Consider the following 48,622-nt stretch of genomic DNA (forward strand, 5'->3'; position numbering starts at 1 on the left):
GGAGTATAACTATAATCGATCACATCAAGGAATTGGCAATTTAAAACCAATTGATATGTACCGAATGCAGCATCCGTCTCACCTAGCAGCTCGTAGTATAAGTTGACTTGTCATTACACTTAAACGCTACATGCAAGATAATCCGGATACCCATAAAAAGGGCAGAAAGGTATTAGCCTTCGATACCAATGATGATGACTATCCGGAATTTCGTACCGTTAGTCCGGATCATTTGCAAGCCTTGACGAAAGCAACTGCTCGTAGGATTCGCCCCTTTAATAAAAATGGTAGCCCGATGGATGATGAGCAAAAACGGGAAGTGGTTGAAAAAATACTGCGGTACTACCGCAATGGTTTGCTTGTATTAGATGATATTGACCACTATATGACTGGGGCCAAAGGGCAATCTATGATTGGGGCACTATGCACCGTCCGGCATAAGGGCTTGGATATACTGCTTACCCATCAGTCCATTGCCAAGATTACCACTTCCGAATGGCAAAACTGCACTTGGCTTCGCCTCCATCATCAGGTCGACGATGTCACCCGCTATCGGGATAGAATACCTAAATATCATCTGGTGCGCATTGCCCAAATCATCATAGATCAGCAATATGAATTGGCCATGCAAGCTTTTGGCTCAGGTAAGATCAGTGAACCGGAATTTAAAAAGCGAAAGAGTTTTTTCTTGTATGTCAATATGCGCCAGCAGACCATCATGGGTTGTGGTAAAGCTGTTTTTATCAAAGCCTGCAAAAAGTACATTGACCAGGAAAAAGGTCGAAAGCTAAAAATGATGCTTTCTGAACGAGACTTCAACAATACTCCCATCTACAAAAATCGCAATGAGGCGATTATCAAACTCATTTCAGACTATATGCCTTTCTTGCGTTAAATGACAAAATCCCTCCTAGAAAAATACCGCCCCAAACTATACTCGGGTGATTGCAAAGAAGTTTTGAAAACTCTTCCCGATAACTCCATTGATCTCATCTTTACTTCTCCTCCTTATTGCGATCAGAGAAAGAAAACCTATGGCGGCATTGCTCCGGATAAATATGTAGACTGGTTTCTGCCGATTTCTCAACAATTGTTCAGAGTGCTAAAACCCACCGGCACCTTTATGCTCAACATCAAAGAAAAAGTGGTCAATGGAGAACGGCATCCGTATGTTCTTCAGCTCATTTTGGCTTTGAAAGAGCAAGGCTGGTTGTGGACCGAAGAATTTATTTGGCATAAAAAGAATAGCTATCCGGGTAAATGGCCCAATCGATTTAGAGATGGATGGGAACGACTATTGCAGTTTAATAAGCAGCGAAAATTCAATATGTACCAAGATGCCATGATGGTACCCGCCAGTCAAGCCACCAGGGATAGAGTGAAAAATCTTTCGGAACGGGATAAAAGCTTGCGGTTTTCAAAAACAGGCAGTGGATTTGGCATCAAAACGGCTAATTGGAAAAATCGTGCGTTGGTTTACCCTTCCAATGTGGTACATTTTGCTACTACCACCAAAAATAAAGGGCATAGTGCTACTTTCCCGGATGAATTACCTGCTTGGTTTATTAAGCTTTTTACTCGACCTGGGGATGTGGTTTTGGATCCTTTTATGGGGTCTGGAACTACAAATTTGGTGGCAATGAATTTGAGAAGATTATCTATCGGAATTGAAATTCATCCTCTTGCTGAAACTAAAAATAAACTCCAGTACTCCACCTGTCAAACAAGGTTCTAGATACTAATTATCTATTTCCGACATCGAAACATGAATGTCATTATTCGATGCTCCAGTTTTAGCCGTTGAAGACATAACGACTATAGAATACTTTTTCTCATTCAAATCAATCTCAACGGATAGAGGTTTTGAGAATTCTCTAGGCACATAGCCTAAGAAATTACTACCCTTGAATATCTTTATAGCAAAAGGATCCACTTCATTTTCTACATCTCTCAAATAGTTTAGATTATCACCTACATTAACATCTTTAGAATTTGTCTGGGCCTCTGCCGAAAAGTAAGTACCTCTTATTCTGAACTCGAAGCTTTTTGGAATCTCAACCTTAAACCGCTTTGTATTGAATTTTAAGATTACATCGAGTAAATTTTCTTTATCAAACGGATGAAGATCCCAAGTATTTAATTCGATAATTGTCAAATTTGTTAACCAGTTCATGAAATTTTGATAATTTCTAGAACCGTCATATTTCTCGACAATTTCTTTTGAAAGTTCTCTGCTTTTTATTCCAAGAGAAAGGGCAAAACATGCAAGTTTATCGTCAACTCCATATTTCACATAACTTGAAAGAGCCTGAATATTAGATGGTAAATCTTCTAAAGATATCTTAAGAGAATATTTCAAAACAATAATAAATGCCGTCACTCCCCAAGGAAGCCTGTAATTCAAACCCTGAGAAAGAAAAACGAATAACTTCTCCCGAGTCTGGAGTCCCGTTGGAACACTTTTTACCCAAACTTCATAAAGTGCATCAATACTCTCACCGGTTATCCAATTAATTATTAAATCGTTCAAAATAGATACTTGCCCATTTAAGCCTTCTAATTTTTCCCCGAAGTGCACTTCTTGTATTCCTCCCTGATCAAAGGACTTTAATATGAAACTTATCAACTCTATGTAATTATCTTCATTGATAATGGTTTGCAATTCTTCCAAGTCATCATTTATTGCTTTTTCTAAAGCTAAATTGCTATCAATATTGAACCCATTTGATGCAAAAGCTTTTAGCTTTTCAACCTCACTCACATCTGTCCTTATTCTCTGAACGACCGTTGAAAAACCAGTCCGCAATGGCGTGATGTCAATCTGCTGGGCGTTAAATAGACTGTTATCAATGATTTCTTCAACTATGGCTTGATCTTCTGTATCAATAACTTCTTCAACAAGCATGCTCATTATATAGGGTTCAGAAAACAATTTTAAATAGTTGTCAAAATCATCTTGACCAATAGACACCCGTAATTGAACAAGTATCTTAAAAATACTTTCGACCCTTTTAATGTTATCAATATTTGTATAGCTTTCGAATCTTTCCTCGTCTTTTTCATTCAACGCTAAAAAAATTATTTGGCCTTCAGTTTCCTTACCTGCTCTACCTGCTCGGCCGATAATATTCCAAAAATCTCTAATTTCCACTTTTAAGTCTTCCTTTGGGTTAATGTCCAAGGAGTGAATAATCAGGCTTTTTATAGGGAAATTTAACCCTTGCCCAATTGTATTTGTCGATATTAAAACTCTTAATTTCCCACTTCTATAATCTTTTTCAACCGATTTTCGCACAGGCTCAGGTAAGTCACCAAAATGCACTCCAACTCCTATCTTCAGACATTTTGTAATTGGGCTTTCACCTCCTAGCCATCTCTGAGCATTAAAAAAGGATTCAGAATTCAGATTTTCCTTGAAATAAGGAAGAATTTCTTCTTTTGCCCGACTGATAGATTCGTAGAGATAGAGAAATGCTCGGCAGACTGCTAAAGCCCAATCAGGTCTTGAACAAAAAACTAATACATTACCATTTTCACTTAATTTATATGCTAAAGCAACCGCAGTTTGCCCCCTATGACTTGTGCTGGGAAATTTCCTTCTTCCGATATTTTTCCTCTGAATTAGATTAACAACAAATGCAGGAATTTTTGAACTATTATTATCTTCCTGAAAATCCCTTTTGGGATATGTAATTCGACTTGAATCTTTGGAGATCCAGTTAAATTTTCCAATGATTTTTCGTGTAGGTTGCCATACTTCGTTATCGACAAATATTGGCGATTTGATCACGTTTGAATCTTTCTTACTAATCCATTTGGAAAACTCTACGCTATTTTCAGTGGGCATAACAGCCGAAATAAATAGTATTTTTAAATGGGGTAGTTTTCTTTTCAAACGAATTATTAAAAATTCTAACAAAGCAGCTCGTTCATTTAAATCCCCGATAATATGTCCTTCATCCACTACTAAGATTGAAACCTCGCTGAAATAATCATTTTGCAATCGATAAAGCAAATCAAGCTTTTCTGGCGTTGCAATTAAAACATCGGTTGTCTCCAAAATAAAATTCTGAAACTCATCTAGTTCATAATCACCAGATAAAGAGGACACCGAATAACCAATTTTGGATAAATTGTTGGAAAGCTCTATTTCTTTTTCATTAGTTAAGGCTCTAAAAGGAGCTACATATACACATTTCTTATCTGGATATTTAAGCAAGCAATCTAAAATTGCAATTTCAGCAATAAAGGTTTTTCCTGCGCTTGTAGGCATCTGAATTATAAAACTTTCTTGGTCTAATAAAATGCCTTGCTGAAAAGCATTCATTTGGGAAACCCAGAATTCAAAAGTTGATCTTCTGTCTTTCGGAGATTTTATCTTAAACCTTCTATAAAAATCATTTGATAAAAGCTTGATGTACTTCGACCATACATAGCTGTTGGAAGTACTGTGAGGTGATAAAGTTTTCCAAATTGATCTTTCATTGTATTTATCGAACCGACAAGAAAGCAATTGTAAAATTTGAGAAACAAAAACGTTTCCCTTATATAAGTAGTATCGATAAGCATCACGGATATGATCATTAAAAGAGGATTCTGCGCCTTTGAGTATATTTTCATACCAAGAATAGATTGCCTTATCGAACAAATAAATCCCAAGTAAATCTTCATTTTTAGTTACGTCATCATTCTCTAAGGAAGAGCTTCTTTTGTAAGTTAAAAAAGCAAACGGAATCTGCTTCAATAGGATTAGCTGGACATGAAATAAAATATAATTTTCATCATTGAGACTTGAATTTATGCTTTCTCCTCCAGGGTTTATAGAATAAAACTTATTCTGATTTCTTTCCAAAAAACTTCTCATCATGCATAGGGCATTCGCTTGATATCCTGCTATGTCATAACATAATGCTGAAAGGATGTAACAAAAATCTTTGTCAAACTTTTCAGAAATCGCGCTCAAATACTCATAAATTTCCGCACTAGTTTTTAGAGCTTTTAAGGCAATATCACTGGTAAGATCAACTTGAAAAAGTCTACAGGCATTGCTCGATAGATAGAGGGCTCTTTGCCAGATGAATTCTTCATCATAGGACCTATTGAATCTGGCCCCAATTCTCCAAGCAAACATTTGCTTTGTGTGGTTATCGAACTTAGTCCCATCTAAAGTTTGAATAAGAGAATTTTCTATACTTTCAAAATATTCACTTCTGGTCATACAGGAATATTTTTAGGAGAAGGCGAGGTAGTGAGAACTTGACTTTCGGCTACTTTTTCTGCTTTGGTAAATACCTCTGATACTAAATTGCTTAAATTATCAACAAGTACCACTGTAACTTCTAATGGTGAAAGTTGTAGTGACAATGAGTTAAGTTGAGTCAAAATATCCTCTTTGAATTTTGAGGTTTCCATGATGATGATAATTTCAAACCTCCTATTAAAATTAGTAGGATTTTTCACAAGGTCCCCGAATTGCTTTGCAATTGAATAATATTCATTCGCTTTAGTTACATCTCCCGCCGCTGAATAAATCTCAGCTTGATCAAAATAGTAACGGTCTAAAAAATCAGCTATGGATTCATTTGGTTTTTTCTCATCTTTTAATAGCCCCTCATAAGCTTTAACTCCAATGTCATCCGAATAGGTGATTCTGGTTTTTACTTCATAATAAGTTATATCTGTAATTGTATTACCTTGATTATGAGATATTAAATCTGTACAAAAAACAGATCTATCCTTATTGAATTTATATCTAAGCTTTGAAATAGGGACTTTCAAATTCTTAAACTCTTCAACAACTAAAGTTGTTAAAATCTCTCCGAAGTCGCCTTGTCTAACATTTTTTGTAATCTGATTAGTAGTTGAAGGAAAAACATTGTTTCTCAAATACTCGCATAATACTGTGGAGCTTTCATTCCCATATCTTTTTTTGAGCCATTCAAGGCTTCGATACTGAATTAGAGTCTGTTCTCCTAAATAAGATTTTATTGAATCATCTATTTGGATTTTTTCACTCATATCCACCACTGTAAAAGCATATACAGATGGATTTCTAGAAGCCCTATTTAACCAATTAGTAACCATAGCTTAGTTTATACGCAAAACCCCACCCTAAGTTTCTTTGATTCAAGTATTTACGATATAGTTTATGTATATTTTAAAATATAATATTCAAAACGCATTATTTAAAATCAATAGTATTTGTGGATGCTCAACATATTATTTTTCTAAAAAGAAAATATAATCTAATTCCCACCCCACACCAAAACTTCCCCAAGGAAATTCCCCTCCCATCCTCCAACTTAGCTACTCAAGAGTCACCAAACGCTCCTATTACATTCAGAAACCAAAAAATAACACATGGCAGAAGGAAAAGATATCGCATGGGAACCCATCCTATACTGTGCCGGTACTTTGGCATTGGGCATAGTCATCGGGACGCTTCTGGTTGCGCCTTCGGTAAAGAAGCTGCAAGAAAAAAAGGAAGCCACCGCAAAAATTAAAGAAGGTACCTCCAAGTAAGGAGGATTCTGTAATACCATAAATACAAAACAAATGAGACATGATGATGATGAACTAATGAGTTACCAAGAAGAAGCCGAAGGCCGCTTCGACAATTTCGCTACCGGATTTGAAGGTAATGAAGACGTGTACTACGATGAAGATTACGAGGAAGGCTACGACTATCTGCCCGGCTGGGGAGAATACGGAGCCAATCCATATGCTTTTAACAATTATCAATCTACCTCCATTGGCCGGATCGATCCCAATGATCGAACCCTAACGCTAATTATTAAGAACAGCTCCACGAACGATGCCGAAGCCATTTTGTTTGGAGCAAATGAAGAGGCTCCACAAGCTCAAGACGTAGAAGTGTCGGTAGCCGAAAGCTCCCACAAAGAGGTGCGGGAAGAAAGCAAAGCCCACCCTTTTAAGATTGCGGGTATGAAAATGTCCGTTTCCGATCCCTTGCAGTTTGACAATGTATTAAAGATTACCCGCAAAACGGCTACCGGTTCCATAACCGCTCGGGTGTATCAACCTCGGAACGCCAGTTCACCCCAAAATTTTGACAATAATTTGGTGGACGACAACAACTTCGAAATGGATGTCACTGGCCAGGATTCCTTGCGCTTTACCATTCGAGCCGGAGCCACAGTCGTTTTCACCTTTACCATTAAAGCCAGAGCCAATATGGGTAACCTGCTCAAAGGCAATAATGTGGCCGAACTTTCTACCGTACCGCGAACCACGGGTTTACCGCAACTGGATCTGCTTCGAAAAAGACCAACTTCGGCATTCGGCTTGCCCGCTCGACCGGCACCGGTACCCAGACAAACCATACCTTCCCGCAGGCCACCCAGCCGTATTGTGAGAAGGCCAAGAAGTTGAGCACCGTAATGCTCGGCATACGCTTCCTATTTCGCAGCCAGGGCTTTGAGAGCCTTGGCTGCTTTTTAACCGGCATTTCAAGCGCGTATTATGAAAAGACCACAAAACAGGATCGATTACATTGTCTATAACAATCCCCAAGCAGTAAGCCAATTGCTGCACGAGGCAGGATACGAACCTCCAAAAAAGCTAAGCGAACTCTGTCAGGCAACCAAACTACTTATCAAAAAGCAAGGCCGAGCATTTATTGAAAAATTGGTGCGACTGCATCCCGACCGCAAAGCTATCCTACAAGTGGAAGACCAGAAAAAAGATTGTGGATGTATGGCTTGCGGCCATCAATCCTTTGAGTTAACTGGGGATAAAGGCACTTTCCTGGATCATCTCATGAATATGGGGTCGATTGACCTGGAACGCTACTACAAGAATCTCAACGAAAAGGTAAAAGAACAACCGGGCGATAAGCAGTTGGAAGAAGAAGTGCAGATGGTATGGAATGAATTACGTCAACGCAAAAAACAAGGGGCTGCTCTTGCTGCTGAGGAGGCCGAGGAAAAGCCTGGCTTATTTCATTTTGCCAATGACATTTTAGTTGCCCTGGGACTTGCCATTTTGGCCGGGGTATTGATTGGCACTTCCCTGCAAACCAAAGCTCATGGCTAAAAAGAGCAGCATATTTCCCGCTGATGTGAATGGTATACTGGCGTTGGTAGGTATCCTAGTGGGTGAATTCCCCGAAGATGTAGCAGCTTTATTAGCAGCCCATGAGGTACCTGTACCGGGGCAATGGGATGAAAAAATGCTCATCCAACAACTTATTAACGCCATTGAATTAAATGACCAAGCATTTCAAAATGACCTGGCTCGGCTGATTCACCTGCGATTAAAAGCAGGGCGTTTTGATGGATTTAATGGCAGTATGCCGGTACCTACCGATCCCATTTCCGCTATTGCTGGAGCTATAGGCAATATCAGTAACATTTTCACCCAGGCGCAAAAAAACCGCTACTATAAGCAAGAAGCCCAATCCCAAGCCTTTTCCAATGTATTGGCCTACCAAAGCATGAAAAAGCAGATGGCCGCAGATCAATTGGCCAAGCAGCAATCCCATAAAAGCAAGGTAATGCTCCTACAGATTACCGGTGGTATCGCGGTCATTGGATTGGGACTACTGCTACTCTTAAAACGACGAACACCAGCTAGAATCGCTTAAATGAAGTAAACATGAATCTTACCTATAATAACTTTGGCTTATCCGGACAAGCTCCCCACGATTACGATCATTTTTTGTGTGGCCGCAGATGTAAGAAACGAAGGGCAGAAAAACGCAAATTACGCGATGAAAAAAAGCGGTTAAAAAATGATGAACGCAGAGCCGAAATTGAGCGTACTCGCACCGAGACCAATCTTATGCAACAAGGTTTTGAATCACCGCCACCTCCGCCTCCACCAGCACCGCCACAGCCCAAAGGTCCAATAAACACAAAACCTTTTGATCCATCTATCGCGGACCGGGGCGTAGCGGGGCCAATGATTCCTCGTTATGCCAATCCTCCTGTTCCAGCAGCGGCACCAGTAGTAGTTGCCCCTCCGCAGCAGGAAGCCGGAATAAAAACAATGCCCCTGCTTATTGTGGGTGGCGTAGTTGTGGTGGGTGGAATATTGCTTGTACTGCTGAGATCAAAAAAAGTATTCAACCAGCGATGATCGCAGCTAAATAACCAAAAGACATGGCACTCATATTTGTCGGCACACCAGATCTTGATCCGGATGCTTTTTTGGAAAAATATCAATCGGTTTCTGTCTTAGAAGAAGGAGAAGTAGCTGCCTACGATGGCTATGATCAATTCCTCTTTTTTAAGAAGAAAAAACCACTCTCTGCCGAAGAGAAAGCAGCCAAAAGGCAAAAGCGAAAAGATTTCTGGGCCAACCTAGGTAAAAACGTTAAGGAAGGTGGTGGAGCAGAAGGTTTAGGAAGAACCATTGATAATATTACCCGGCTATTTGGCAAAGGTGAAGAGGTTCCGGAAGACTATACTATCAGCCTAGCTAGTACTGAGGCTGAATACAGGCAGCAAGGCATTCCGACCAGTGTGTTCATCATTGGCGGAGCTTTGCTATTGGGCATGGCCGGATTGGGATATGTGATGTATGTGAACAAGCAAAAGGCGTAGGCTATGGTTATTCCGATTCCAGTGAAAGAAAAACGATTTTGCATTAAGCTCAGCATACGAGCGCATTATCCACTGTCATTGGGGTTGGCCGTTTTTGATCCCAACCGGCCCAACACTTTTTATTTTAAAAGAAAGGTGTCGTTTAAACCGGAAAGCTTTACCGATGGGGCAGCAATCAGGCATTTATCTATTCCGATGCCGATCAGCTCCAAGCATCTAAACCTGGCACTTTTTGAAAAAGGAAATGAAAAAGATATGGGCTTCGATCTTATTGATTTCCAATTGGAAAAACTGGAAAAAAAAGACGTTTGGGCCAGTTCGGAGCGGCACCGGTTTATGGACTTTGCCATACGTTTTGCCCAGAAAGCAGGATACCTACCGCCCAACTATTATCCCAGCCCCAAGCAGGAATTTTTAATCCACTATCAACCCAGCATCCGCGATGTTTTTGGGAAGCAATTGGTTACTCCGGCCCGCATTCACCGGCAGATGCCTTACATACAGGTATCCAGATCCCAGTTTCAACAATTTAGTATACCGGTTCGAATAGCCATCTTGGCGCACGAGGGATGCCATTATTTCAACAATACCCGCAGCGAAAAGGAAGCTGATCTCTGCGGATTGCGCTATTACCTGGATGTCGGATTCCCTTCCATTGAAGCGGTGTATGCCATTACTAAGGTGTTCCGCTTTTTTGATGTTCCGCTAGAGCAACAGCACTTGCAGAGAGCCAAAGACATCATCGACTTTATCAGTCATTACCAGCAACAACCCTCATTAATCACCAGCATGCAAACAAAATAATAAAGATGAAAACCGTCATTGTATTAGCCATCGGATTTTGGATCGGTCGCCAGATCTACGTCAATTTTGATAAGGAAGAGACCAAACGCAAGGAGGCCAAGGTGCGCCAACGCCTGGCCCAGTTTTTCCAGCAGCAGGGATTTTCCAAAAGTGAATCTCTGCTGAAAGCCCAACAGTTGCTCAAAACCTAATGCGATATGGCCGCCATTGAAATCGATAAGAAAAGCTTTTTCATTCCCGAAAAGAGTAGCCCTTGCGAGCTTTGGAAAACCTACTTTCAGCAGCTGCGTAAAGAAGTCGGCAGGGAAAATGCCCGGCTCATTTGGCTCATCACTTGGGAGGCTAACGGTTCGGCCAGTTGTACGGCTAATCCGGAATTCTATCGCTGGCTGAAGCAAAATGATATTGATGTCTCCAATACCGCCACCAGAGCCGTGGCCGATATGTCACAAATTGGGCATAATGTATTGGGCTTAGGTAAGCGACTGACTGGTATTCTTTCGGTTGGTATTCCCCTGGCTTTGGCTGGAGTGCTGATCCTTGTGATTGTCATTTTAGTCAACTCTGCTAAAAATGCGGACCTAACTGATGTTGCCGGTTTAGCTCTGCCACAAACCAGATTAGCGACCCTGGCTGGCGGCATTAAAAACTAATTATGAATACCAAGCAGATAAAAATTATAGGCTCCATTACTGGTATCGGTTTATTGATTTCGGTGTATGGCAATATCGTTCGTAGACGCAAGGATAAACTCGCTTCCAAATTGCTGCAAGCCATCAATCAACGATTAAACCCAACCACTGCCGGACTGCTGGCGGAAAAAGCTTTCGACATCCATTATGTAGAAGACCTGAAAGATAAAGTTCGCAATAAGCTTCTATTGCTAAAGCCTGATGCCGCAGCACGATATGCCGCAGATATTCATAGTTCCTGGTCCTGGTTGGGGGATGATGAAAACAAGGTGTATGCTGTATTTAGAAACCTAAAAGATAAAGCGCAAGTCTCCCAGGTATCGGGAGCTTATCAGACCAATTACAAAGCCAACTTAATTGATGAGCTGAACGACCGGCTAAGTACAACTGAGGTCAAAACCGTATTGCAAATTGTAAGTACCCTACCAGATTATCGCACCTTATGAAAAACACAAATGGACAAGTTTGGATTTTTGCCGGTAGTGCAGCCCTTGTGCTGGCATCCGGTGCCTATCTGCTTTGGTGGCATCCGAAAAGAAAAACACAAAGGAATTTACAGGATGTAAAGGGAAATCCTGCGCCTGATATGACTACCAAGCCTACCTCCACCGCAGTCGTTACCGAACCCAACTGGCAAGATCCTTTTGATATGCAATACGCTAAAGATGTACTGGAGTGGGTAGCTCCCCGAAAAATACTAGCGTTAAACACCGAAAAAGCCAAGTTGCTGGCAAAGCAAATTAAAGCAGCTAAGGGAGCCTGGTATAGCAATGATAATGAACAGGCCGTAGCCAGTGTTTTTGCCAAACAGTTAAAAGACAAGGTGCAAGTAGCCAACCTATCCCAAGCCTTTTGGCAATTGTACAAAACCGATATGTGGGAGTATTTGAATGGCTTTCTTTCTTCCAAAGAAATGGAAAAATACGTGCATGAGCCGGTGCGAAAATTAGCGGACTATAGAATTGCCTGAAATGAAAAAAGCATTGCCCAAAGCGAATAAAAATATACAGCAGACCAGCTTAGTGATAGGTGTATTATTGATGCTTTCCGGAGGGATTTACCTACTTATCAATAGAGCTAAAAAATCACCCCTTCAACGAAAAGCTCCAAATTCCACTAATGATAATCCCACCGGCTATTTCCGCTGTACCAGCAATAGTTATCCGCTCACCTTTGGCACTTGCCACCCGGATGTCAAAATCATACAAAGGCATTTAAAATCTTTAGGAGCAGTTTTGGGAAGTTTCGGCTCGGCCATTGACGGTATCGATGGCCGCTTTGGAGTCCTTACGCTGAAAGCAGCTCAGGCCAAATTGGGAAAAGCTTCTTTCGATAGAACTGATGTAGAGGCACTAAAACAAAAGGTATGAATAGAAAAACACAAATCGTAATGCTTAGTATTTTGGGAGGCACCCTCGGAGCAAGTCTTTTAGCTCGCTTTTGGCTGAATCAAAACGTTCAAACGGATCCAGTAGCCGAACTCGAATCTTTACTGGCAACTAGGAAAAAATCAACCGCTGCTTTTATTGTCTCTCCAAAAGAAGTACCTACCACCGATAACTACTATACTGATGAGCCGGAAGAGGATACAGAAACAGATGGGATTCCCAATGACGATTTCCCTTTACGCCTAGGCAGTCAAGGTCCAAGAGTGGCCAAGCTACAAGTATGGCTGCTCAGAAATTACGGTTGGACCGGTAAAGTCACCGATTTATTGGATGAAAAAACCGAAAAACAGATGAAACGATTCCTGAAAACCGATGCTTTGGATCAGGCCACCTACGAAAGGCTAAAACTAGATGCTCCGCTTCACCAACAAAAAATCATTCGATAATATGGCACAGCAAAAAACCGGATTAGCAGTGAAAGATTACTTAGATGCCCTGGTAGATGAGGATGGTCTTAGAACTGAGGTCACCGTCACCCTTACCGATCAGACCTTGCTAAAGGCATCGGCCTATCTTATTGCTACGGCTTTTGTCAGCACCATTGTTATCCACTTTGTAAAAAATGCGCTAACCAAAACTTAAATCCCTATGGAAACACCCTCCTTAATCGAAATTGGAAAATTGATTTTAGACTATGCCCTACATCTGGACTGGACCTTTATCATTTCCTTTATCCTATTGGCTTATGGAGCCATTCAACTCAAAGAAAAAGAAGGACTCAAAATGCAAACCCGCTATTTAGTGGCATTGACCGGCTTAATCTATGGAACTGTCCTTGCTTTTCTTCGCGATTACAGCCTACAGCAAATCGATGTATTGTTCCAATCCTTTGTCTTTGCCCTGGTCTTCCACAAGTTGTTTATTGACAAGGTGTTGAAATACATTCAGGAAAAAATATCAACCAAAGCCGGGATCTAACCGTGAGGTTTAGAGATGTCACCGGCCTTTTAACGCTAGGAATTAGCATTGTTATTTGGCTTACGATTTCCCATAAACCCAAGCTCACGGACCATCCATTTAAGGCTATACAACAGCAAAACGATTCACTGCTACACTACAATGCATCTTTGGAAAAACAAATGCAACACCTCCGGCAAGAAGCAGATCGTTTTCACCAAAAAGCCCGGCAGCAACAGCAATTAATGTACCACCTCAAAACCCAACAACATGAAAAAATGCAAGCTATTCACCATTTTACTGATCTTGAACTGTACCAGTTTTTCGCAAGGTTTAAAACCACTCCTTCAGAAAACAAGTGAGGATACCTTCTTTTGTTTTGATATGCAGCAAGCAAAAATATTGGCTCAAGAATTGGAATCGGTTTGGTTTAAAGATTCCATCAACAAGCTTTTGGCCCAGGAGAATGCCAATCTGAATTTCACCATCGATAAACAAAGAGCAATGGTTTCTTCGCTGGGTTACCAGGTAGCGAATTTGCGGCAGATCAATCATAACCATGTGGGACATATTGTGCAATTGCAACAGGATAAATCCCGCATCATTAAAAAAAGTAGACTACACAAATTCCTGCTGGGTACGGGCCTTGGAATCATGAGTGTTTTAGCAGCCATTCACTAAATGAGTAAAGAAGAATTCATAGAAAATAACTACCCACATGCCAAACAAGCCGAGGCTAAATTGGGCGTTCCGGCACTATTTGCCTTAGCCCAAAGTGCACTGGAATCAGGTTGGGGCAAACATGCTCCTAACAATATGCTGTTTGGCATTAAAGTGGGTTCCGCTAAAGATTTTGGCGGGTGGAAGGGAGATAAACAACTTATTACCACAACCGAGTACGGATCAACAGCCAACTTACAATTTCCCTACATCTATCCGGATTTCCCTATTCAAACGCCTTCCGGCAAATGGGAATACCGGATCAAAGACTATTTCCGGGCTTATCCTACGCCTTTGCATGCCTTTTTGGATTGGGGTGGGTTATTGTCCAAAGCTTCCCGTTATACCATAGCTATGAAAAATACGGCTGATCCTTATCGCTTTGCCGATGAAGTGGCCAAAGCAGGCTATGCTACTGATCCCAGATATGCGAGCAAGGTGAAGTCCATTATGCGGGATATTGAAGCAAAGTTGCCGGAAAAAATTAGATCCAAAGGTGTTTCTTCAGCTAATGCCATGATCCAAAAAGCCAAAAAGAATCTGTTGCCCATTCTATTAGTTGTGGCTGGGGCTGGCATCGTACTATTCACCCTTATCAAAACGAGTAAAGGATAGATGATCATTGGAAACGCTCAAACTCATAACGATTATCCTTACCTCCAGCGGAATCTGGAAGGCTCTGGAAGTACTCATTAATCTGCGCCTAGAAAAACGCTATCGGAAAGCCACCATTAAGCAATTGGATATCCAAGGCAATGCTGCCATTATCAAAAATTGGCAGGAATGGTCGGAAAAGATGGAAGGACGCATTCGGGAACTGGAAAGTAAGAATGCGGAATTACTACAAGTCATTTCGGGTCAGAAATCCCGGATCATGCATTTGGAAAAGATCGTTTGCAAGCTCGAAAAACGCAACCACATTTTATCAGCCGAAATAAAAAAATGGAATCATGGATTTACAACCTAAACAACCCGTCCTGAACGTACTCTATACTATGCTGCTCGTGGTAACCATCAGCTATACCAGCTACAAGTTTTATCGGCAAGTGCAAGAAGACCGCGCCAAAAAGAAACCCCGTACATGACCCTTTCTTCCCCCCAATCACAAGTAGCCAAGGACTTTTTGGCCAACTTTATCAAGCCCTTTAAAACCATCTTAGCCGATCCACCCTGGCGATTCAAAGCCCGGAATGGAAGGATTTCTCCCGAATACGATAAGTGTTTTCGGTATCCCACGCTCCCACTGGAAGACATTAAATCTATTCCGGTACCCTTGGTGGCCGATAAAGACAGCCACCTCTACCTCTGGATTCCCAACTCCATGATGCAGGATGGGCTGGATGTGATGTCGGCCTGGGGGTTTACCTATAAGACTAGCATTACCTGGGAAAAGATCCGTAAGGATGGGCTTCCGGATGGTAGTGGGTATGGGCATTATTTTCGCAGTGCTACCGAAACGATTCTGTTTGGGGTTCGGGGTAGTTTGAATACCACTAAGCTTTCGCATTCTTTTCCCAATGTAATCCGTTCTCGGAAACGGGAGCATTCTCGGAAACCGGATGAGCAGTATGCGCTGATCGAGAGTTGTAGTCCTGGGCCATTTTTGGAGTTGTTTGCTCGGACTGCTCGTAAGGGATGGGAGGTTTTTGGGAATGAAACAGAAAAGTTTTAGTTGATAAAAACGCCAAGTATTACAGATCAACTTCTTTCCATTTTTTCACATGCAATACGGCTATTCCTCCAGCTTTGATACCCTAATGGGATATCCATTAAGACAGTCCTCTATGAATGCTTTCTTGGATAGCGGACCAACAGCCCCCGTTTTCTTTTGCGAATTATACAAAACTAATCTCCAAAGTATTTCGTCACCAAAATCGAGGTAGACCATTACTTTTGATTCTGCCCAATTTTGCAATAACCGGCTACGTCCGTACCAGCTAATTTGGTACGCCAGAGGATCTTTTTGAATAGGTCCAGAAAGTCCCAAATTAAAATGGCCTTTATCAAGTTCGCTACGATTACCATCCACAATCCATATCAAGTTACCATAAAATTGCTCACGAGATTCGACCTCTGCTGGACTAATTAACGAATGTTGAAACTCCAGCACCAGTCCATGAGAAGTTTTAACATCGGCAATATGTCTTTCATTGGATGCTTTGTCTTTATGGCTGATTTCCTGCCACTCTACAGGAAAGTTGTTCTTCCAATTTCGATGCCACTCTGTTTCTGATTCCCACCATGGATCACAGTGCAGACGGCTTTTATGTGCCCAGTGCCAAATCTTTACTCGACCGCACTTGGCTACCATTTCCTGGGAGCAATTTGTGCATATTCCACGGAGTTTTGGTTTAGCTTCAACTTTTTTTCCATTTACTTTAGCATACTTCATTTATAAGGGCTTTTACTTTTCAAAGCGGAAACCATCTGAAAGCTCTTATCTTTTACTGGAAGCTTGAGAAGGAACTTGGTCCTCTTTTTTCCTAACAATATTTAAACGATCAATTCGTAACCTTAATTGATCTTGTATTGAATTTTGTTGTTCCTTGGTAGAAAGGAGAGGTATTTATACTAAATTTACGCTGAAAATCGGGAATTTAGGACTAAAGCAACAATCAAAAAAGCACAAGTAATGATGAAATTGGCTGATCCAAGACTTTTGACATGTTGATCAAACTGAAAATCTTCTTACTTTGGTCCATCATCGAGATTAATGAATTGCAACTGATGAAAAGAATTGTTTGGTATAGAATGCCTTATGTCTTAATTTTAAAGAGACTATAAGTGTTAACACAATGAAAAAGATAAAGATAAAAGGCTATAAGTCAATTAAGAATCTGGATTTAGCACTACGATCTATCAACATCATAATAGGTGCCAATGGCAGCGGGAAGAGTAATTTTCTATCATTCTTTGATTTCTTAAAGCAAATTTACAATAGAAATCTACAAGAGTATGTCGCTCTCAAAGGCATAGATACTTTTCTACATAAGGGAGATAAGGTCACCAATGAGATTGATGCTTTCTTGGGTTTTAATAACACAAATGCCTATTCCTTTACCCTAAAGAAAGGCGATACTGGATTGATATTCACGGAGGAAGGTATGTGGTACGATAAGAATCCGTATTATGAAAACAAAGTGGACATTGCTTCTTACGGACATGAGTCAAAGCTTCGATTTCAAACAATGCCAAGGGCTAATTACATAAGAAATTACCTTGATCAATTAGCCAAATACCATTTTCACGATACAGGAGAGAATTCTCCATTTAGTAAGGAATCAAACATTGAGAACGACAAATTCTACCTATACGAAAAAGGTAGTAACCTGGCAGCATTCTTGTATCATATCCAACAAGAACACAGAATTGTTTATAACCTAATTGTTAAAAATATCCAGTCTATTGCTCCTTATTTTTCGGATTTCTTTTTCAGACCGGAAAGCAACGGAAATCTAAAACTTAGGTGGAGAGACAAGTACAGCTCAGTGGTTTATGGTGTTAATGACCTATCGGATGGTACCATTCGATTTATCGCCCTGACGGTACTTTTCATGCAACCTGACTTGCCTGAAACCATTGTTATAGATGAACCAGAGTTAGGGCTACATCCTACCGCAATTGCTAAACTGGCAGGATTGGTTAAATCAGTTGCGTCTAAAGGATGCCAGGTAATTCTTGCGACCCAATCTACGGATCTCATTAGTCACTTCGATCCTGAAGATATTGTTACGGTTGACCTTATTGATGGAGAAAGCGTTTTTAACCGACTAAATTCTGAAACGCTGGAGCAATGGTTAGAAGACTATACCATTGACGATTTATGGAAACGAAATATTATCACCACCGGCCAGCCGAATTTTAGTTAAGCATGAAGCGGGTAATCATCATTTGTGAAGGGCCAACCGAGCAAGAGTTTTGTAAGACTGTGTTACAACTTCCTCTGCAAGCAAAGGGTATTCAGATCCAAACACCTTTGATCAAACACACCAGAGGAGGTATTGTGAAATGGCCTGTTCTGAAAAAACAGATTGAAACCCACCTGAAGGTCGATAAGTCTGCCTATGTTACTACCTTCATCGATTATTACGGTTTGTATTCCAAGCACAGTTTTCCCAATTGGGAAGTAGCCGAAAGAATTCCAGATAAAAATGATAGAATGAAGGCCCTAGAAACAGCTATGCTTGAAGATATTGATGACTCCCTCCGGTACCGATTTATTCCTTATTTACAACTGCATGAATTTGAAGGCTTACTTTTTAACGATATCGATGTCATCTATCAGCAGATCCCCCCAGGTGATATCGTGGGGCAAGCGGAATTGGAAAAAACCTTTGCCGATTTTGATAACCCCGAAATGATCAATAACAATAGAGACACCTCCCCTTCTCACCGTTTACAAAGAATTATCAATGGTTACAATAAGGTGATTTACGGAGCTTTGCTGGCTGAGGCGATTGGCTTGGAGCGAATTCGGAATAGATCTCCGAGGTTTCACGAGTGGATTGGCCGAATAGAATCCCTTGTGGATACCGACTGAATAAACACAATCCGATGGACTAAAAATTCATAAATTATTCTTTAGGCCAAATTTGCACGATCTTGCCATAATCAGTACTTGCCTTCTCATCATCCAATATTTTAAAGAAGTACTTTATTTGTGATTCCGCAACGGTTATTTCGCGTTCTGGCAAGAATGGCATAACGCAATAATTTAATTCAGGGAATTCAGTTTCTACGCAAGAAAGATGTATATGGTGAGCATCCGTAAAACCCAAACCAAATAGTTGAGTTACGCGCTTTTCTGCGGAGATTACATCTTCGAATACGGCATCAATAATGATGAACGTTTCCGAAAACAGGTTAACATCATCACATCTTATATTCAATTTGCCAAAATTTTCTACGTCCACATCCGACCTTAAGGTATTCTGGTAAAAGCGACCATTGGAATCAGGTCTAAAAAGATAGGATGCCAACAAAAAAATTATCAAAAAGGAAAAGCCATTCCCATACATTCTATAGGTCTGGCTAATTTGGGCCGGAGTTGCTTTAAAAGAGCTGATAGTACCGATCTCTTGTCTAATTGAACTTTCTTCTAAATAATTGTTCAGGTAATCCTTACTTCCTTCCGGCCTTGGATGAAAAATTCGCCTTACTGTACCATTAGGAAAGACTTCCAATAATCCAATGCCTGCCTTTTTACATTGTCTTTTTAGATCTTGTTTTACTTTTCTTTTTACAATCGAATCACTCCCAATAGCTAACCATGATTCGTTTGCTGGGTATTGTCGTAATTGCTGTAATGCTGGTACGCTTTTTAGAATAGAAAGACTTAATCTTTTAAAGAATCGAAAAAATAAAACAATACCGAAAATAGCTAAAGCAACAAGTGAGGATATCCATAGCGGTTCAAGGTTTTGGCGAACGCCCTCTCTATATGCAAAAATTCCAATTATGAGTAATATTAAGCCAACGGTCCAGCGGCTAATTTCAAGTATTTTGTCGTGATCATCGTGCAATACCAGGTTATTGATCGTATTTCGTGATTTTGCTTCTAGTGAAACTAGATAAGCTTTTCCTCTCTTTTGTGGAAAAGCCAGAAATCCGTCTGCGCGTTTATTGTCTCTGGTATATTCTTCGAAGTTATAGTACCCCGAACGCCTGTAGTGCCTATTCCACAGATAAGCCAGGGCTTTTTCACAAATAAAATCTTCTCGTAAGGTTTCCATCAGATAAGGATCTAGTATTGATCAAAAAATATGCATCATGCAAACAATGCATTTGTTTTATCGCGACCATGAGGCGTTGTCCATTTAAAAGAATAGCCGTACAAGGATATGGCCAGTACGTGGTTATTTGAATGGATTACTTTTTCCTGGATGTATAAACATTATCTAATCTACTGCTGAGTATTCTGTCCTATAAATTTCGATGCACGGATTGTAAAGGCGAGCTTCTATGTTTGACATAATGTACTCACAATATAATAATTCTTTAATCTACCGGCAAACCAATGTATTGCCCGTATGTTTGGCAACCTTATAAAGCCTGCCAATTTTCTTTTCTGCTAATAAAGTGACCTCAAGCTATTTGCCTCCTTACCATCTTAAAATCCCCCATTGCATCAAGGACAAAAACCACACCATAAAACACATCTAAATAACCACCATATTAGTTGGATTACCACGGAAGGGTCCGTAGCTTAGATCTGCTACTGATCTCACAATCAAAAAATTACAACTGCTATGCGTTTCAAAACCAAGGACGTCTATAAGGGAATTTACAGCTCGCATCAACGACTGAAAGATGCGGCTACAAGGATGGGTTTAACCCTGATTAACGATGAAGCATTGAGCCTAGAAACCTATGTTAAACTCCTACAAGGCAGAATGAGAACGGCTCAGCCGGATGTTAAACAGGAAGTAGAAAAACGATTGGCAGCGTTAAACGCAAGCCATTTTAAAGTAAAGCCCCATTCAACCTTAAACGGGCATGTTAAACTACATGATCGCCAACCGGAAATTCATCTCATTTGGTACAAGCGCATTACTATAAGGGCTGCCGATTTTTTGGAAACAGTGGCTGACTTTGCCACTTCCAAGGCCATTGTCTTTTTAACCCTGGTGGCAGCCTTGTCCATTCAGGTGCATCATTTGGCACACTTGGTTAACAAAGTAGGTTTAACAGATAATCTGTTTTTAGGCTACATTTTTGGCAGCGTTTCGGAATTAACGGCATTGATGTTAACCGTGCACAAAGCTCGTAAATACATGCTCATCGCATTTGCGCTGGTGCAAGCCTGGATTAACATCCTGTATTACTGCGAGCTTCCCTTGCTCATTACCAAACTGACTCTATCTCTGCTAATAGCCTTTGTGATCTTTTCCTATTCGGAGATCTACACCGATTCGCATAAGGTTTAGCAAGCCTAAAAGCATTTCTAACATCCTAAAACCGTAACGATGGACACTACAAAATCCAATCGATTTCCCCTGGGCCTTATTTTAGTAGGCCTGCTGATCACCGGAATTTTCATCTACATGTCTATTCCCAAGAAATGGGAAGATGCTACTAAAGTCGGAGATGATGGTGCTGTCACCCTTTCCGATGATTGGGCAGGTACCGTTGAGCGAAAACAAGACCAATACGCCAATCAGGAACTTTACGCGCTAACAGCCGTCATTGATAGCTATTTCCTCTGTCAGCATTGCCCTACCGGGAAGTTTTTCTTGAAAACCGGAGAAATTTACCGCTACGGTACCACCGGCATTACTCAAAACAAGCGTGGTTTTAATGAAAAATGGCTGAACCGGCACAAACTCAATTACGTGTATTTGCAAATGGGAGACCTTGCAACTATAAAAACCAGAGAGGCAGCTCTTATAGGAGCGTATGCCGTCTTGCCGGAAAATTTGGCGCGGCCAATTTCTTCTTCACCGGAGGCTAGAGCCTACTGGTACCGGCTGGTGCTACCTCCCGGAAATAACAGCCTTGAATAACATTTATTTTCTAACTATTTTACAAAAAATCCATTCCTATGGTACACACCAATGCCAACCTCGATCTTAAGACTAATGAAGTCATTAGAACTGATCGCCTCTATGAAGCTTTATATGATCTCTGTGAAGAAGAAACGGTGCGCATTACCTTTGTGGCGCGTGATACGGAATTCCTTAACGAAGCCTGGCGGGAAGATGGTGAGTCGTTTTTGCGGGTAGTGCTGCCCTATAAGGAGGTGCTTTCTACTGATAATGTTGATTTACTGATTGCGGAACGACTCTATGAGGAGTTGGATAAACTGGAGTGGTTGGAAGTGGCAATGATGAGGCAGCGGTTGAAATCTAAAATGAAGAAAATGATGCGTTGAAGTGTCTGCACAAGTACTCAGATCTTAGCTTTACTTCACTTTCTTTTCTTTTTTCCCTTTTTCAAACTTTCTAATTTCCTAACACGTCTTTCGGCAGCCTCCAGATCTTGCTTATAATCATCAACAAGTTTTTGAAACGATTTCATCTGATTATTTGCCTCGGTCGCAATTTCGCTAATAGTCTGTCGATAAAAAAATGTTGTTTTTATAGACCAGTATATGATAGAATCAACAAAATCTGCATTCAATTCCTTCAACTGTTGGCTTATTCTCACTAGGCTTCTATCATAATTTCCGTTAACTACCACTGGAAGTTCAAACATTCTTTGGAGGCCTTCACGATTACTACTTATTTTTTCGATTTTTTCTAAGTTTTTACTCACCATTCCAATAGCGAAGTCGATTCTAGTCTTATTAACTGGTACCCAATAAAAAATATTTTTTTTAGCATTAAGTAATGTCTTGAGAGATAATTCCATATCTTTTTTGTAGGATGATCTCAATGCACCTACATAACTATCAATTTGTGCAGGATCCTCAATTGGAATACTCCCTATTTCGTCATAGAACATCTTTTTCTTAAGCTGGGCCATTCCTCTAATGGAAAAAATAGTATTGTTTACTGCTATTTTACAATTGCTTTCTATCTCATTAAACAATTCTTTATAGTCCTTTTTAGCTTTTCTAATATGCCTATTTTCAAAACGTTTAAAGGCAAATTTCCCTAATGCCGAAAAAGCTGCTGACAGTACTGCCCCTCCAATTGGGCCTGCCAATGCGGTCCCTATAACCGCGCCTGTTGTTGCCGCAACCACCTTTATTCCTGTCTTTGCCGCAATCCGCTGAGCTGACTTTGCAATACTCGAATTTCCATCCATTAATAATTCAGCTTCCTGGATCGTAGCCACTATTATGGTAAATACAGGAATGTAAGGAAGTGAATCAACATCAAAAACATCCGAAACCAATTCTTTGATTTCCTCTTTCGCAGACTCCATATGTTCTTTAAAGACAATAGCTACTTTCTCACGCAGTTCTTCTGAATCAACGATCCCATTTAGTGTGTTTAATATTATATCGGATTGGCTTAGATCTTCTAAAAATGTATCAAGAGGTTCAATTTTAAGTGCAAAAATGAAGACTTTAAGTTTTTCCTCCGGAATCTTGGAATAATAATCAAGAACTTCTCTTAAAAACAATTCTGCTGTTTCATTTAGACCTTCCTCTGTAAGTTCATCCAACTTATCAATAAATTCATTCGTAATAGCTTCGTAAGATTGATCTAAGGCTTCTGACCCTTCCTTTTTAATAATTAGGCTACACCCTCGAATTAGTTTGAAAAGTTTTGGAGGGGGAATTACCTGAAACAATCCATTATTTGAAATGCTTGAGATAAAAGATTTATCGTTGAATGTGTCTGTTAGAATCCTGTAATTTTCAAGCCATTCTGTGGCAGTTTCATCTGGTACAGGTGGTTCCGGGAAACTTAAATCGTTAGCGTTTTTTTCAATTTCTTGAGCTAACTCCACATTCTCGTCATAGGCTTCAATTTGTGAAATTATTTCTTTAATGGCAGGATGCTCTATATCGTAAAACTCGGGAGTTAAATATTGGATTCGATCTTGGTATTTTTTGAATAACGACCAAGTTTTCCAACTCCCCCAAAGGGCTGCTATGACAACTATCGATAACGTAACATAAAGGAACATAAAATCAGGAATTACTGAATAGGTTCGCTTATTTTTTTAGGATGAGTTTCATTAAATATTTGATCAATTTGTACCTAGTAGTTTCATCCGAAGATTTTTCAATCAATGAAGACATTTTTTGAATTTTAGTATCAAGCCTCCTCTGAGCTGGGGTCGGATTCTTTAAATTAAAAGATACCCTGGAAGATTCAAAAATGTTCTGAATACTTTGGTAAGTAACATTTTCCAGTATTCTCTCAAGTTGCTCATTATCAGCAAGTGGATTTTGGGTTTTAATTTCCTTTTTCAAAACTTCAAACTTTTGAAGCTCCTTCATTGCCAAGTCCTTAGTTTTTGTTATTTCATCTTCTATGTTTCCTTTCATTTTTTTGCGCAAACCGAGCAGTTGCTTAATCTTTGTTTCATCAATTGTTTTATCTACTAAGAGATCGTATTCTCCCTCATCGGACATCAATTTTACTAATATCGGAGCTGTTTCAATAACAATGAAGATCAGGGATATCAAAATTCCAGTCCACCAGAGGGTGTTGCTAGGTCTTTCAATTTCCCCTTCATCATTTTCGATAGGTTTTTTCCACTGTGTAAGTGAGCTCAATGCATCAATTTGTGTTAGAAGTGTTGGCTTATAAGAGTCACCAATAATAGCAGTATCTCTAAGAAATTCTTGTTCCAAGTCCTGCTTTCCTTTAGCAATCACCTTAATTAGTGAATCTTTCTGGTTTTTTGCTGTTTCTAACCTTTGCCGGATATCAATGTAATACGGCTCCTCTTTTGCTGATATTTTTTCTCTGATATCACTACATTCTTCCTCCTGAGTTTCAATCTCACCTAACAATCTTTCTATTACCCCATTATTAATTCTTCTTCTTGAATATAGTTCATTGCGAGTATTTATTAGCCTTTTGCTCTGGGTCGAAGCATTTCGTATGCTTTCTGCTGATGCAAGAGTATCACTTACAATCAGTTCCAAATTTTGGATCGTGGAATTTATTTGTGAAATTTCTCTGGTGATTTTCACATTATTCTGTTCAAGCTCTGATATTTTTCCACCATTTGTATTTTTTATTCCTTGAAGTTTAACCTGGCATAAAGAATCTTCAGGAATCAGAGCTTTTAATTGAAATACTGCTGGAGGACTTTTATATAGTGAATCAAGTACTTCAATGGTTGTGTCCAATTCTAAAAGGTCATTTTCTAATTGAGGGATTCCGAAACGTTCCTTCAATTTAGCTTGCCTTTCCTCATACTCAGCGCCCTTCATCAATAAAATTTCAGAAATGATCCTATCTTCAAACAGCCTTACCTCTATTGGTTTTGCAATCACAAATGAAATGAGTATTGCTAGCAAAAGTCGAGGCAAGGCCATAGCGATTTGTCCCCAAAGGCCTTGGGTCTTTTGCATACTCATTACTAAAAAACGATCAATATTGAATATCAGAAGTCCCCAAACCAATCCAAGAGCGATGCCAACAAAAATTGATTCCGAGCTTCCTGCTTGCTCAAAGAAAACTCGATGAAATGCATATCCTCCAGATATCCATGCGACCAGACCAGTCATAAATACGGTAGCCCCGATTCCAGCGTGTTTATTTTGCTCTTTTTTTGAACACTTGCTTAAAACATCTACATCTGAACCCGCACAAAGGGAAAAGAAATGAGTAAGAAATGGTAACGATGATTTTCCTGAACTTGGGGTTGTCATAGTAATCCTAAATTAAAATGCAGGTAATCCCGATCAACAATCAGTTGATTGATATTTTAATACCAATAATAGCTAAAAATAGGCTGATCAAAATTTAGAAAGGGCAGCAATAGAATTCCACCTAAATCTAATGAGCTTTCAACATTTTTCCTAATATCTAAAAAAAAAGTCGCTAATTTTTTTATCCGTTTTTCTCCTGCACTCCATACCCCAACAGTATATAATGCTGTGTACCATTCTCTAGATCCAATTTGCCGGTTAATAAAGATTTTTCAAATTTCATTTCCGCACTACCGCCATTATTGAAACTAGCATAATTAAAAGTTACCGGATCTGGATATTTATTTGAGGAAAGTTCACCGGTTTCATCAATGCTAATGAGCCTTATAGTGACCGTATTATTTTCTTCATTCTGAAACGTAAACTGGCTTCCTTGCACTAGGTAAGGAAAATGTTCTTTCCTAATAGTCAGTTTAAGATCTTCCGTTGGGTCGGCATTGACAAACCGATGCCATTCATTAGGGAAATCATGTTTTAAGTTAAAGAGCCGAACCAAACCATCTTCTTCGATTTGTTCAAATTTATACTCAATTGCATCAATGGCCCCTGTCTTGAGCCCTCCAGCCTGGCGAGCTGTATACTTCATGTGCAAAATCACATCGTTGATGGTGTTATAATCGAATTGGCGGAGGGTACTGGGTAATTCCAAACGCCAAGTACTTATAGTCCCACTACCTTCAAATGGAAGAAAACGTTCATCTCTAAAGTTCAACTCGAACAATCCGCTATCGTTTTGAGCAGTACTGGTTACTATGGATTGGATGGCACCATAATAATCTCTAAAGCGGATATCCTCTTCGGTTTCGTTTCGAGCGTAATTTCCGTTCTCCAAAAGCGAAGAGGTTCGAATAGAGCTCTTTTGTAGAGATAAAGTACAATTTACACTTGTATATGGACCCACAATGCAAGGTATGGAAAGACTTACCGACTTTATCCTTCGCATGTAGTGACCCGGGCAATCAAGATCGAATAACCATTCTGGAATATTGATAGTGCAGGTTCCGGTAGCTTTTAGGGTTAAGAGGGCTAATGGATCTAACCGTTGGAGGGAAATATGCTTGGTGATTTCAAATTCTCGTTTATTGTGTTCCAGATAGGCCAACTCCATCCGCTTAATATCCATAAAAAGAGCTTCTCCAGAGAGTAAGCCTTTGCGACCAGCATCCCAATAATTGAATTTAATGAAATCTTGTTCGTTCAGCTCTTTGCGCATCAATTCGTGCTTCATCGTTATTTCCGCTTTCTTAGCAGTATCGAACGCAAGCTTATAGCAATCAAAGTAGGTTTTAGAAATTTCCCCTTGCATCCAAAGGTAAAGTTCTTCATTACTATATTTCTGTTCTTTCAAAAACTCATCTATCCTTTGAGACTGCTCAATCTGTACTTTGTGGTTTTCGTAGTCTTTCTTTAAAGATTGCTCCCGGATTAATGCAGTGATAACCTGTTTGCCTATTTGACGTAATTCTCTGTTAGCCTGATTAGATAGAAAAACCCTTTCATCGTCTCTATTCTTGTGAGCTCCTAGTTTTGCGGCCCTAGTCCCTTGATAACTTATAATCTCAGAACCTAACCTTATAAGTTGACTCGCAAAAGAAGCAGACGCAGACAGCTGTCTTCCACCAAAGCCAAAGCCTGCACCAACACCTAATGGTTCTACATCTGCCTTAAATTGAGGAATTAGGCTCAACATTGTAGCAATTGCTCCGACACCTCCAGAATACAAGCTCAGAGAATGTGCTAATGGCATAAAGACATTAAGTTCAAGGTCTTCTGCCTTATTCAATTGCAAATGATCACTACTACCTATTCCCATAACCTTACCAGTAAAGCCAGTCAAATTGGAAACAGCATTTGTAGCCTCTCCAGTTAAACCAATCTTTTCTTCTTTGTAATTTTCTAAATCGATTTCTTGATCATAGGACTCAACTATACTCGCATAGACTTCTTCAAAATTTTCTTCTGTTAATTCTTTTCGTTCTAGAGTCAACTCCTCTAAATCGGAAAAATCTGTTTCTTTCTTCCCCAATAAAAGCTGATAATGGCGGTAGCTTTGATAAGCGGCCTCTCGTGAATTAACTAGTGCTGCGGTAGCGGCCTCGGCTTCCTTCCACTGTAGGTATTTTATGTCTTGTGATAATCCCAGCATTTTTATTTCATGTTCTTGCCGGATAAGTGCCAATTTCTCATTATCGCCTTTTTCAATAGCGGACAGCAACGCATTTCCCATAGATTTAAGCTCTGCGGTTAATTCCAAAGCCTTTTGTACAATAACTTGAAATCGAACGTTTGAAACGGGTTGATTAAGCCCTGCCGCTATAGAGCCAATATCAATTCCTCCCGCAGCAGCTTTTACCAACATGCCCGGATCAATGGGAGGTTGAAAGAGGGGTAACTGTCGGACATTGCCTTCAATATCCATGCAGTTCCTTATCTTAAAAAGTCTATCTTCTACGGTATCCCAATAGGATAGCAGTTGTTTATTTTCTGGAATACAGAAGTATAATTGCCTTCCAATTCCCAATAAAGAGGTTAGAGAGGAATCTTGTTTTCCGTCATTTGCATTTAAGTGATTGCTATTGAGTGGAAATTCATTTTCCATTTCAATCATAGCGTTTCCAAATGCATCCAGTTGTTGCTTTAATTGATTGTAATTTCGGATAGGACGCTTGTTGAGGCTGGGTACTTTTTGTGGACGAGGACCAAGAACGTTTTTGGCTATTACGTATTGTTGGGTAGCTTGGTTAATGGTTTCAATTGTGAATTGACGAAATAAGCTGTCTCCCCAGCCAATTAGCATATCCAGGTATTTCATCACCACATTATACTGATACGCTAGAGGTCGAAACTTTGCAACTTCATGGGGGCTGAAAGGCTTTTTGCGCCAAGCAGCAATACTGTTTTTAAGATCTATTTTGGAGGAATCACTAAGGTTAGAATCACTCAAGTCCTCTAATAAACTGGTAATACTGCTGGCACTAGTACCCTCACGAAAAGGCAAATATTTCCAATAACGATGCGTTGGATGATCCTTATGCTCTTTTTCATTAGTTAATGGATTAAAGATAAAATGAAACCAGCGTTGTGCATCCTGGAAGCGTTGATTTTTAGTTAATTGTACAGCTATGGCCAGAGGAATGTGATAAAACAACTCCGTATTATATATGGAATAAGGGCCTTGTACATCAAAATCTATTTTTTTATCAAAGTACTTTACAGTAATTGCTTCATCATTATATGGATTAACTTCATAGTACTCCTCAAAAAAAATTTCGTGCTTTTTTTGGGTTTCAATGTCCAGTAAATCTTCTAATTCGCCTTTATTCAGTTTTTGTATCAAATATCCAACATAAGGGTGAAAATGGTTTTGAAACTCATAAGTAAAAAAACTTTCGTAAGAAACTGGGCTGTCTGATTTATTAATTGGCGGAACGGGCATCGTAAATGATTTTGTTGAATACAGTTGAAGCAAAAAATCAAGGAATCTTTAATGAATCCTTGCGGCTAATCTTGCAAAGACGAATTATTAAAAGGGAATTGTCCAGTCGAAAATTCTCCGTTAATTTGAGATGAGACTTCAATCCCAAAATAATTTTTATTACGTATCCATCTTTGCTCCATTTTAGTTTTGACAAAAAAAACATGCTGATGATCAATGATAAAAAACGGGGAATTGTATATGTCCAGTGCAGACCGAAAATCAACAACCTTTTTAGAATAGAAATGATCAATTGGCCTTTTAGTTATTTCCGTAGCAATTGAACTCAATCCATTATCGTCATTGATTAAAATTTTATCATCCTTATAAATACGATAAGTTACATTAATTGGATCATCATTATAATATTCATGACGCTTAACACTTCGACTTCTAAAATCATTAGATTTTAATTCGGCATATAGATTGTGGCTTTTCTTTTCCGGAAAACTATACTTATTATAAAAATGATACGAGATTGAATTTAAAAATCGTGAAGTAAAGAAAATTGTCCACTCTGCTTTGAATTGGATAATAAGCTCATCTTGTTCATTAATAAAAAATGAATGAGAAATCATTTCGTAGGAAAACTCGCCAATAATCTCAAAACGCCAAGGGTCGTTAAAATCTGAAGTGCGCTTCACCTGCCACTTATCATTATAATATTCACTCCAGTTTAAATTAACCTCCATTATTCTCTTTCCAGGTCCATTAAGTGTTGACAAGTTATCAGCGTTAATTGTCTCGGGTATTTGCTCATTATCACTACCCTTCTGAATAATTGTAATCCAAAAAAGGAATAATCGCTCTTTCCAGTATACCTGAAACACAATACCATCTTCAATATCTATTCCAATTTTTTTCCAGGCTGACGAACTACCATCATTAACTTGGTGATAAAACACCGGATTCATACCTGGCGATTTACCAATAATATGTATGCGTTGTTCATCTTCTCTACACATACCACATATCTCTAACCAAGCAACCTTGTCTAGCTTTTCAAGGTAATTGAGTAAAGCTTTGGTAGCAGAGTCATCATTAATATCCGATTGTAATAACTCTCCCTCAAACTCTTTGAAAAAAGGTGACTTGGTGCTTCGCAAGGCTGGGTCTAGCCAATTTTCGGGATAGAGAAATATTTTTCTTGCAGCTTCCCACACCCGATAGTGCTTCATCCAGTCCCACTGTTTAGCATTTAGTATTTCGGGAGGTATTAATGTTTCTAAATTCATTAAACAACGGCTAATAAATAGCTGTACCGATGAAATGGCTTGCTTAAGGCGTGATGTTTTCATGCAAGGTTCCATCTGCACGTCTATAAGGAAGTATTCAAAAAGCTTGTCGGGCGTGTCTATATGATTAGTTGATACATTTTTGCCTAGTTCCTTAAGGACATAACTAACCAAAGCATCTCTTTGCCTACCGCTCATTTTGTCGTTAATGGGTTGTATTACGTCTAACCATGAATCTGCATCGTATTTCGATCTTACAAACTGTTGCAAGGCTGTTGCAATTTCATTGTCTGGCTGGACGGTTGCCCAACTCAATAATTCTTTTACGGATGCTCCCAGACCTTGTATGATGGATAAAGCCTCGGCTACACGATTGATCCCCGGCAAATTATTGGTTAGATTACTAACATTATTGATTTCCGTAAAGTGAGTAAGCAGATCATTAAATAACTCACTATCCCATTGCAAAAGCTGAAACAAACGAGCTTCGCCCTCTTCATTTAAAGCGGAAGCATTTTTAAGGATAGCTGTTAAATCATAGTCTTTGACTTGTAGCCTTTCTCTTGCAGTTGTATGAGTCAATAGCTCTATGAACCGATCATATAATGGTCGATCTTGGTTATTTGATGCTACTTGGCTAGTGGGTATTCTATTTAAAAAAGGAATGACATTTTTTGCATCCTCCAATCCACTATAGTAAGCTATTGTTTCTGGTGATAATGCAAAACCTTCAATGAGCCGAACGGCCTTTAGCAGCCTCAAATAACTGTGGTAAAAGTAATTGACTAGGGCAAAAGGGTAAAGCAATTTTTCCGGTATGCTTTCTACCAGGGTACCTGGCCCTTGCCATTTAAGAATGGCATTTTCTTTAATGTTTATAATTTCTAACTCCATCAGGTAAAGATGCCCTGCTTGTAGCTGAATGGAGTCTTTTTTATTTGTCCAAGTATAGTTGTTTTGATCGCTATCATTTGCTATTTCTGTACCATCAATAAAAAACCTCACTGCTATTCCTGTTACTTGTTCGGTTTCAACATAAAAATGGTATTTGCCATCTGCGGGAGCTTCCAAATAGAATTTCCAAATAGCTTTTTCAGGCACAAGGCCATTGGCATTTAGTGGTAGTGAACTTTTGTTTAATTGAATGTTGGGGATAACATCCATAGTTACCTCTGGATCATCTACATCCTTGTAGAAATAGTGAGCCGATGCGCCAGACTTGACCAGATTTAAATAATCCGTAAGACTTGGTGAAGCCGATTTGCCTTCGGCATGTAAAATGAAGTGTTTATTCGTTGGGAGGGTTTTATTTAGCAACTGGGCTGTTTGTTCAGTAGTAAGATCCAATTGGCTACTTATAAATTGCTCGGTAGTAACCGTTTTTAGCTTAACAAGCAGTGGATTTAAGTGCTCTTTAATCAATGCTAAAAGGGTACTGTTAATTTTTTCTGGCTCCGGGGTGCTGGCATGAAAAGCATCGTATATGTTTTTAAGCTCCGGATAAAAAGTGAAGATTTCATTGAGCTTATTTTGTTCTAATTGTCCGGCAAAAGCTTCATAAATAGCGTTTGTAAGCTCGGGTCCGTAGATTGATGTTAGAAAGGCTTCTGCCTCTTCTTCTAGCAATTCGCCTCCATGATTATATTTTTGATCGATGGCTTTTAGTTGATCCCCTAAAAGTTTGGCAATTGATAGAACCTCTGGAAGTAAGGGGCTACTGGTTCCACTGATATCCTTATGCAGGATTATATATTGTATATCTTGTAACTCAAATTCTGATTTTTGTATTTGCTTACATAATTCTATAAACTTAAGCAGATCGGGCTCTACATACTTGCCCCCCTTTTGATAAATACCGCTGAAAGGATTTAAGCCAGAAAGTGCTATAAGATCTAACAGGTCTGCCACCCTTATCTTTAAAGCATCTGCTAAAATAGTATGCCGATATAAAATACTTAGGTTTTCTACAGTTAAAGGAATATCATCGTAGTTTAAAATGGTGGGAGTCGCTTGACTTGTAGGATAAAATTCAACTTTTTTGGCTAAAAGCTGAAGAGTTTTGGCCGTCTGCTTCATTCCGCCTTGTAGGATTTCCTCATGGTTCTTTATCTTTTCTGTAGGATTTGATAATAGATTTCCCTGGCTATTCGGTCCGAAAGTAGATGCGCCTTGTGAAGTAGCAATTTGTAAAAATGTCTGTTGGTAGAGATCAGGATTTTGACTAGTTGGTGGGACAACAGGGCCATGTAAATTAATATCTCCAAAAAAAATAAGTGTCTTTTGAAAGCTTCTCCTTCTATTTAGACTAAGCTTTTCTTCTACGCGCTCGAATAAGGCAAGCTTTACTATTAAGTCTTTAAATCCTTCATCTAACAAGCCAATGTCGCCTGATTTATGATCGTATTGTTTATGATTGTATAAGGCAGCGATTGCTCTATCAGTTTCTTCGAAGGTCCATCCTAATTTATTTTTTAGTCGGATAAAGCGGATCAGTTTCCAAAACGCATAATCGGTAAGATCGGGACTTTGCGAGTCTGCATATTTGAGGTCGAAGTCTTCATAGCGGCAATAATCAAAATTATCCGGATCTCTTGGGGCGAGGAAAATGGTTGACTTTATATCACTGTAGGTATCATTTTCCTGTAACCATTTCCAAAGACCTTCTTCATGAAAATGTGATGGATTATAATAGGCTGGTGGAAAAAGAGATTGTGTTACATCTGCATTAAGGGTGCCAGTGTATATTTTATGTAGCACTTCTAATAAAGTATGGTTTCTATAAATTTGCCGAAGGGCAAAATTCTCTTCCATAACCTTATTAAATACGGCTTGCAGTACTTCTAATTTGGGTATGAGACGGCTGCCTGGATTAACAAATTCAGTTCTTAAAACGGCAACTAAATCCTCATAGGAAATATCCACTGCTCTACTAAAAGTCTTTGCATTGGCAAGGGTATCAATCAATACACTGTTGGCTGGTAAGCCATACAAATACCGCAAAGAATCATCTCCTTCAAATTTATGGTTAGTGAAAATGTGGTACTCTTTTGGAGAAATATTTAGTTGCTCTGAAAAAATATGTCGCCAACCATAGCCCGAGGAAGGTTCCATTTGTTCATCCTTTCGCAACGCTTCCATTACTTTATATAAGGGCGCATTTAACTGCATAAAATATGCTCGTAGTAAATCTAAATGGCCATGAAAGGGAGAGGTAAGGGGATATACCTGATTTTTTAGAATGTCATAAGCGGTTTCCTTAACATATTGCGGGTTGGCTAAAAGCTCATCAGGACTAATTCCTGGCTGAAAGTAATTCCCCGTAAACCCGGCAATAGAATTGTAAACTACGTAATGCTCCAATATTTCGTTAACCAAATCAATGTAGGGTAATACTGTGTTGGTATTTTCGCAACTCAGTTCTACAAATTCTAAATCTGGGCGTCTGCGCAATAGTAAGGTTTGGGCGTTAACTTTTTCGGTTCCAGTTTCTTCTCCCTGTTCGTTGTATGTTGGAATATTAAACTTGTCTCCACCAAGAAATTCTAACAACTCTACAAAATAGGCCGCTGGACTTAAAACTGATTCACAATGACCACAGCCACAATAGTCGAAAGATCCAAAGAGGTTTTCAATGGTAGGATATTTTTTTACGCTGGCTGCCGGACTATTAAACACCATAGGTGCTACCGCAGCCGGTAGGGGATTGTTTTTTTGTGTGAGGTAGGAAAGGGTGACATTTGTAATTAGACTAGCATCTGCAACTGCCTTGTCATAAACTCGCTGAGCGACTTTTTCATCATCACCAAAATCGGATTTATATCGCTCTATAAATTGCTTCTGGTCATATTTAACAATCTTAAAGGCGGAGTCTAGATTTTTTTCTAACAACACGTTAATATCTTCGTCTCTTGGGGAGAGTTGATAAACCCGATGCATCCGTTTTAAGCTGGTCTTTGCTTCAGCGCTCAAAGGCATTCCTCTATCTTCCAACTCCTGAATATGCTTATTGATGGAATACTCACCTAATTCAAAACCCAATTCATCACGGTTTAAGGCATCATAAACTTCGGCTCGGATGTTCTCATTATTGGTTAAAGTTACCTCTTGGGCTTTTACCTGTTCGGCCACCACTTTGGTAGGGTAAGCCCTACGCAATTCTCCGGTAAGCCAGGCCAAATATTGTTCTTTGCGGATTTCAATATTTTCACCAGTGATGGCATCGGGTATATCTTTTTCCGTAATAATGGCCTCCCACTGCTCCTTTCGGTAGTAACCGTTTTTAACCAACTCTACAGGATCTTCACTTATAGCTCTTTCGTTTTTAAGCCGTTGAATAAGTGGCGCATTATTAAACGTGAGGAAGCCTAACTGTCCATCAAGTCGAAGTTTTTTTGTTTTCACTGTTCCCAACTGTTCTTCTACTTGTTGCCATATTGCTTTTTTGTCTTTGTCTCCGTGGTAGTAAATAGCTATAAAATCTTCCTTTTCTCGTTCATCAGTTATGGTCATGGATAGCATGGCATCCATTGTAGACATACCCCGTGGAGGTTTGGAGTTAAGAATATGCCGGATGCTTTCTGCCTGAAAAGCTTCTTTAAGCTCTGCTATAGTTTTGCCGTTTTGGGGAATAATATTTTCCTTCACTGCTTTTTCATATAAATCCGTAGCAGCGTTGGCGTTCATCCGGTACAAGGCATCTTTATTGGAATTCGCTCCTGCCCGAAATAAAGCATAATAAAACTCTTTTGGGATATTTTGCCTGGCTTCTTCCGTGTATTGATGAGCCAAAACACTCATGCTTACCAAACGGGCATTGTACTTAGTCTTTTCTGCCAGAAAGCTAATTGCCTTAACCTCTTCATTTTCTTGCACTGCCTTAATATCCATACCATCCAGGTTTTCTTGGATGAGTGCATTGAGTTTTACAAATTCCGGTATTCCTCCATATACAGTTTTGGGAATACTTATTTGTATTTCTTGTTCAGCTTCTATGGCATACTGGGTACTGATAAATAGTTCTTTTCCAGCAGCATTGGATACTTTAATGGTAATATCCGGACGATCTTTTTTGCATTTGTCTTTTACTTCTTGGTAGGGTATTTGTATTTCATAGCTCCCATCTGGACAAGTAACTATTGGATTGCCAATGGCTAAAGCAGCCTTTGGCTTGCCTGGAATACTTTGGTTAAATAATTCTACAATTAAACCCGATATGGCCTCGCCTTTTTCGGTTTGCACTTGCCCTTTGATAGTATACTTTGTTATGACAGGCTCTACTTTGGGTGGATAATCTATGTCGTTGATATTGATGGTTTGTTTCCTGGAAGCATTGTTTTTTCGTTTAGTTTCTTTTAGCAGCTTCCCGTCTGGAGAAAAAACTTTGATGATAATATCGGCTCCTCCCGACTCTTTGGGAGTGCGGAATTGCGCATCGGTATAGGTGATAGTATATTTCCCGTTTTCATCGGAGATGGTGGTGCCCAATAGGTCCGGAGGAGAGCTGGGATCTTGGTCGTAGGCTTGGAGGAGGATGCCTGGTATAGGAGATCCTTTTTCATCAGCAATCGATCCTGTGATAGCATAGTTAGGTTTCAAAACTTCAATAGTTTAACATTAAAAAATCATAATTTGATCAATATCAACGTCACCAAAGTAATTGGACAGTACTAAAATCAAATTGTAAATCCCTTTCAATAATTTTAATTTTCGATGCTAAAAAAACATCTCTAGCCCGATCCCATCGAGCAAACAATGTTCTATTCTCTTTTTTAATTTCATTATCGAAATCTCTATCCATAAGTATTTGTAAATGATGCTTGTTAAATATTCTTCGATCTTCTTTATCCAATGACTCAAAAAAATTATTATAGAAAAAAATCCTATCCTCTAGACTCAATTTAGGCACCTCAATTAATTCACTTCTTGAATGCTTAAGCCTATCTATCTGCAACCCAAAAGCTATATCATCATCTTTTATCGATATATATTTATGCCTTAAGAGTGGCTTAAGCGTATTTCCTTCAACATAAACTCCAAAAAGTATTTTTTTTTGACAGTCATAGTAATAATGCTTTTTAGTATCTTCTAAAGGAGAAGACACCGCGTGCATAAGCCACAAATGATATTCATCCAGTTTATTCATTAGTAAATTTATGAGGTTTAATTATAGAATTTTTTTCAATTTCAACGCTAAATATTTGTCGAGCCCCAGGTCCTGCCTGCTCAACTGTTGATTCTAACACCTTGACTTCTTTGGTTAGAGTGAACTTTTCTATTTGAAATAGTGAAGGATAGGAATTTATTATGTTTTTTCCAAGTTCACCCGGAAGTATACCTTCCTCTAGAAAGAAGTAATGCTTAGGTTCTGTAGTACTTATTAAGGAGTACCTAAAAACAACATCACCTTCGTTTAAATTCTTGATGAGTACGGGGTCATCAAGGTAGATAGCTTTTAGGTGACGATCAATATCCGGCACTCCTGATTTCTCTAAAAAGTCTTTTGCAAGATTTAACCTTTCTTCTACAACTGATAATCCAGTGGCAGGTACTTTTACATTTGTTATCTTCCGAGATATTTTTTTTGAAACATTGGAGATAGTATTTTTCACAATGCTTGAGGATGTGCTTACACCTTTGCTACCTAGAATACCTTCAGTGATACCCCACGTAATCTGACCTATTGCTTCTCCAAATTCAAAAGGATTGCTACTTTTTATATTATCAAAAAACTTACTCACACCCTTATTAAAATTCAACCTAGCTTCTACAGTCTGAGTCCCCAGATTGTTATCCATCCAAAGAAGCTCTGACCAATCATTTCCTGCCATCAAAGCAAAGGATAGATTGCCCATGTTTTGCCAAGTCTCTTTCCTCCACATATCTTTAGTGTAGAACTGCCAAGTCCTTTCAACACTGTCATTAAAACCCTTACTTACCCCCATTTGAAAAGCAAAATGATAAAAACTAACTTTTTGCCACAACTCACTCCAACCATCACTTTGCTGTCCATTTAAATCGATTCGATTCACTGGATTATCTAAGACATATTCATAAATATTTACGCCATCAACTAATCCTAGAGGATCAGGTTTTAGCCATCTACCAAGAAATGATAGGTAATACCTAGAGTTATTGTAAATTAGTCCACTTTCATCATCTCGCTCCATCCTAGAATAGAGATATCTTTTAGCTACTATTTTAACTTCTACATTCGTAGCCTGATAAGCAATTGTTCCATAAGGATGATATTCCTCATAGCTAATTATATTGGCATTTTGGTCCAGCTCCAATGTTACGGAGCCTAAATGATTACCAAATTGGTATCGGGTAGTTCTTGAATCGGTATCATCATTTACATTATTACGAGTATCGACCATAGCAAGCCTTCGAGTATCATCCATCACATGCAACGTAGTTCGTTCCAAACCACTATGATTACCCGAGTGTCTCTTATAAATTTCAATACCCCCCAAATAAAGTCGCTCTTCTTTTTTGCTTGGCAATGCATTTCCCAAGGCTTGGTTTTCTGTTATCTTACGAATTCTTTGCCCACTACCATCGTAGACATAGTAGGTGGTTTCCGGAGTGCCATAATTTATTTTTTGTTTAGCTACAGTCTTTAGCTCATCTCTAAAATTCCAGGTCATTACCTCCAGGTGAGGCATTTTGGAAATAAAACCGTGGCTGCTATGATGCGGGTAGGTATAGGTCTGTGTGCCTACGGTAGTGCTTTCTAGGCGATTATTTTGGGTTTGGTATTGGTAATGCCTTGTCCAGTTTCCTCCTGAAGCTAAGTGTTGCATTTGGAGTATGTTGCCAACCGCATCATACCTGTAATTTTGGGTATAATTACGCCAAGCCATATCATCACCAGGGCTATACTTTTTAAGGAAAGGGATGTCGTTCCAATTATCCGTTTTTCCAAAACTTACTTGGCCCGTATGCTCACGCCCATTGGCTTGGGTTAGCCGATATAAGGGGTCATAAGTATATTGGTTTCGCCCCGTTGTTTTTTCTCCATTAAAGAAATGGGTAGGAATGCATTTGTCTTCAATTTCAGAAATATTGCCCACCGGATCGTAGGTATAATGTAAATTTTGTAGCTCCCTGCTACCATCAGGAGCAGTGGTAATCAGTTGTATTAACCGAAACGTGTTGGGGTCATACGAATAGGTGGTCTTTGCATTATTACCATAAGTAATGCTTAAACGCTGGCCCTTTTCATCGTAGTCAATATTTTTTACAAAGAGTTGGGCAGACCCTTCTTGGGTAACTTTTATCGTTTCCAGTAAACTGGCCTCATTATAGCCTGGCTCGGTTACGCTACCATCCGGAGTTTGCGACCAAATTACTCGGCCCAAGGCATCGTAGCGTATTTCGGTGGTGTATATTGCCGGTTCCAATAGAGTAGCCAAATCTCCACTCCAGTGCACGGTTTCTTTATAATCAATGGCAAATTGCCTGCTATTGCTGAGCGGTGCGCCCTTTATATCGTAAGCACCGATAGCTACTTTACCGGCAGTATCATACTGAGCAAAAACCTGGCCTCGTAAATTCAGTTGCTTATCATTGCTTTGGTTTTCGCCATAAATGATCTTTTCATAAATATTGTCCAGCTTAGTGCCTTGGCCTCCTATTACCTTACTTTCAAGTGGGCGTTGCAAAACATCATAAGTAAATTCAAAAATATGCTTGCGGCCATCCCATTTCTTTACCGGATTTCCCATTGCATTATTGAGCATCCAGCGTTCTCCGGCATCCATACTATTCTGGTAGACCCGGTGGCCAAGCATATCGTACCTATAAGTCATTACAGGATTGCTCCTGGCATCAACGACTTCAATGGCATTGCCCTCTATATCTAGCTTGATGCTGGTATAGTAATACTCATCTGTTACATCAATGATCTTACCAAAGCTGTCCTTTATTGGTATTCGGTTGTGAGCAATACTTAATACGGGGCGGCCTAAAGTATCCAGTGTCACCACCGTGGGCGTGTTGTAATGTTGAACGGCTTTCCAGGCCGCCAATTCATCTTTGTCACTTGGAGGGGTATTTGGATCTGGATCTGGGCTTTTGCGATCCATATACCATCGACTTTCTTTTACAGTATCATTTTGGTCGTAGCTACGCTGTAGCCAGGCATCAAATTCTACTTTGGTGAAAGTACCATCGGGAAAGTCCGTTTTAATACTCCTTCCTAAAGCATCATAATAAAGAATGGGTGTTACTCCTTTTTTAACTAGTTCCGGGGCATCTTCAAAATGAGGAGTATACGAGAAGTAAGGCTCATATTGCTTGACCGGATTACCCTTATTGTTTAAGATGGTACGCCCATTGCCTACCCAGCGCAATTTTGTGGTAGAAATTTTGGTGTTGGATTCTAATGCTTCAGTAGTCTCTTTTTCATTGCCTTGCTTTGCTACAGTTTCGGTTATTTCGGGCTCTGCTTGAGCTTTAAGCATTGCTACATTGCCTAAGCCATCGGAATATTCAAAAGCAATTTGAATTTTGCTATCTTCTGCAATATGGTGGTGGGTTTCTCTACTTATGGAAGCAACTACGGCCGGTTTACCTGTATTTCTATACACTTCGAAGTCATATAAAAAGCGCGTAGTGGCATGCTTTAATAGAAAACGGCCATAGCCATCTAATTTATTTAAGCTATCCGGTTGAAAAAAAGATTTGATAGCCTTAGCTTCCTCTTCTCCGGCAACCTCATTTAAACCATCCAAATCATCAGTTGGATCGAACTCTGCGATGCCATCTTTATTCAAATCCTTTCCTAAAATAGCTGTGGCCTTAACCAAACCTAATTCATCAGTTAGTACTACTGAAAGGTTGTCGTTTACATCTCTCATTACTTGCGGAGCAAGGGTACGAAAGTTGAATTGCTCAATCTTTACCGTGTTTTCCAGTACGTCATCGGTTTCATTTACCGGCTCGTAGTTTACCAACGAATTTTCCGTTTCCTGAATAAAGAGGAAGTAATCCTTATAGTAGCGGACCTTGGTGATCGTTCCAAAAGGATCGATAAAGGCGGTCGGAGAATAGAATTGTTTCTTTGCAGTTGATACATCTTGGTCTAAAGCATCATCAAAATACTGGGCTACTCCTGAACGAATCCACCAGTTATTATCCCCTTCGCAATGAACAAAACGAACCTCTTTCATTAAGCTATCTGAAAAGATTACTTTGTCTCCGTAGATGTGGTTAAACAGACCTTCGGTATAAGCCAATTGATAACTTTCAAAAGAAATGCCTTTACTTTCTAATACATGAAGGATCAATGGTCCGGTAAGGTCATCTTTTTGATAAACTGTTCGGACATGCTCAATTTTTCTGCGTTGTATTTTTGATGGGTCGGAAACTTCATGGTATTCGATTAATTGGCTCCCCGATTCCAGTATATTTTTATCCTCATGGTGGAAATCCTGACTTGTATATAAATTGCCGGATTGGTTTAGTCCAGTTATCTCATAAATCTCCGTTTCAGAAGCTTGCCGTAAACGGTAAGCATGGTTTTGAATAACATCGTTGGTAAATGAGTTACGGGTGTAGGTTATCAGTGTTTTTGCTTGTACTGCCTGAGTTTCCAGAGGGAGTGCAGAATCTATTAGCTGTCTGTGATAAACTACAGAAGCTGCTTCCAGAGTATTACCTAAATCATCAACTTTTACATTTAAGGTATGCGCAATGCGAGGGTCCGTTTCGTTTCGTTCGTATTGTATGCTAAGCGCTTCCCCTTCGGTAACCATAAACACACCAAACTGATTTTTTTGTCGGGCTTGTACACGTTGAATGTGGCAGTTATGCGTAGCTACGGTGTAAGGTTTAAATTGTTTTCTATACTTTTCGGTTTCCTCCAAATTTCCTTCATCCGGCTCCACTTTAGGGCCATCAAGAGCAAATACTTCTTGGCGTAAAACCATACCTTTACAAGATCGGAGGGCTTCTCTCCATTCCGCTAATGATAGCTCATGGGCAATACTTTTCTTTAAGACATCAGTGGCTGCACTGACAGTAGCCGGAGGCAATTGCAATTCGGAAACGGATAAGGTTGCTTCAGAGAATCTTCGATTGTATTCCTTATACCAATATTCCTCTCTAAATTGGTCTAATATTCTTTCTCTATCTAAAAATGCACCGGTATGAAACCATGTTTTGGTTAAAACGGGTGCTTGGTATAAGGCTTCGTTTTTGTCTTGCTCAGTCGCTGAGCTATTGAACATCCACTGCTCGTAAAACTCTGTGTCTATTTGATCCACCCGTCCAAAACCACGAAACTCTCGCTCGGAATGATCATAATACCCATGATGATATTGGTATTCGGTAGCAAAGCGAACATTCGTTATTTTTTCTTCTACTATAAGTTTGCTAACGACTTGTACCGGAAACGGTAATTTTGTTACCCAGGGTTTTCCGGCTAACTTATCTTGTAGGTAGTAGTAAGTGGAACTCTTATAGATAAGTGTTGTCTCCTTCCCCAGGTTATTGACATATTTCATTAATACATGCGGTTTCTTACTGCTCATAAGATCAATATACCGCATGGAAGATCCTGCATTTGCGGGAAGGTCAGAAGACCAAACAATGCAAGACGTTCCTGTCCCTAAAAGATCAATGACCGACAGCTTAGCATTTTGATCCATTGGAAAAAATGGATCAATTACATGGGCTTCGCTATAAGCATTGCCACTTAGGTTGATATAGGCCTTAAATTGGCCTTGCCGTAAATAAAGAATGTCGGTTGCCCCGGTCCCGCTTACATCTGCCAGATGTAAATATTGCGGATTAAATAGATCATCGTAATCAAAAAGCGGAGCATTCCCCATTGTTACTTTTGCACTAAACTGGCCATACCCCATATTGGCCCAATAACAAATTTCTCCATTTCTTATGCGTACGATATCTGTAAGGCCGTCACCAGACATGTCTGCCAGGAAAATACTTTGCTCCTGATCGGCAAACACAATGGATGGCCCTTGTTCTTCATCTATAGCCTTAATGGATTTTTGGGCTGCTTTGTGTCCAGCTTTTCCATCGGCTTCGTACCACAACCAAGCATTTTCTTCGGAAACTACAATATCAGGTTGGCCATCGCCATTGATGTCAATTAGGCGGGAATTGGAATCTTGTAGATTAATATTTGCGACCTTTTCGAAGGCTTGAAAAGGCTCCCAATTCTCATCCTGGCCTAACTCAAAATACCCTTTCATTGTTGGGCTACTGACTACGATTTGCTTTTCGCCATTTGCAGCCAAATCTTGTAAGCTCAACACACCTGAACTAAGGCCGGAAAATGAAGGTTTAGGAGCTACCTTTTTTGCGGCTGCAAAGCTCACCTGGCCATCTTCGCCTATATCGCCAAAATTACTTTTATAAAACCAGCCTCCACTTTGTTCGGTTAGTATTCCTGATATACCTTCTCCATACAGATCTACCCATTGGTAGTTGTTTGTGAGTCCAACGGGCAAATTTGCAATACTTTCTTTATCAACCGTTCTTACTTGAGTGTTCCAATGCAAGTTTTGGTATTGGAACTCCATTGGAGGCAATGACTTTTTGGAATAGGTGTCATCAGTTTTTCGAATATAGCCCGCTTGGGTAATGGATTGCAGATAGGTAACTTCTGTTTGCCCAGCGTTGTTGATGGATGAGGGCTGGTAATGAAGATCAAGAGAACGAACTAGATAGTCCTTTCCAAATGGTGTACCATCAAACTGTTTTTCATCTTCAAAATGATGGAACATTAATATTCGCTTGCATAACCTATTGGTTCGAATTTCAAATCCGGACCGGTAGGAAGAAAAAGGATCAAGTCGATAATCCCATTTAGAATCAGCATTTATCTGGGGTACAGGTATAGCTATATCATGTTCTCCATAATCAAATACTACTTCAAAAAGATGGGTATTATCACTAGGTAACTGCGGATCGTGCCATTCGGTTGGATTAGCATAATAGGGTCGATAATTCCCATACCGAATATACTTTACATACTTATTGGTAAAGGGAGATAGGCCATTAATACGGTTCTTTTCGTAAACAGTATTCTCTACTTTTTCCAGGTTTTCTGCCTTGTATTCGTATTGTATCCAATTGCCTTTATCATCATATGAGAAATCAGGTAGCCATTGAAAAATTCGGCTAGGGTCGGTAGGGTCTGCAATTCGGGAATTGGTGGTTCGGCCAAAGATAGTGGCTACATTTTCTCTGGTAGTTACTTTCCAATACGTTCCATTTCCTTTTTTGGTAATTCTCTCAATTTTTGAAAAACTACCTTCTATCCGAGGCCGGTATCGCTTTATAAAGTATTCCTCATTTGCAAAATAGCCTTCCACCGACTCCCAGTTTTCGGAGTCATTTTGTGTAAGGTAAGGTACCAGATCTTCCACTCCGGAAAACATGAAAATATCTTCTTCGCCTTTGCTGTCATCTTTGTATTGGGGTAAACGCTTATCTGTCTTTCGTTGAATAGAAGGCAAACCCATGGACCACCCTAAACCAAATGGGCCATTGCCTCCTCCAGAATTGTAGCTCAATGCTAAAGAAGGAGAAAAACCGTTTCTGCCGGGAGTTAATGGTAGAGGAATGCTGAATCCAGCCGTTCCATTGGCGGCATTTACTTCAAACTTTTCATCGATACCTTTAAGAGCACCACCACCTTTTGGCAAGGAAATCTCCGGAATCTGAATTGCATTAGATTCAGTAGGCTTTTCTTGGGTAAGCTTACTTATAGCGGATTGACTTTGGTCATTCCCGTTGAGATTAGCCTTATTTGGGGTATCGGTGTTCATAGGTTATTTCCAAGGGATGATTTGGAATAATACCGTTTTATCACTTGGAAATGCGATAACAATTCCAAGTGAATATATTAAAAATTTTTACGTTATGAGTGTTTTCTTAATGACTGAGAGGAAAAAAGATAGAGTAGATTGGATGTTGCTATGTAGAACTATAGTTGCTTTAATACTGTAATTCGCCAGCAAAAATAAAAATAGTTTTCACAAAACCACATTATAAAGTATTTTAATTCAAAAAAAATATTGATTACAAAATAAAAATTTGAACCCATTCTATAATACTCACCTAGGAGTTGCATTCAGAATAAAGTTGCCATTTTAAATAACTTGATTCCTCCAAGAAAGTGGATTGAAGAAAATATCCAATAATATGCCTGCGCTTTATAAGCACAAGAAAAAGTATAACCTCGATATGTAATCCGTGAATTTCAAATCTACCGTGCAAATTTCGTGCAAATGAAAAAAGCACTTACATTCAAAAAGTTTGTAAGTGCTTCATTTTCAGTGGTGAACGCGGAAGAATTCGAACCTTCGACCGTCTGCTTAGAAGGCAAAAATTTATGGTTTTAAAAAATCTGTAAAAAATTACTTCATCGTTGAAAGCTAATGAAACAAGGGGGTTGGAGTCAATTTAAGGTTTTTAGGGTATGATAAAAACCAATTTTTCCGTGCAAATACTGTGCAAATATTTATATTTGAAATACATATTTATCGTTTAAAAATAATGGCCTCAGTAAAACTCTATTTTGACATCAGACGAGCTAAAAGTGATGAAACCTACCCTCTAAAATTAAAAGTCTTCCACAAAAACTTAGCAAGGTATATTCCACTAAACTTCTTCTTCAAGAAAAATCAATGGCATGTTCGGGATCATAAAGTGAACTCATCTTACCCAAATTCCGGTAGAGTTAATGCTCAAATCAGGAATCTCCTCTCTATTGCCACAAACTACCTTGCCGAGCAAGAGCTGCTAATCCGTAAGCTATCAATTGATGAACTCAAGCAAAACTTAATCAATGAAATGTTTAAGACGGACGATGAAGCCGATCTCGGAAATCAGCATGAATTTACTTTAGCCCATTTTGCAAATAGCATTATCGAAAGACAGCTAAAATCCGGAAAGGTAGGAACCGCTCAAACCTACAAGACATGCCTAAAGGCAATATTCAGATTTTCAAATGAAAATTTGTTGTTAAAGGATATCAACCACCGGTTTCTGGCTGATTTCGAAGCTGATTGTTTAGCGAGAGGTATCAAAGTAAATAGTATCAGTGTTTATCTCCGAACTTTACGGGCAATAATGAATAAGGCTATAGATGAAGGGATTTTACCACAAGAACAATACCCGTTCAGGAAGTTTAAAATAAAACAGGAAAAAACGCAGAAGAGAGCTATCTCAAAAGAAGAGATTAAAAAGATCATAGACATCGAGCTGCCTAATGGCAGCAGGATCTGGCATAGTCGAAATTATTTTGTCTTTATGTTCAATATGAAAGGAATGAACTTCATAGATGTAGCCTATTTGACAGTGCAGAATATTCAGAAAGATCGGATCGTATACAAACGGATCAAAACTGGCAAGCTATATAACATAAAGATCACATCTAAAGCACAAGAAGTTCTTTCTTATTATTTAGGTAGTAAAAAGCATAAACCGGCAGATTATGTCTTTCCCATATTGACGAAGGATGATTCCGTGGATATGGAAACTGAGCGGAAAAGATTTAAAGACAAGCGGAAAAAACTCAATCAGGATCTCAAGAAAATCGGAGATCTCTGCGGTATCGAAACCAACCTAACCTCCTACGTCTCCCGTCACACCTGGGCTTCCATTGCCAAATTCTCTGGAGTGGCTCCAGCCATCATCGGAGAATCTTTAGGCCACTCCGATCTCAAAACTACCGAAACCTATTTAGCCCATTTTGATCATGATGTTTTGGACGATGCCAACGACTTAATCGTTGGGTGAAATTTTTCTCCCTGATTTTCAGTTGTTTAAAAAATTTTCGGCATTTTTTTAATCAACTGTTAATCAAAGCTTTGACTTTTGAGCTGAAGCTTTTTCACATAGCAATTCCGAAATTTTTCCTCAAAAATTGACTGCCTTAATATCAGCTATTTAGCAGTAACTTTTTTACAAGTCTTTTACAAAAAAGTAATTCCTTCTTTTACAAAAGTTTTAAAAACGATTTACATTATTCGACTGATTTACAGTTTGTTGTGGTCATTTTAAATTACTAAAATTGTTGAAGCGATTTAGAAATTAATAAGCCTATTAGACCACTTTTAAACTGATTAAAAACCAACACAGACTACTATGGAAGTTATCGTAATTCACAGTGAAGCCTTTCAAAAACTTCAGGAAGATTTAATGCAAGAACTCAAGCAAGCCTTACAAGAAGCCCATTTTTTATCAACCTCCAATTCTGATAGTGACTGGATCGATACCAACAAAGCAAAGCATCTCCTTGGTGTTAAAAGCAAAAGTAAAATGCAGGAACTCAGAGACCAGGGGGCTATCCGCTTCAGTCAATACGGCAGAATTATAAAGTACTCCCAAAAAAGCATTATCCAATTTTTAGAAAAACACTCCCGATGAACACTATTATGCCCCTTAAAGAACAAGATAAAAAGCTCACCATTCTGGAAGAAGTAATCGAACAGCTTACCAAGAGGTTGGAGCATTATTCCGCTACTCCTAATGCAAAGCAGTTTTACCTGGATCAGCAAAATGAAACGATCACTCAATTGCATACCCTTTATAAAGAAATCCATGCGTTCCGGTATCTATCCGTTTGGCGAGATATCGAGCGCATGATGAAAAGAGCGGAAGCTAAAGATTCACAGATTGCTGGACATGCCATTTTTATAAGAACCAGAATGAACGGGACACTCCCATCCGTGATTGATAAATATTGGTAATCATGAAAGAATTTACACACATTAAAATCTCCAAGAAGCCAGTTCCATTTTTTGAATCAACAACACTTATAGAGCCGCCCATGGAAACCAAGCCTTTTCCCATTAATGTCTTTCCGGATGTAGTTAAAGCCTACATTGAGGAAAGCACGGAATGCCTCAATCTGGTTCCGGATTTTATTGGAGTAGGAGTACTCTCTGCCGTGGCCAGTCTTATAGGCAATAGTTATCGTATACAAATTAAAAAGGGCTGGACCGAGCGGCCCATTCTTTGGTTGGCCATTGTTGGATATTCCGGCATTCGTAAAACACCTTCTCTGGATGCAGCTATCCTACCGCTACAGAAGATCGATAAATCCCTTTACCTCCAGTACTGTGAAGAACTGGAAAACCATAAATCACAGCTTGAAGCAGCCGATCAGGAAAAGCCACTTGCAAAACAACTCATCGTAACGGACTCCACCATCGAAGCCCTAATCCCCATCTTAAAGCAAAATCCTAATGGTATATTGTACTTCAAGGATGAACTCATTAGCTGGATCAATGACCTGACTCGCTACAACCGAGGCAGTGCCGAACAACAATGGTTGAGTCTCTATAGCAACCAACCGATCCGCTTAAATAGGAAAACAGATGATGACAATTTTCGAGTCGATAGTCCTTTCGCTAATGTGCTGGGGGGTATACAACCGGGCATCCTATCCAATCTATTCGAAGATGGAAGAGGCATTAATGGTTTTACCAGCAGAATAGCCTTCTCATTTCCAGAACCCATAAAAAGAAAAGTATCCTATACAACGATGGCACCACTGGTAGCGGAAGACTATGAAAACTTCATTCATCGATTCTTGCATCTTCAAAAGGCTGAAAACAACGCTGGCCAAATAGAACCGATTACTCTGGAATTTAGCTACCCCGCCCAGGATAAATTTTACGAGTGGAACGAAACGTTTATAAACCAGCCAATTAACGATCCAAATACATCTGAAGCGATTAAAAGTGCGCTATCTAAAATGGAAGCACTCATGCCCAAGTTGGCTTTGATCATGCAGTTTATCGAGAATGTCGGAAATCAGCAGAGGGAACCAAAGGTGGTTGAAATAGATGCGGTAAACAAAGCCATTGAGTTGACCGATTACTTCTACGCTCATCTTCTAAAAGTTTTTCGAGAAGTTGGGCTTAAGACGAGTAATGTTGAAAGTAGAGAACTTTTACTCTTAAAAAGTTTTTCAAGCCAATTTCTAGATGGGCAATCCAAAGAAGCAGCTATAAAAAATTTATTGGCAGACGGTTTCGCCAATTTTGAGATCTCCAAAGCTTTAAGTGTCCCCAAAAGCAGTGTCCATTATTGGAGTAAGAAATAATGTTGCGTTCAGCGTTCAGTAAATTTTAAGGTAAAAATCTGGAAATCATACACTTAAGTCATTTCGAGCTGAACGCTGGCCTTTTTACTTCCTTCCAAAAATGAAATTCCTCTATGTTTAGCGTTCAGTTGATCATCAGTCAACATATTGATTTTCATTTCTTTAATTTGTTTTGCGCTGAACGCTGAACTGAACTTGCTTCACGAAAGGTTTCTTGAGAACAGCGTTCAGTGAATTTAGATAGTCACTCAAAAAACTGGTAACTTACATTTAAAAAAGAGCGTGACAAAAAAAGAAAGAAATCAATTGATCTGGGATCGCTACCAGGAAGGCTATAGCCAGGAAGAGATTGGGAA

41 protein-coding genes and 1 tRNA gene are annotated in these 48,622 nt (G+C 39.4%); 31 read left to right on the forward strand and 11 right to left on the reverse strand.

The features are described 5' to 3' along the window. Positions 1 to 130: 130 nt before the first annotated feature. Both CRP01_RS38560 and CRP01_RS38565 read left to right on the forward strand, forming a co-directional pair. Positions 131 to 895 carry a hypothetical protein gene (locus tag CRP01_RS38560; protein WP_222845924.1) on the forward strand — a complete coding sequence of 255 codons (765 nt, stop codon included), beginning with the start codon at positions 131 to 133 and terminating at the stop codon, positions 893 to 895. Continuing rightward, positions 896 to 1,735: a DNA-methyltransferase gene (locus CRP01_RS38565; protein WP_099155448.1), complete on the forward strand. Its 840-nt coding sequence runs from the start codon at positions 896 to 898 to the stop codon at positions 1,733 to 1,735. 3 nt (positions 1,736 to 1,738) lie between these two features. On the opposite strand, the gene CRP01_RS38570 is transcribed toward CRP01_RS38565, so the two are convergent. Further along, positions 1,739 to 5,218: a DEAD/DEAH box helicase gene (locus CRP01_RS38570; protein ID WP_099155449.1), complete on the reverse strand. Its 3,480-nt coding sequence runs from the start codon at positions 5,216 to 5,218 to the stop codon at positions 1,739 to 1,741. Next, the gene (locus tag CRP01_RS38575; protein WP_099155450.1) at positions 5,215 to 6,084 is read right to left on the reverse strand and encodes a Hachiman antiphage defense system protein HamA; all 870 of its coding nucleotides are present in this window, start codon (positions 6,082 to 6,084) and stop codon (positions 5,215 to 5,217) included. The genes CRP01_RS38570 and CRP01_RS38575 overlap by 4 nt, the downstream gene beginning before the upstream one ends. A gap of 276 nt (positions 6,085 to 6,360) precedes the next feature. On the opposite strand from CRP01_RS38575, the gene CRP01_RS42600 reads away from it, so the two are divergent. The 20 genes from CRP01_RS42600 (at position 6,361) to CRP01_RS38670 (ending at position 15,799) form a co-directional block, all read left to right on the forward strand. Beyond that, entirely contained in the window at positions 6,361 to 6,522 is a 162-nt protein-coding gene (locus CRP01_RS42600) for a hypothetical protein (RefSeq protein WP_170110730.1), read from the forward strand. A 33-nt stretch (positions 6,523 to 6,555) separates the two neighbouring features. Further along, the gene (locus CRP01_RS38580) at positions 6,556 to 7,392 is read left to right on the forward strand and encodes a hypothetical protein (protein ID WP_099155451.1); all 837 of its coding nucleotides are present in this window, start codon (positions 6,556 to 6,558) and stop codon (positions 7,390 to 7,392) included. 90 nt (positions 7,393 to 7,482) lie between these two features. Beyond that, entirely contained in the window at positions 7,483 to 8,055 is a 573-nt protein-coding gene (locus CRP01_RS38585) for a hypothetical protein (protein WP_099155452.1), read from the forward strand. Beyond that, positions 8,048 to 8,605 carry a hypothetical protein gene (locus CRP01_RS38590; RefSeq protein ID WP_099155453.1) on the forward strand — a complete coding sequence of 186 codons (558 nt, stop codon included), beginning with the start codon at positions 8,048 to 8,050 and terminating at the stop codon, positions 8,603 to 8,605. The genes CRP01_RS38585 and CRP01_RS38590 overlap by 8 nt, the downstream gene beginning before the upstream one ends. Positions 8,606 to 8,616: 11 nt before the next feature. Beyond that, on the forward strand, positions 8,617 to 9,099 hold the full coding sequence (locus CRP01_RS38595) for a hypothetical protein (RefSeq protein ID WP_099155454.1): 483 nt from the start codon (positions 8,617 to 8,619) through the stop codon (positions 9,097 to 9,099). Positions 9,100 to 9,122: 23 nt separating this feature from the next. Further along, entirely contained in the window at positions 9,123 to 9,566 is a 444-nt protein-coding gene (locus CRP01_RS38600) for a hypothetical protein (protein WP_099155455.1), read from the forward strand. 3 nt (positions 9,567 to 9,569) lie between these two features. Next, on the forward strand, positions 9,570 to 10,370 hold the full coding sequence (locus tag CRP01_RS38605) for a hypothetical protein (protein ID WP_099155456.1): 801 nt from the start codon (positions 9,570 to 9,572) through the stop codon (positions 10,368 to 10,370). A 5-nt stretch (positions 10,371 to 10,375) separates the two neighbouring features. Continuing rightward, on the forward strand, positions 10,376 to 10,561 hold the full coding sequence (locus CRP01_RS38610) for a hypothetical protein (RefSeq protein WP_099155457.1): 186 nt from the start codon (positions 10,376 to 10,378) through the stop codon (positions 10,559 to 10,561). A 6-nt stretch (positions 10,562 to 10,567) separates the two neighbouring features. Then, the gene (locus CRP01_RS38615; protein ID WP_099155458.1) at positions 10,568 to 11,023 is read left to right on the forward strand and encodes a hypothetical protein; all 456 of its coding nucleotides are present in this window, start codon (positions 10,568 to 10,570) and stop codon (positions 11,021 to 11,023) included. Between the two features lie 2 nt (positions 11,024 to 11,025). Beyond that, the gene (locus CRP01_RS38620) at positions 11,026 to 11,508 is read left to right on the forward strand and encodes a hypothetical protein (protein ID WP_099155459.1); all 483 of its coding nucleotides are present in this window, start codon (positions 11,026 to 11,028) and stop codon (positions 11,506 to 11,508) included. After that, on the forward strand, positions 11,505 to 12,032 hold the full coding sequence (locus CRP01_RS38625; RefSeq protein ID WP_099155460.1) for a hypothetical protein: 528 nt from the start codon (positions 11,505 to 11,507) through the stop codon (positions 12,030 to 12,032). The genes CRP01_RS38620 and CRP01_RS38625 overlap by 4 nt, the downstream gene beginning before the upstream one ends. Before the next feature lies 1 nt (position 12,033). Continuing rightward, complete coding sequence (locus CRP01_RS38630) at positions 12,034 to 12,432, forward strand: peptidoglycan-binding domain-containing protein (protein ID WP_099155461.1); 399 nt, start codon at positions 12,034 to 12,036, stop codon at positions 12,430 to 12,432. Beyond that, positions 12,429 to 12,896: a peptidoglycan-binding domain-containing protein gene (locus CRP01_RS38635; RefSeq protein ID WP_099155462.1), complete on the forward strand. Its 468-nt coding sequence runs from the start codon at positions 12,429 to 12,431 to the stop codon at positions 12,894 to 12,896. The genes CRP01_RS38630 and CRP01_RS38635 overlap by 4 nt, the downstream gene beginning before the upstream one ends. Before the next feature lies 1 nt (position 12,897). Next, positions 12,898 to 13,092, forward strand: a complete 195-nt coding sequence (locus CRP01_RS38640) for a hypothetical protein (protein ID WP_099155463.1) — start codon at positions 12,898 to 12,900, stop codon at positions 13,090 to 13,092. A 6-nt stretch (positions 13,093 to 13,098) separates the two neighbouring features. Continuing rightward, the gene (locus CRP01_RS38645) at positions 13,099 to 13,428 is read left to right on the forward strand and encodes a hypothetical protein (protein ID WP_099155464.1); all 330 of its coding nucleotides are present in this window, start codon (positions 13,099 to 13,101) and stop codon (positions 13,426 to 13,428) included. Positions 13,429 to 13,677: 249 nt separating this feature from the next. After that, positions 13,678 to 14,088 (forward strand): hypothetical protein, encoded by a 411-nt coding sequence (locus CRP01_RS38655; protein WP_143473731.1) that lies wholly within the window; start codon positions 13,678 to 13,680, stop codon positions 14,086 to 14,088. After that, entirely contained in the window at positions 14,089 to 14,742 is a 654-nt protein-coding gene (locus CRP01_RS38660; RefSeq protein ID WP_099155467.1) for a glycoside hydrolase family 73 protein, read from the forward strand. A gap of 7 nt (positions 14,743 to 14,749) precedes the next feature. Beyond that, entirely contained in the window at positions 14,750 to 15,094 is a 345-nt protein-coding gene (locus CRP01_RS38665) for a hypothetical protein (RefSeq protein ID WP_099155468.1), read from the forward strand. Next, positions 15,078 to 15,212 carry a hypothetical protein gene (locus tag CRP01_RS43255; RefSeq protein ID WP_262510350.1) on the forward strand — a complete coding sequence of 45 codons (135 nt, stop codon included), beginning with the start codon at positions 15,078 to 15,080 and terminating at the stop codon, positions 15,210 to 15,212. Before CRP01_RS38665 ends, CRP01_RS43255 begins: the two co-directional genes overlap by 17 nt. Further along, positions 15,209 to 15,799: an MT-A70 family methyltransferase gene (locus tag CRP01_RS38670; RefSeq protein ID WP_099155469.1), complete on the forward strand. Its 591-nt coding sequence runs from the start codon at positions 15,209 to 15,211 to the stop codon at positions 15,797 to 15,799. The genes CRP01_RS43255 and CRP01_RS38670 overlap by 4 nt, the downstream gene beginning before the upstream one ends. Positions 15,800 to 15,859: 60 nt before the next feature. Here the strand turns inward: CRP01_RS38670 and CRP01_RS38675 are convergent, their stop codons facing one another. Then, a complete protein-coding gene (locus CRP01_RS38675; protein WP_099155470.1) occupies positions 15,860 to 16,519 on the reverse strand; it encodes a competence protein CoiA in 660 nt (219 codons plus the stop codon). Positions 16,520 to 16,922: 403 nt separating this feature from the next. Here CRP01_RS38675 and CRP01_RS38680 point away from each other — a divergent pair, with 403 nt between their 5' ends. Next, the gene (locus CRP01_RS38680) at positions 16,923 to 17,996 is read left to right on the forward strand and encodes an AAA family ATPase (RefSeq protein WP_099155471.1); all 1,074 of its coding nucleotides are present in this window, start codon (positions 16,923 to 16,925) and stop codon (positions 17,994 to 17,996) included. A gap of 2 nt (positions 17,997 to 17,998) precedes the next feature. After that, positions 17,999 to 18,667: a DUF4276 family protein gene (locus tag CRP01_RS38685; RefSeq protein ID WP_099155472.1), complete on the forward strand. Its 669-nt coding sequence runs from the start codon at positions 17,999 to 18,001 to the stop codon at positions 18,665 to 18,667. 34 nt (positions 18,668 to 18,701) lie between these two features. Here CRP01_RS38685 and CRP01_RS38690 read toward each other — a convergent pair whose 3' ends face one another. Beyond that, the gene (locus CRP01_RS38690) at positions 18,702 to 19,859 is read right to left on the reverse strand and encodes a hypothetical protein (RefSeq protein ID WP_099155473.1); all 1,158 of its coding nucleotides are present in this window, start codon (positions 19,857 to 19,859) and stop codon (positions 18,702 to 18,704) included. Positions 19,860 to 20,375: 516 nt separating this feature from the next. On the opposite strand from CRP01_RS38690, the gene CRP01_RS38695 reads away from it, so the two are divergent. The 3 genes from CRP01_RS38695 to CRP01_RS38705 are packed head-to-tail and all read left to right on the forward strand — an operon-like array spanning position 20,376 to position 21,997. Continuing rightward, a complete protein-coding gene (locus CRP01_RS38695; RefSeq protein ID WP_099155474.1) occupies positions 20,376 to 21,053 on the forward strand; it encodes a hypothetical protein in 678 nt (225 codons plus the stop codon). Positions 21,054 to 21,092: 39 nt separating this feature from the next. Next, entirely contained in the window at positions 21,093 to 21,629 is a 537-nt protein-coding gene (locus tag CRP01_RS38700) for a hypothetical protein (RefSeq protein ID WP_099155475.1), read from the forward strand. A gap of 38 nt (positions 21,630 to 21,667) precedes the next feature. Beyond that, positions 21,668 to 21,997: a hypothetical protein gene (locus CRP01_RS38705; RefSeq protein ID WP_099155476.1), complete on the forward strand. Its 330-nt coding sequence runs from the start codon at positions 21,668 to 21,670 to the stop codon at positions 21,995 to 21,997. Between the two features lie 35 nt (positions 21,998 to 22,032). Here CRP01_RS38705 and CRP01_RS38710 read toward each other — a convergent pair whose 3' ends face one another. The 7 genes from CRP01_RS38710 to CRP01_RS42605 form a co-directional block, all read right to left on the reverse strand. Further along, complete coding sequence (locus CRP01_RS38710; RefSeq protein WP_099155477.1) at positions 22,033 to 23,706, reverse strand: phage tail tape measure protein; 1,674 nt, start codon at positions 23,704 to 23,706, stop codon at positions 22,033 to 22,035. 28 nt (positions 23,707 to 23,734) lie between these two features. After that, the gene (locus tag CRP01_RS38715; protein WP_099155478.1) at positions 23,735 to 25,408 is read right to left on the reverse strand and encodes a DUF4407 domain-containing protein; all 1,674 of its coding nucleotides are present in this window, start codon (positions 25,406 to 25,408) and stop codon (positions 23,735 to 23,737) included. Between the two features lie 181 nt (positions 25,409 to 25,589). Continuing rightward, complete coding sequence (locus tag CRP01_RS38720; RefSeq protein ID WP_099155479.1) at positions 25,590 to 28,904, reverse strand: Tc toxin subunit A-related protein; 3,315 nt, start codon at positions 28,902 to 28,904, stop codon at positions 25,590 to 25,592. Positions 28,905 to 28,969: 65 nt separating this feature from the next. Beyond that, positions 28,970 to 35,773: a neuraminidase-like domain-containing protein gene (locus CRP01_RS38725; RefSeq protein WP_099155480.1), complete on the reverse strand. Its 6,804-nt coding sequence runs from the start codon at positions 35,771 to 35,773 to the stop codon at positions 28,970 to 28,972. Positions 35,774 to 35,822: 49 nt separating this feature from the next. Then, a complete protein-coding gene (locus CRP01_RS38730; protein ID WP_099155481.1) occupies positions 35,823 to 36,320 on the reverse strand; it encodes a hypothetical protein in 498 nt (165 codons plus the stop codon). Next, the gene (locus tag CRP01_RS38735; RefSeq protein WP_099155482.1) at positions 36,313 to 43,977 is read right to left on the reverse strand and encodes a SpvB/TcaC N-terminal domain-containing protein; all 7,665 of its coding nucleotides are present in this window, start codon (positions 43,975 to 43,977) and stop codon (positions 36,313 to 36,315) included. Before CRP01_RS38735 ends, CRP01_RS38730 begins: the two co-directional genes overlap by 8 nt. Positions 43,978 to 44,488: 511 nt before the next feature. Continuing rightward, positions 44,489 to 44,575: transfer RNA gene (locus tag CRP01_RS42605), tRNA-Arg, on the reverse strand. 132 nt (positions 44,576 to 44,707) lie between these two features. Here CRP01_RS42605 and CRP01_RS38740 point away from each other — a divergent pair. The 4 genes from CRP01_RS38740 to CRP01_RS38755 all read left to right on the forward strand — a co-directional run bounded on the left by CRP01_RS38740 (position 44,708) and on the right by CRP01_RS38755 (position 48,266). Next, positions 44,708 to 45,952 carry a site-specific integrase gene (locus CRP01_RS38740; protein WP_099155483.1) on the forward strand — a complete coding sequence of 415 codons (1,245 nt, stop codon included), beginning with the start codon at positions 44,708 to 44,710 and terminating at the stop codon, positions 45,950 to 45,952. A 348-nt stretch (positions 45,953 to 46,300) separates the two neighbouring features. Further along, positions 46,301 to 46,582, forward strand: a complete 282-nt coding sequence (locus CRP01_RS38745) for a helix-turn-helix domain-containing protein (protein WP_099155484.1) — start codon at positions 46,301 to 46,303, stop codon at positions 46,580 to 46,582. Next, complete coding sequence (locus CRP01_RS38750) at positions 46,579 to 46,905, forward strand: hypothetical protein (RefSeq protein ID WP_099155485.1); 327 nt, start codon at positions 46,579 to 46,581, stop codon at positions 46,903 to 46,905. Before CRP01_RS38745 ends, CRP01_RS38750 begins: the two co-directional genes overlap by 4 nt. Before the next feature lie 2 nt (positions 46,906 to 46,907). Beyond that, the gene (locus tag CRP01_RS38755; protein ID WP_099155486.1) at positions 46,908 to 48,266 is read left to right on the forward strand and encodes a YfjI family protein; all 1,359 of its coding nucleotides are present in this window, start codon (positions 46,908 to 46,910) and stop codon (positions 48,264 to 48,266) included. Positions 48,267 to 48,622 lie beyond the last annotated feature (356 nt).

The sequence above is a fragment of the Flavilitoribacter nigricans DSM 23189 = NBRC 102662 genome (assembly GCF_002646595.1).
Taxonomy (GTDB): domain Bacteria; phylum Bacteroidota; class Bacteroidia; order Chitinophagales; family Saprospiraceae; genus Flavilitoribacter; species Flavilitoribacter nigricans.

Excerpts from the sequence above, each read along its gene's own strand:
- CRP01_RS38560 (WP_222845924.1), top strand. The coding sequence starts at position 131 with ATGCAAGATAATCCGGATACCCATAAAAAGGGCAGAAAGGTATTAGCC.
- CRP01_RS38565 (WP_099155448.1), top strand. The coding sequence starts at position 896 with ATGACAAAATCCCTCCTAGAAAAATACCGCCCCAAACTATACTCGGGT.
- CRP01_RS38570 (WP_099155449.1), bottom strand. The coding sequence starts at position 5,218 with ATGACCAGAAGTGAATATTTTGAAAGTATAGAAAATTCTCTTATTCAA.
- CRP01_RS38575 (WP_099155450.1), bottom strand. The coding sequence starts at position 6,084 with ATGGTTACTAATTGGTTAAATAGGGCTTCTAGAAATCCATCTGTATAT.
- CRP01_RS42600 (WP_170110730.1), top strand. The coding sequence starts at position 6,361 with ATGGCAGAAGGAAAAGATATCGCATGGGAACCCATCCTATACTGTGCC.
- CRP01_RS38580 (WP_099155451.1), top strand. The coding sequence starts at position 6,556 with ATGAGACATGATGATGATGAACTAATGAGTTACCAAGAAGAAGCCGAA.
- CRP01_RS38585 (WP_099155452.1), top strand. The coding sequence starts at position 7,483 with ATGAAAAGACCACAAAACAGGATCGATTACATTGTCTATAACAATCCC.
- CRP01_RS38590 (WP_099155453.1), top strand. The coding sequence starts at position 8,048 with ATGGCTAAAAAGAGCAGCATATTTCCCGCTGATGTGAATGGTATACTG.
- CRP01_RS38595 (WP_099155454.1), top strand. The coding sequence starts at position 8,617 with ATGAATCTTACCTATAATAACTTTGGCTTATCCGGACAAGCTCCCCAC.
- CRP01_RS38600 (WP_099155455.1), top strand. The coding sequence starts at position 9,123 with ATGGCACTCATATTTGTCGGCACACCAGATCTTGATCCGGATGCTTTT.
- CRP01_RS38605 (WP_099155456.1), top strand. The coding sequence starts at position 9,570 with ATGGTTATTCCGATTCCAGTGAAAGAAAAACGATTTTGCATTAAGCTC.
- CRP01_RS38610 (WP_099155457.1), top strand. The coding sequence starts at position 10,376 with ATGAAAACCGTCATTGTATTAGCCATCGGATTTTGGATCGGTCGCCAG.
- CRP01_RS38615 (WP_099155458.1), top strand. The coding sequence starts at position 10,568 with ATGGCCGCCATTGAAATCGATAAGAAAAGCTTTTTCATTCCCGAAAAG.
- CRP01_RS38620 (WP_099155459.1), top strand. The coding sequence starts at position 11,026 with ATGAATACCAAGCAGATAAAAATTATAGGCTCCATTACTGGTATCGGT.
- CRP01_RS38625 (WP_099155460.1), top strand. The coding sequence starts at position 11,505 with ATGAAAAACACAAATGGACAAGTTTGGATTTTTGCCGGTAGTGCAGCC.
- CRP01_RS38630 (WP_099155461.1), top strand. The coding sequence starts at position 12,034 with ATGAAAAAAGCATTGCCCAAAGCGAATAAAAATATACAGCAGACCAGC.
- CRP01_RS38635 (WP_099155462.1), top strand. The coding sequence starts at position 12,429 with ATGAATAGAAAAACACAAATCGTAATGCTTAGTATTTTGGGAGGCACC.
- CRP01_RS38640 (WP_099155463.1), top strand. The coding sequence starts at position 12,898 with ATGGCACAGCAAAAAACCGGATTAGCAGTGAAAGATTACTTAGATGCC.
- CRP01_RS38645 (WP_099155464.1), top strand. The coding sequence starts at position 13,099 with ATGGAAACACCCTCCTTAATCGAAATTGGAAAATTGATTTTAGACTAT.
- CRP01_RS38655 (WP_143473731.1), top strand. The coding sequence starts at position 13,678 with ATGAAAAAATGCAAGCTATTCACCATTTTACTGATCTTGAACTGTACC.
- CRP01_RS38660 (WP_099155467.1), top strand. The coding sequence starts at position 14,089 with ATGAGTAAAGAAGAATTCATAGAAAATAACTACCCACATGCCAAACAA.
- CRP01_RS43255 (WP_262510350.1), top strand. The coding sequence starts at position 15,078 with ATGGATTTACAACCTAAACAACCCGTCCTGAACGTACTCTATACTATG.
- CRP01_RS38670 (WP_099155469.1), top strand. The coding sequence starts at position 15,209 with ATGACCCTTTCTTCCCCCCAATCACAAGTAGCCAAGGACTTTTTGGCC.
- CRP01_RS38675 (WP_099155470.1), bottom strand. The coding sequence starts at position 16,519 with ATGAAGTATGCTAAAGTAAATGGAAAAAAAGTTGAAGCTAAACCAAAA.
- CRP01_RS38680 (WP_099155471.1), top strand. The coding sequence starts at position 16,923 with ATGAAAAAGATAAAGATAAAAGGCTATAAGTCAATTAAGAATCTGGAT.
- CRP01_RS38685 (WP_099155472.1), top strand. The coding sequence starts at position 17,999 with ATGAAGCGGGTAATCATCATTTGTGAAGGGCCAACCGAGCAAGAGTTT.
- CRP01_RS38690 (WP_099155473.1), bottom strand. The coding sequence starts at position 19,859 with ATGGAAACCTTACGAGAAGATTTTATTTGTGAAAAAGCCCTGGCTTAT.
- CRP01_RS38695 (WP_099155474.1), top strand. The coding sequence starts at position 20,376 with ATGCGTTTCAAAACCAAGGACGTCTATAAGGGAATTTACAGCTCGCAT.
- CRP01_RS38700 (WP_099155475.1), top strand. The coding sequence starts at position 21,093 with ATGGACACTACAAAATCCAATCGATTTCCCCTGGGCCTTATTTTAGTA.
- CRP01_RS38705 (WP_099155476.1), top strand. The coding sequence starts at position 21,668 with ATGGTACACACCAATGCCAACCTCGATCTTAAGACTAATGAAGTCATT.
- CRP01_RS38710 (WP_099155477.1), bottom strand. The coding sequence starts at position 23,706 with ATGTTCCTTTATGTTACGTTATCGATAGTTGTCATAGCAGCCCTTTGG.
- CRP01_RS38715 (WP_099155478.1), bottom strand. The coding sequence starts at position 25,408 with ATGACAACCCCAAGTTCAGGAAAATCATCGTTACCATTTCTTACTCAT.
- CRP01_RS38720 (WP_099155479.1), bottom strand. The coding sequence starts at position 28,904 with ATGCCCGTTCCGCCAATTAATAAATCAGACAGCCCAGTTTCTTACGAA.
- CRP01_RS38730 (WP_099155481.1), bottom strand. The coding sequence starts at position 36,320 with ATGAATAAACTGGATGAATATCATTTGTGGCTTATGCACGCGGTGTCT.
- CRP01_RS38735 (WP_099155482.1), bottom strand. The coding sequence starts at position 43,977 with ATGAACACCGATACCCCAAATAAGGCTAATCTCAACGGGAATGACCAA.
- CRP01_RS38740 (WP_099155483.1), top strand. The coding sequence starts at position 44,708 with ATGGCCTCAGTAAAACTCTATTTTGACATCAGACGAGCTAAAAGTGAT.
- CRP01_RS38745 (WP_099155484.1), top strand. The coding sequence starts at position 46,301 with ATGGAAGTTATCGTAATTCACAGTGAAGCCTTTCAAAAACTTCAGGAA.
- CRP01_RS38750 (WP_099155485.1), top strand. The coding sequence starts at position 46,579 with ATGAACACTATTATGCCCCTTAAAGAACAAGATAAAAAGCTCACCATT.
- CRP01_RS38755 (WP_099155486.1), top strand. The coding sequence starts at position 46,908 with ATGAAAGAATTTACACACATTAAAATCTCCAAGAAGCCAGTTCCATTT.